Source organism: Photobacterium rosenbergii (assembly GCF_033022775.1).
GTDB classification, from domain to species: Bacteria; Pseudomonadota; Gammaproteobacteria; order Enterobacterales; family Vibrionaceae; genus Photobacterium; species Photobacterium rosenbergii_A.
Genome location: NZ_JAWJZI010000007.1, coordinates 1 through 57,671, shown reverse-complemented (window position 1 = coordinate 57,671; position 57,671 = coordinate 1). Strand labels below are relative to the sequence as shown.

General features: G+C 50.1%; 52 protein-coding genes and 1 other RNA gene (1 of these 53 running past the window's edge). 27 read left to right on the top strand and 26 right to left on the bottom strand.

Translation table 11 applies throughout. From position 1 onward, the window contains the following. Together R2X38_RS17035 and ffs are read left to right on the top strand one after the other, a co-directional pair. Positions 1–273, top strand: the end of a protein-coding gene (locus R2X38_RS17035; RefSeq protein ID WP_317523524.1) for a hypothetical protein. Its footprint begins 462 nt before the window's first position; only the last 273 of its 735 coding nucleotides appear in the window; its start codon lies beyond the left edge, outside the window; it ends in the stop codon at positions 271–273. Between the two features lie 146 nt (positions 274–419). Next, positions 420–516: signal recognition particle sRNA small type (gene ffs / locus R2X38_RS17030), an RNA gene on the top strand. 293 nt (positions 517–809) lie between these two features. Here the strand turns inward: ffs and R2X38_RS17025 are convergent. Next, on the bottom strand, positions 810–1,730 hold the full coding sequence (locus tag R2X38_RS17025) for a LysR family transcriptional regulator (protein WP_317523523.1): 921 nt from the start codon (positions 1,728–1,730) through the stop codon (positions 810–812). Between the two features lie 127 nt (positions 1,731–1,857). Here R2X38_RS17025 and R2X38_RS17020 point away from each other — a divergent pair, with 127 nt between their 5' ends. The 14 genes from R2X38_RS17020 to nagA all read left to right on the top strand — a co-directional run bounded on the left by R2X38_RS17020 (position 1,858) and on the right by nagA (position 19,653). Continuing rightward, on the top strand, positions 1,858–2,775 hold the full coding sequence (locus tag R2X38_RS17020; protein WP_317523522.1) for an alpha/beta hydrolase: 918 nt from the start codon (positions 1,858–1,860) through the stop codon (positions 2,773–2,775). 121 nt (positions 2,776–2,896) lie between these two features. Further along, on the top strand, positions 2,897–3,184 hold the full coding sequence (locus R2X38_RS17015; protein ID WP_317523521.1) for a DUF1330 domain-containing protein: 288 nt from the start codon (positions 2,897–2,899) through the stop codon (positions 3,182–3,184). 50 nt (positions 3,185–3,234) lie between these two features. Further along, positions 3,235–3,873 (top strand): SDR family oxidoreductase, encoded by a 639-nt coding sequence (locus R2X38_RS17010; protein ID WP_317523520.1) that lies wholly within the window; start codon positions 3,235–3,237, stop codon positions 3,871–3,873. A gap of 179 nt (positions 3,874–4,052) precedes the next feature. Next, positions 4,053–4,883, top strand: a complete 831-nt coding sequence (locus R2X38_RS17005) for an SDR family oxidoreductase (RefSeq protein WP_317523519.1) — start codon at positions 4,053–4,055, stop codon at positions 4,881–4,883. 90 nt (positions 4,884–4,973) lie between these two features. Continuing rightward, on the top strand, positions 4,974–6,107 hold the full coding sequence (locus tag R2X38_RS17000; protein ID WP_317523518.1) for an NADH-dependent flavin oxidoreductase: 1,134 nt from the start codon (positions 4,974–4,976) through the stop codon (positions 6,105–6,107). Between the two features lie 1,270 nt (positions 6,108–7,377). Further along, entirely contained in the window at positions 7,378–8,292 is a 915-nt protein-coding gene (locus R2X38_RS16995; RefSeq protein WP_317523517.1) for an alpha/beta hydrolase, read from the top strand. A 58-nt stretch (positions 8,293–8,350) separates the two neighbouring features. Beyond that, complete coding sequence (locus R2X38_RS16990) at positions 8,351–9,289, top strand: alpha/beta hydrolase (RefSeq protein ID WP_317523648.1); 939 nt, start codon at positions 8,351–8,353, stop codon at positions 9,287–9,289. A gap of 96 nt (positions 9,290–9,385) precedes the next feature. Then, a complete protein-coding gene (locus tag R2X38_RS16985) occupies positions 9,386–10,045 on the top strand; it encodes a flavodoxin family protein (RefSeq protein ID WP_317523516.1) in 660 nt (219 codons plus the stop codon). Then, entirely contained in the window at positions 10,038–10,928 is an 891-nt protein-coding gene (locus tag R2X38_RS16980) for an AraC family transcriptional regulator (protein ID WP_317523515.1), read from the top strand. The genes R2X38_RS16985 and R2X38_RS16980 overlap by 8 nt, the downstream gene beginning before the upstream one ends. Positions 10,929–11,642: 714 nt before the next feature. Further along, entirely contained in the window at positions 11,643–13,712 is a 2,070-nt protein-coding gene (gene nadE / locus R2X38_RS16975) for an NAD(+) synthase (protein ID WP_317523514.1), read from the top strand. A gap of 181 nt (positions 13,713–13,893) precedes the next feature. Further along, on the top strand, positions 13,894–15,444 hold the full coding sequence (locus tag R2X38_RS16970) for a PRD domain-containing protein (protein ID WP_317523513.1): 1,551 nt from the start codon (positions 13,894–13,896) through the stop codon (positions 15,442–15,444). A 97-nt stretch (positions 15,445–15,541) separates the two neighbouring features. Further along, on the top strand, positions 15,542–17,101 hold the full coding sequence (locus tag R2X38_RS16965; protein ID WP_317523512.1) for a PTS transporter subunit EIIC: 1,560 nt from the start codon (positions 15,542–15,544) through the stop codon (positions 17,099–17,101). A 3-nt stretch (positions 17,102–17,104) separates the two neighbouring features. Further along, on the top strand, positions 17,105–18,451 hold the full coding sequence (locus R2X38_RS16960; protein ID WP_317523511.1) for an adenylosuccinate lyase family protein: 1,347 nt from the start codon (positions 17,105–17,107) through the stop codon (positions 18,449–18,451). Positions 18,452–18,453: 2 nt separating this feature from the next. Continuing rightward, positions 18,454–19,653, top strand: coding sequence for an N-acetylglucosamine-6-phosphate deacetylase (gene nagA, locus R2X38_RS16955; protein ID WP_317523510.1), 1,200 nt, complete (start codon positions 18,454–18,456; stop codon positions 19,651–19,653). 91 nt (positions 19,654–19,744) lie between these two features. Here nagA and R2X38_RS16950 read toward each other — a convergent pair whose 3' ends face one another. The 8 genes from R2X38_RS16950 to yhfZ form a co-directional block, all read right to left on the bottom strand. Then, positions 19,745–21,928, bottom strand: coding sequence for a carbohydrate-binding protein (locus R2X38_RS16950; RefSeq protein ID WP_317523509.1), 2,184 nt, complete (start codon positions 21,926–21,928; stop codon positions 19,745–19,747). Positions 21,929–21,985: 57 nt separating this feature from the next. Further along, positions 21,986–23,236, bottom strand: coding sequence for a phosphopentomutase (locus tag R2X38_RS16945; protein WP_317523508.1), 1,251 nt, complete (start codon positions 23,234–23,236; stop codon positions 21,986–21,988). After that, entirely contained in the window at positions 23,229–24,410 is a 1,182-nt protein-coding gene (locus R2X38_RS16940; protein WP_317523507.1) for a YhfX family PLP-dependent enzyme, read from the bottom strand. The genes R2X38_RS16945 and R2X38_RS16940 overlap by 8 nt, the downstream gene beginning before the upstream one ends. A 101-nt stretch (positions 24,411–24,511) precedes the next feature. Beyond that, positions 24,512–25,813: a YhfT family protein gene (locus R2X38_RS16935; RefSeq protein ID WP_317523506.1), complete on the bottom strand. Its 1,302-nt coding sequence runs from the start codon at positions 25,811–25,813 to the stop codon at positions 24,512–24,514. A gap of 6 nt (positions 25,814–25,819) precedes the next feature. Beyond that, positions 25,820–26,179 carry a DUF2620 domain-containing protein gene (locus R2X38_RS16930; RefSeq protein ID WP_317523505.1) on the bottom strand — a complete coding sequence of 120 codons (360 nt, stop codon included), beginning with the start codon at positions 26,177–26,179 and terminating at the stop codon, positions 25,820–25,822. 27 nt (positions 26,180–26,206) lie between these two features. Further along, the gene (locus R2X38_RS16925; RefSeq protein WP_317523647.1) at positions 26,207–27,082 is read right to left on the bottom strand and encodes a phosphotriesterase-related protein; all 876 of its coding nucleotides are present in this window, start codon (positions 27,080–27,082) and stop codon (positions 26,207–26,209) included. Continuing rightward, the gene (locus R2X38_RS16920) at positions 27,079–27,456 is read right to left on the bottom strand and encodes a hypothetical protein (protein WP_317523504.1); all 378 of its coding nucleotides are present in this window, start codon (positions 27,454–27,456) and stop codon (positions 27,079–27,081) included. The genes R2X38_RS16925 and R2X38_RS16920 overlap by 4 nt, the downstream gene beginning before the upstream one ends. Before the next feature lie 20 nt (positions 27,457–27,476). Beyond that, the gene (gene yhfZ, locus R2X38_RS16915) at positions 27,477–28,373 is read right to left on the bottom strand and encodes a GntR family transcriptional regulator YhfZ (RefSeq protein ID WP_317523503.1); all 897 of its coding nucleotides are present in this window, start codon (positions 28,371–28,373) and stop codon (positions 27,477–27,479) included. Between the two features lie 381 nt (positions 28,374–28,754). On the opposite strand from yhfZ, the gene R2X38_RS16910 reads away from it, so the two are divergent. The 3 genes from R2X38_RS16910 (at position 28,755) to R2X38_RS16900 (ending at position 31,633) form a co-directional block, all read left to right on the top strand. Beyond that, positions 28,755–29,243 carry a hypothetical protein gene (locus tag R2X38_RS16910; protein WP_317523502.1) on the top strand — a complete coding sequence of 163 codons (489 nt, stop codon included), beginning with the start codon at positions 28,755–28,757 and terminating at the stop codon, positions 29,241–29,243. Between the two features lie 243 nt (positions 29,244–29,486). After that, positions 29,487–30,923, top strand: a complete 1,437-nt coding sequence (locus R2X38_RS16905) for a methyl-accepting chemotaxis protein (RefSeq protein WP_317523501.1) — start codon at positions 29,487–29,489, stop codon at positions 30,921–30,923. Positions 30,924–31,123: 200 nt separating this feature from the next. Next, positions 31,124–31,633: a glycine cleavage system protein R gene (locus R2X38_RS16900; RefSeq protein WP_317523500.1), complete on the top strand. Its 510-nt coding sequence runs from the start codon at positions 31,124–31,126 to the stop codon at positions 31,631–31,633. 120 nt (positions 31,634–31,753) lie between these two features. Here the strand turns inward: R2X38_RS16900 and lpxM are convergent, their stop codons facing one another. From lpxM to dinG, 16 genes are all read right to left on the bottom strand, one after another. After that, entirely contained in the window at positions 31,754–32,692 is a 939-nt protein-coding gene (gene lpxM, locus R2X38_RS16895) for a lauroyl-Kdo(2)-lipid IV(A) myristoyltransferase (protein ID WP_317523499.1), read from the bottom strand. A 319-nt stretch (positions 32,693–33,011) separates the two neighbouring features. Further along, positions 33,012–33,428: a MarR family transcriptional regulator gene (locus R2X38_RS16890; protein ID WP_317523498.1), complete on the bottom strand. Its 417-nt coding sequence runs from the start codon at positions 33,426–33,428 to the stop codon at positions 33,012–33,014. A gap of 13 nt (positions 33,429–33,441) precedes the next feature. Next, positions 33,442–34,413, bottom strand: a complete 972-nt coding sequence (dmeF, locus tag R2X38_RS16885) for a CDF family Co(II)/Ni(II) efflux transporter DmeF (RefSeq protein ID WP_317523497.1) — start codon at positions 34,411–34,413, stop codon at positions 33,442–33,444. 200 nt (positions 34,414–34,613) lie between these two features. Then, on the bottom strand, positions 34,614–35,144 hold the full coding sequence (locus tag R2X38_RS16880; RefSeq protein ID WP_317523496.1) for a CueP family metal-binding protein: 531 nt from the start codon (positions 35,142–35,144) through the stop codon (positions 34,614–34,616). Between the two features lie 16 nt (positions 35,145–35,160). Beyond that, the gene (locus R2X38_RS16875) at positions 35,161–35,706 is read right to left on the bottom strand and encodes a cupredoxin family protein (protein ID WP_317523495.1); all 546 of its coding nucleotides are present in this window, start codon (positions 35,704–35,706) and stop codon (positions 35,161–35,163) included. A 52-nt stretch (positions 35,707–35,758) separates the two neighbouring features. Beyond that, positions 35,759–38,887 carry an efflux RND transporter permease subunit gene (locus tag R2X38_RS16870; RefSeq protein WP_317523494.1) on the bottom strand — a complete coding sequence of 1,043 codons (3,129 nt, stop codon included), beginning with the start codon at positions 38,885–38,887 and terminating at the stop codon, positions 35,759–35,761. After that, positions 38,884–40,497 carry an efflux RND transporter periplasmic adaptor subunit gene (locus tag R2X38_RS16865; RefSeq protein WP_317523492.1) on the bottom strand — a complete coding sequence of 538 codons (1,614 nt, stop codon included), beginning with the start codon at positions 40,495–40,497 and terminating at the stop codon, positions 38,884–38,886. The genes R2X38_RS16870 and R2X38_RS16865 overlap by 4 nt, the downstream gene beginning before the upstream one ends. Positions 40,498–40,505: 8 nt before the next feature. Next, a complete protein-coding gene (locus R2X38_RS16860) occupies positions 40,506–41,822 on the bottom strand; it encodes a TolC family protein (RefSeq protein WP_317523491.1) in 1,317 nt (438 codons plus the stop codon). 103 nt (positions 41,823–41,925) lie between these two features. Beyond that, complete coding sequence (locus R2X38_RS16855) at positions 41,926–42,318, bottom strand: hypothetical protein (RefSeq protein WP_317523490.1); 393 nt, start codon at positions 42,316–42,318, stop codon at positions 41,926–41,928. Between the two features lie 189 nt (positions 42,319–42,507). Further along, positions 42,508–42,654: a hypothetical protein gene (locus tag R2X38_RS16850; RefSeq protein ID WP_317523489.1), complete on the bottom strand. Its 147-nt coding sequence runs from the start codon at positions 42,652–42,654 to the stop codon at positions 42,508–42,510. Positions 42,655–42,666: 12 nt separating this feature from the next. Next, entirely contained in the window at positions 42,667–42,954 is a 288-nt protein-coding gene (locus tag R2X38_RS16845; protein WP_317523488.1) for a hypothetical protein, read from the bottom strand. A 49-nt stretch (positions 42,955–43,003) separates the two neighbouring features. Next, positions 43,004–43,177, bottom strand: coding sequence for a pleiotropic regulatory protein RsmS (gene rsmS, locus R2X38_RS16840; RefSeq protein WP_317523487.1), 174 nt, complete (start codon positions 43,175–43,177; stop codon positions 43,004–43,006). Between the two features lie 28 nt (positions 43,178–43,205). Further along, positions 43,206–44,129 (bottom strand): histone deacetylase, encoded by a 924-nt coding sequence (locus tag R2X38_RS16835; RefSeq protein ID WP_317523486.1) that lies wholly within the window; start codon positions 44,127–44,129, stop codon positions 43,206–43,208. Further along, the gene (priC, locus tag R2X38_RS16830) at positions 44,129–44,680 is read right to left on the bottom strand and encodes a primosomal replication protein (RefSeq protein ID WP_317523485.1); all 552 of its coding nucleotides are present in this window, start codon (positions 44,678–44,680) and stop codon (positions 44,129–44,131) included. The genes R2X38_RS16835 and priC overlap by 1 nt, the downstream gene beginning before the upstream one ends. 26 nt (positions 44,681–44,706) lie before the next feature. Next, positions 44,707–45,480: a sulfite exporter TauE/SafE family protein gene (locus R2X38_RS16825; protein WP_317523484.1), complete on the bottom strand. Its 774-nt coding sequence runs from the start codon at positions 45,478–45,480 to the stop codon at positions 44,707–44,709. A gap of 16 nt (positions 45,481–45,496) precedes the next feature. Continuing rightward, a complete protein-coding gene (gene dinG / locus R2X38_RS16820; protein ID WP_317523483.1) occupies positions 45,497–47,575 on the bottom strand; it encodes an ATP-dependent DNA helicase DinG in 2,079 nt (692 codons plus the stop codon). 538 nt (positions 47,576–48,113) lie between these two features. On the opposite strand from dinG, the gene R2X38_RS16815 reads away from it, so the two are divergent. Further along, entirely contained in the window at positions 48,114–49,064 is a 951-nt protein-coding gene (locus tag R2X38_RS16815) for a porin (protein WP_317523482.1), read from the top strand. A gap of 107 nt (positions 49,065–49,171) precedes the next feature. Further along, positions 49,172–49,813, top strand: coding sequence for a DUF2057 domain-containing protein (locus R2X38_RS16810; RefSeq protein WP_317523481.1), 642 nt, complete (start codon positions 49,172–49,174; stop codon positions 49,811–49,813). A gap of 62 nt (positions 49,814–49,875) precedes the next feature. On the opposite strand, the gene R2X38_RS16805 is transcribed toward R2X38_RS16810, so the two are convergent. Further along, a complete protein-coding gene (locus R2X38_RS16805) occupies positions 49,876–50,241 on the bottom strand; it encodes a TraR/DksA C4-type zinc finger protein (RefSeq protein ID WP_317523480.1) in 366 nt (121 codons plus the stop codon). A 497-nt stretch (positions 50,242–50,738) separates the two neighbouring features. Here R2X38_RS16805 and R2X38_RS16800 point away from each other — a divergent pair, with 497 nt between their 5' ends. From R2X38_RS16800 to R2X38_RS16775, 6 genes are all read left to right on the top strand, one after another. Further along, positions 50,739–51,128, top strand: a complete 390-nt coding sequence (locus R2X38_RS16800; protein WP_317523479.1) for a YbaN family protein — start codon at positions 50,739–50,741, stop codon at positions 51,126–51,128. A gap of 148 nt (positions 51,129–51,276) precedes the next feature. Continuing rightward, a complete protein-coding gene (gene apt / locus R2X38_RS16795) occupies positions 51,277–51,822 on the top strand; it encodes an adenine phosphoribosyltransferase (protein ID WP_317523478.1) in 546 nt (181 codons plus the stop codon). Positions 51,823–51,974: 152 nt separating this feature from the next. Next, positions 51,975–54,236: a DNA polymerase III subunit gamma/tau gene (gene dnaX / locus R2X38_RS16790; protein ID WP_317523477.1), complete on the top strand. Its 2,262-nt coding sequence runs from the start codon at positions 51,975–51,977 to the stop codon at positions 54,234–54,236. Between the two features lie 27 nt (positions 54,237–54,263). Next, positions 54,264–54,593, top strand: coding sequence for a YbaB/EbfC family nucleoid-associated protein (locus R2X38_RS16785; protein WP_107300773.1), 330 nt, complete (start codon positions 54,264–54,266; stop codon positions 54,591–54,593). Between the two features lie 3 nt (positions 54,594–54,596). Further along, complete coding sequence (recR, locus tag R2X38_RS16780) at positions 54,597–55,199, top strand: recombination mediator RecR (RefSeq protein WP_107300774.1); 603 nt, start codon at positions 54,597–54,599, stop codon at positions 55,197–55,199. Positions 55,200–55,566: 367 nt separating this feature from the next. Beyond that, on the top strand, positions 55,567–56,568 hold the full coding sequence (locus R2X38_RS16775) for a porin (RefSeq protein WP_317523476.1): 1,002 nt from the start codon (positions 55,567–55,569) through the stop codon (positions 56,566–56,568). The last annotated feature ends 1,103 nt before the right edge of the window (positions 56,569–57,671 follow it).

Genomic DNA, 57,671 nt, shown 5'->3' with positions numbered 1-57,671 from the left:
GTGATCCCTTTGTGGGTGGGGGGCTTAGCCCATGCTGCATTGGTTGCCCTGTGTGTGACCGGCCTGATCGCCTCCCTGCAAGGTATGGCAAATAGCAAACTCAATGAGTGGGTGCCACGAATGATGTGGATACTGCCTGCGGTGGGTTTTGCGACCCTAGTGCTCGTGCCTTGGTTTGAGGTGCCCAATCCGATCTTGGTTGCCTGGCTATTGGTGCTGGGCGGCGCTTTACTCGGGGAGTACCTGCTGGAAGACCCAGAAGAAGAGCTATAAGCGCCAGTAACTGTGTGAAATTGGGAAGGTTTGGGCAATAAATCGGCAGTCGGCCGGGAATCTGTGGTTGGGCTATTGCAATCACTCCGGCCATAGCGGATAATCCATCCCGTTCTCGCAAAGAGACAAAGAATCTATGGAGGCCCTGCTGGTCCTCTCGCAACACTAACTCGTGAACCCGGTCAGGCCCGGAAGGGAGCAGCCGCAGCGAGCGACGTGTGTGCCGAGATGTGGCTGGTGGGGCTTCCACCCATCTGGCGTTTTGTAATCTGCACCATATCCCTGCATATTTTCCTTAATACCTTGCATAATTGGCATGATAAGCGTGCATAAGCTATTTTTGTTGTAGTTTAACAATAAAACGGGCTAGGCGTTCTGTATCGTCGTCAGCTCAAACACTCCGTGTAAAGAACCTTTTCAAGTTCGTCTGCGCCAAGATTTATCGTGTACTTCTTGTTGGTCTTTTCTTTATGTTCAATCTATTACCAAAATAGATAAGCACACCGAAATTTACGCAACAGTTCATTGAGTTGTTGCTAGGTGAAAAGTTCCCGCTTTTCTATCAGAAAGTCCATGAGAACTCTGATTTTTTTCGGCATCTGTTCGCGTGAAGGAACATAGAGGTAAAAGCCTGGGAAAGGTTTGCACCATGGAGTAAGAACTCGCGTCAATCTTCCATCTTTTATGGGCTCTTGTACCCATAAATCAATGTGCTTAACTAATCCTACCCCCTGAATTGCAGCTTGGAGCATACTGTTGTCATCATTGAACACCGCATTGCCTTTAGGTTCAAAGACAACGGTATGACTGTCAGAACCTGGCGCCGTCAACGACCAATGATCGAGTGTGTTACTGGAAGTAAATCGATAGGCAAGGCAGTTGTGCATCTCCAGATCTTTTGGGCTTTGCGGAACCCCATTTTTTTTCAGGTACTTAGGGGAGCCCACGATTGCAGTCGTCAAAGGGGGAGTGATGGGAACGGCGATCATATGTTCATCCAAACTTACTCCCAAGCGAATACCTGCGTCCAACCCATCTGCCACGATATTTGTGAACCCGTCGTCCATCATTAACTCCAACCGTATCTTTGGATAACGTGACAAAAACTCACCAATATGTGGCTCGATAAGAAGTCTGGCAGCAGTCCTGGATGAACTGATACGTATCAGTCCAGACGGTTCAATGTGGGAATCATTTAACTCGTTAACGACTTGCTCAATGCTTGTCAGAGAAGGATGCATAATATCCAGTAGACGTTGTCCCTCGTCTGTCAGTGACATATTACGAGTAGTGCGATTCAGCAACCGCACCTGGAGTTGCTGCTCCAGCGCTTTTAGATGCTGCGACAATGCAGCACGCGTTACCCCCATTTCTGAGGCGGCTTTCGTAAAGCTTCGATGGCGAGCAATGTGAGCAAACCACGTTAGTGAAGAGATAAGAGAAGGTTCAATAGGCATTTGTTTAGTTTAACTTAACACTCATGTGTGTGAAACGATATTTATCATATACAGTTCGTTCACTAAGATTGCTTCAAGTTTACGTCATCCCATGACGAACGGTGAATCGCTACAGGAGCAATGAGACATGTCTAAAGTCACTTTTCAAAACCTAAATGGTCAAGGTATCGAGATTTCTGCTGAGATCAACTTCCCACGCAATTTTGACGAAAGCAAACAGTATCCAGCCATCGTTGTTTCCCACCCTGGTGGTGGCGTGAAGGAGCAAACGGCGGGTCTGTATGCCCGAAAACTTGCAGAACACGGCCTCATTACCATTGCGTTTGACCGCTCGTATCAAGGTGAAAGCACTGGCGAGCCGCGCCAATTGGAAAATCCTTATGTAAGCACTGAAGATGTCAGCGCTGTGGTGGATTACCTAGCCGTACTGCCTTATGTCGACAGCGATAAGATTGGTGCAATAGGTATCTGTGCTGGCGCGGGTTACAGCGCAAATGCGGCAATTAATGATCGTCGTATCAAAGCATTGGGCATGGTGAGTGCCGTGAATATTGGCCAGATGTTCCGCAACGGCTGGGACAATACTGTGGCGGATGCTGACGCAGTGGGTTATTTGGAATTTGGTTCGAATGCTCGTACTACAGATGCAAGTGGCGGTGAGTATGCGATCATCCCACTGGCTCCGATGCGTGAAGAAGATGCTCCCAATGCGGAGCTGCGCGAAGCATGGGAATACTACCATACACCACGCTGTGAACATCCAAACGCACCGGGTTATGCACTCACCCGTAACCTGAATCAGATCATCACTTATGACGCGTATCACAAGGCGGAATCTTTCCTGACTCAACCTATCCTGGCGATTGCAGGTAGCAAAGCAGGCAGCAAATGGATGAGCGATGACCTTATTGTCCGTGCGGCCAGCGAGAATAAAACGCTCTATGTTGTTGACGGTGCCAATCACATGTCTCTGTATGACGTACCACAATATGTCGATGAAGCCGTAGCGCAGTTGGCTTCGTTCTTCAATGAGACACTGAAGTAAGCGGTCACGGAGAATGGGCAGTGGCCAAATTATTTCCGTCATGTCCACTCAGTGCAATGTAGCCGCAAGCGAGTCGGGCTGATAAGCCGCGAACGGCTACATACATTTTGAGGAATATTAAGTGTCAACGTACATAGTTTTTACTCGCGAGAGCACGCAAGACCAAGAGGCACTGGTTACCTATATGGACTTGGTCGCCTCAACCCTTGAGGGGCATTCGGTCAAGGTGCTTTCGTCTTACGGCGCATTGGAAACACTCGAAGGTGAAGAACCTGAAGGTGCGGTCATTGTGGAATTTCCGACTAAAGCCGCAGCACGTGCTTGGTATTACAGCCCGGCCTACCAACAGGTTGTGCAGTACCGTTTTAAAGGCGCTAAGTACCGGGCGATTATGATCGATGGCAACTGAGGTTCCGGCTGAATCATATGCATCAAAACGATTTTGGAGAGGAAAATGATATGAGTAACGTTCTTGTTCTGGGTGCTAGTGGGCAAATTGCGCAGTGGGTTGTGAAGTCTTTGAATGAGCAAAGCACAGTCAATCAAACGTTGTTGCTGCGTAACCCCAAAAAACTCGCTGATGTTGTCTCCGCGAAGGCAAAAATTGTGGTGGGCGATGTGTTAGACCCAGAACAGCTCAAGTTCGCGATGGCTGGCCAGGATATTGTTTATGCCAATTTAGCCGGTGATGATCTCGATGCCCAGACAGCCGCTGTGCTCAATGCAATGCAGAAAACTGGCGTGAAGCGTCTGATCTTCGTGTTGTCTCTGGGGATCTACGATGAAATCCCTGGCAAATTTGGCGAATGGAACGATGCCATTATTGGTGAGCCGCTAAAGTACTATCGGCGAGCGGCTGATGCAATCGAAGCGTCGGGTTTGGATTACACCATTCTGCGTCCGGCTTGGCTGACTGATGAAGACGAAGTGGACTATGAAATCACAGCGAAGAATGAAGCATTCAAAGGTACGGTCGTGTCACGAAAAAGTGTCGGTGATCTTATTACGCAAGTCATTCTAAACCCAGCGACTTATGTGGGTGCAAACCTCGGTGTCAATAAACCGAATACCGACGGCGATAAGCCCTATTTCATGTAAGAGTAAGCACGCTCTGCGTTGACGAAATACCTTTCTGGTCAGCGCGTTCATTCTCACTGTTATTTATATGTGCACGTCTTTTGGGGCGTGTACTGGAGCGCTAATGTCTTCCGTTTTTGTTAACGAAGATATTTCTGAATGACGGTACATTTTTACCCTTATTTTACTGAGGAGAAATTATGACTCGTATTTGGTTTGTCACAGGCGCTACCCGAGGTATGGGAACAGCCATCGTTAAAGCAGCTTTGGATCAGGGTGATAAAGTCGTGGCGACTGGCCGCAATATAGCGCGTCTTCGGAAGCTCTTCGCTAACGTACCCACAGATCTCATCGAATTTTTAGAGTTGGATGTCACGAGTGAGCCACAGGCTCAGTCTGCAGTCAGCGAAGCCGTAAAGTGTTTTGGCCGTATCGATGTGTTGGTCAACAATGCTGGTTATTGCTTATTGGGACGTTTTGAGGAAGCAACGGCACAGCAAATTGAAGCCCAGTTTGCGACCAATCTATTTGGCATGGCCAACGTATTACGTGCGGTGCTGCCAGTGATGAGGCGTCAGGCCAGTGGGCGGATTTTTAATACGTCTTCGATTGCTGGCGTCAAAGCGGTTGCCAATGCGACTTTCTATTCCGCTTCAAAATATGCCGTTGAAGGGATGACTCTGGCTTTAGCCGATGAGGTTGCGCCGTTGGGCATTCAAGTGACGGCAATTGAACCGGGCTTTTTCCGCACTGAGTTCCTCAGTGACAGGTCGGCGAAGTACGGTCAAAGCCACATTGACGATTACGTGCCTTATGGCAACGCTCGTGCCCTGCTTGCTACAGCCGACGGCCAGCAGCAAGGGGATCCGGCCAAGTTGGCCAAGGTAATTGTTCAGGTTGCGAATTTAGACAAACAGCCACGACAACTGTTGATCGGCAATGACGCCATTGACTTCGTGATGCCGTCGTTAGAGAAGCGAATTGTAGAGACTCATGAGTTTGCAAGTCTCACGCAATCGACCGATTTCTAACACGCGTCAGCGTTGGCTGAGTGAAACTCAATCCTTAATTGATGAATGGGTTACACAAATAGATAGTGTTTTTAAAGGTAATAGATACAAATGAAAGATTTATTATTTCAACCATTTACATTTGATAGTGGTGTCACATTACGTAATCGAGTTGTCATGGCACCTATGACAACCTGGTCTTCAAATCCGGATGAAACTATCTCAGATGAAGAACTCATGTACTACCGCGCTCGTTCTCAAGGTGTGGGTTTGATGTTAACCGGATGCAGCCATGTTCAGCCGAGCGGGGTTGGGTTTACTGATGAATTTGCAGCGTACGACGATCGCTTTATTCCCAGCCTGACTAAACTTGCGGATGCTGCCAAAAGTGGCGGCGCAGTCGCGGTGTTACAACTGTTCCATGCGGGTAACAAAGCGGTTCCAGATCTTATTCCGAATGGCGAACTGGTCAGTGCCAGCGCGGTTGCTGCACCGAAAGGGCCATTTAACGATGGTAAATTGGCAAGCCGTGAGTTAACAGAAGCAGAAATTCTGGAATTGATTCGTGATTTTGGCCAAGCCACGCGTCGAGCGATTGAAGCGGGTTTTGATGGGGTAGAACTACATGGTGCGCATGGATTTCTGATTCAGAACTTCTTGTCGCCACTCTTTAATCAACGCAATGACCAATGGGGCGGTTCTCTTGAAAACCGTATGCGTTTCCCTCTGGAAGTAGTGCGTGAAGTTCACAGAGTGATATCTGAACATGCAAGCCGTCCTTTCTTGCTCGGCTATCGTATTTCACCGGAAGAGCCGGGCGAGGGATCGTTGCGGATTGATGATGCGTTAGTGCTGTCGGAAAGATTGGCTGAAGAAGGTAATATCGATTACTTGCACACTTCGCTGTACAACATTATTTCTGGTCAGTCGCAGGATGACACCAGTGGTAAAACGACGGCTCAACGTTTTATCGAGCGTGTGGCTGATCGAGTTCCATTGATGGCTGCCGGTGAGGTACGTACTCCTGATGAGGCTCGCAACGTGCTTAACATTGGGATGCCGTTTGTTGTAGTAGGACGCAGCTTGGTGATGAACCCAACCTGGGTCGAAATGGCGCAAGCTGGCCGTGACCTGGATATTCGCAAGGCGTTAGATCTGGCTGACAGCGCCGAAGAGCTGCAAGTTCCTGCGAAGTTATGGGAAATCATAAAGTCGATGCCAGGGTGGTTTCCTGTTCAGTCGTAATGTCGAGTATGCATCATTGACTTTCGTCCAATGGCCCTATTGATTAGGGCCTTTTTTGTTTGCCCAGTCCTTAGGTGACCGCCTATGATTTAACGTATTCAACCCAAGCTCTGTATGATGAAATTCTAAGTAAGGGTTCAGTGACCGTGGCCTTTTCAAAGCCCGCAGGGATTCCGCAATGCGAAAACGAAAAGACTATGAAATTGCGCCTTTGGAGCTGTTTTTTGACCTCATTTATTATTGCCCTAATACAGCTATCACATCATCTTGCTGAGCATCTAAGCTAGCAAGGTTTTGCCGAAATAGCGACCCTGCCTATGTTATGCATTCAGATTGGACGCACAATCTGGACGATTACCAATATCCAACCCAAGATTATCATCTTCACTTCGAGGCACTATTGATATGGCTTCTATTTGTCTCGCCGATGTGGATTATGGGGGCGCAGGCTGATTCAGAAACACGGATTTTCTGGTGGGGCAATTTGTCTTCATTGATTTACTGGGGGCTAATCTCGCTCACCCAATTCCAGAGCATCGTTTAAACTTTGAATAACTTCCTTTTGATGCGGAACATATGCTTGAGCGGTAGAACTTTTTCTCCATTATCATCGCGCTTGGTGAAACTATCGTGATGACAATATTTACGGATTTTTGCGCTTTATTGATTACGATTTCACTTTGGGCGTTGGTATTTGGCTCCATTCAAAGCATGCCGAAGCGCATGAGATTGTTACGATAAATCCCGTTCGAATCATTCACTATGCTATGAATGTCATGACGATAATGGTAGCCAGCCTAATTATGTTGGCAGTAGGGAACGAAAAAGTTGTCCATCATCCCGTCGGTCATGCAGCTTTATCCTCTGATTATTGATTCTTATTCATCTACCTTATTTTGTCATTTGTATTATAGGATTTGTACTTGCCTTTTTTGCGATTTTAGACTGGTATAACCGTCATCAATCGATGAAGTAAACCCTGAGCCAACACTAAAATTTTGTTGGATTACACAGAGGATAAAGTTTGGCGTTAAATTAATAATATAATTTTATCAGTATCTTATGGTTTTTTTGTGCTAAGTGTTCCTCAAGAAAGGCTTCAAGCTTTGTTATTTCAGGCATAAAAGACAAATCAGGCAAGTAGCTCGTCATTTTAGGCAAACATACGAATTGCCACCTACCTATACTAGTCCTATGTCAGGAGCAGACGATAATCGTTGGTACATCAATTCCTCCTGATGATGACGAACTCTAGTTAGGAGCAATCCAAATGAACAAAGTCTACTTCCCAAACACAAACGGTCTGGATATTACGCTAGCCGGACTGATTAACTTCCCTGCAAACTTCGATGAGAACAAACGCTACCCAGCGATTGTCGTTTCGCACCCAGGTGGCGGTGTCAAAGAACAAACAGCGGGCACGTACGCTAAAAAGCTTGCTGAACAAGGCTTTATCGCGATTGCATATGACGCTTCTTATCAAGGTGAAAGTACGGGGAGTCCTCGTCAACTGGAAAACCCTCATGTACGTACTGAAGATGTAAGTGCGGTTATTGATTACCTAACGACTCTGGATTATGTCGACAACGATCGCATTGGTGCGATGGGTATCTGTGCCGGTGCTGGTTATACCGCAAACGCAGCGATTAATGATCGTCGTATCAAAGCGGTGGGTACCGTGAGCATGGTGAACATTGGGCAAATGTTCCGAAATGGTTGGGACAATGATGTCAAAGACAACGATGCCATTCCTTTTCTTGAAGCTGGTTCTGGTGCGAGAACCGCAGATGCGATTGGTACCGAGCCTGCGACAATCCCAATGGCTCCAATGAAAGAAGAAGATGCACCTAACGAAGAATTGCGTCAGGCCTGGGAGTATTACCATACCGATCGCGCGGCCTATTGCACAGCACCTGGCTTCGCGACCGCTCGTAGCCTAACACAAATCATTGCCTATGATGCGTTCTTTAAAGCAGAAGCTTTCTTAACTCAACCTTTAATTACCGTTGTTGGTAGCAATGCAGGCAGTAAATGGATGAGTGATGACCTTATGGCTCGTGCCGCGAGCAACGATAAGCAAATGTATATCGTTGACGGAGCTAATCACATGGATCTCTACGACGGAGAGTCTCCGATTGCTGAAGCGATCGGCGCGATGACTCCATTCTTTGAACGCACGCTGTAACCGAAAGCCAATTAATCATGAAGGCTCAATGTCATAAGCCTTCAGCAGGAGTTGAATGATGAACATCAAAAAAGTGACTTTCCGAAATGCTGATATGACCTGGGATATGGCTGCGTTAGTCATGCTTCCGGACGGCTTTGACGAATCAAAACGTTATCCGACCATGATCAGTGTCCATCCATTTGGCAGTTGTAAAGAGCAAACATCCAGTGCTGTTTATGGCAAAGCTCTGGCGGAGTTGGGTTATGTCGTCATCGCCTTTGACGCAAGTTTCCAAGGTGAGTCGGGTGGTTTTCCTCGTTATGTGGAAGACCCAACGCAGCGAGTTGAGGACATCAGCCGCGTGATCGATTATGCGATGACAATACCTTATGTCGATGAAACCCGTATCGGTGGATTGGGGATCTGTGGCGGTGGTGGTTATATTATAAACTCGGCGTTGACAGAAAAACGTTTAAAAGCGGTGGTTGGTATTACGCCGGTTAACGTGGGACGTTTGTTCCGTGAAGGGTTTAGTTTGTATAACCCAATCGGCGCTCTTGAAGCTATGGCGGCGCAACGCACTGCGGAAGTCCGTGGCGCTGAACTGCAAGTGAATGAACTTTTACCGCCAAGCCTTGAATTTGCCAAAGAAAATGGTTTGACGGAGCGTGATGTTTTTGAAGCAACAGATTACTACAAAACACCTCGAGGACAGACTGAAGGTGGCGCAACACGTATGTTGTTCTCTCATGCACAGAAAACGTTAAGTTGGGATGCATTTGCTTTTGCGGAAACCTTAATGACTCAACCAGTTATGGCGGTGGTTGGGCAGAAAGTCGGGGCGTTCGGTGCATTTCGTGATGGGCAGGAGATTTACGGCCGAGCTGTAGCGTCGAAAGATCGCCAACTGGTTGATCTGAAGAACTGGTCACATTACGAACTATATGATCACCCTGAAGCGGTGGGACAGGCGATGGAAAAAGTCGCGACATTCCTGGCTGAACACCTCAAATAAATAACCCGAATGCGCTCTTCGAGAATTAGAAGAGCGCATGATTCACATTATTTGCAATCAAGCGATTGCTCTTTCTAATACTTAAGGGGGGCGCTTATGGTTCGCTGGATAATGATTTTGCTGTTCGCTCTGGCCATCTTGTTGTTTATTGTGGCTTTTGTGGTTACGCGCATTGAGAATTCGCAATATTCTGAAAACAAGTCGTATAAGGACAAGTGGTCTGGGACGGAGCCACGAAAGATAACGACGGCGATTGTCGTATTTTCTCGCTCAGGGAATACCGGGGTATTGGCAGATCATATTGCGAATAAAACCGATGGCGATGTCTATGAGATTTTGGCTGAAAAATACCAGCTTGGGATTCCAGGCTTGATCAGTGCATTAAATGACGCGAGGAGCAATGTAGCAGAAATCTCACCGGCTCAGATCGATCTGACCCAATATGATACCGTGTATTTGGGTTCGCCTATCTGGTTGTACAGTCCGGCACCGCCTCTCTGGCAATTCGTTGGAAATAATGATTTTACTAACAAGAAGGTGGTTCTTTTTAATACGTTTAACAGTAAATTTGAGCAACATTTTATCGATGAATTCGAGATGTTAGTACGCTCAAATGGTGCGATAAGTTTCACTCATCAATACGTAAAACGTGGGCGAATGGGAGGACAGATTTCATCGCAGGAACTAACTCAAAAATACGATGAAAAATACGATAATGGAGGTGTACGAGAAATAGCGGGTGATAGTTATGAATAACAGTAAGGCAAGCCAGACTCTGGTAGACCAGGTGCGAGCGTATAGCAGTAAAGAAGGCAGCTATACGACGGAAATACCGGGACTAGAAGTTCATATCCGAAATACCCCCACTGCACCACTGCATTGCATTTATAGCCTCGGATTCTCGTTGATCCTCCAAGGCAGTAAAAAATTGGCGATTGATAATATGCAAATGCCCGTGGAAGCTGGTCAATCGATGCTGACAACATTTGATACGCCGATTGTGTCTCATGTCACTGAGGCGACGCGGCATCAGCCTTTTCTGGCGATTGTATTAAAACTGGATTACGACCAAATCATGCAGGCGTGTGCGGAGCTGAAACTCGATAAACCAGACCGCAACTTTGATTACCACCCCATTTCCATCCAGAAAATGGATGACGGGATATACCGAACCATGGGTCGTCTTTTGGAGTTAGTGCAAGAACCTGAGTATCTTCACAGCTTAATTCCGTTGATTAAACAGGAACTTATTATTCGACTTTTACATGGGCCGCATGGTATGCAATTACGTCACATCGCTTCCATGGGCTCTCCCAGCAATCACATACTTAAAATTGTGACCTGGATGAAGAAAAACTTCACCGAGACAGTGAGGATGAATGAACTAGCCGATCAAGCACACATGAGCGCCTCTAGCTTTAGATTGCATTTCAAAGCATTGACTGGAAGTAGTCCGTTACAATATTTGAAAAACTTACGCCTCCAGGAGGCTAGAGAACAAATGCTGTTAAATGGCTTGGATGCGACTCAGGCAAGCAATCTGGTTGGCTATGAAAGTGCGTCGCAGTTTAGCCGTGAATACAGTCGTTTGTTTGGGCTTCCACCCCAAAAAGACATACAGCGTCTGCGTCAAAATTAGAAGGTGTATAAGGGAAGTACATTAATATTTTGTCTGCAGTGCTGACTTTTTTGATAAGGGGGATCCTTATTTTGTGTCAGCGGAAGTCGCAGTACCAAGGAAGGGGGCTCAGCTAGCTTCCATAGCGAAGCTGCCTTTACTTTTGTTAGTTTGCGAGTGGTATTGATGGTCACCGGGTTTGCTCTGGATATTGAGGTAAAGCGACAGGTTGCCTCTACTCCGTTTTGTAATATGTACCATTTCCCTGCATCTTTGCTTTTTCCCCTGTTAAATCTAATCACAAAACCTCTAAAAACAAGGTCAAATTTAACGTACCACTCCAATCACAGCTATCCCAGCGGCTAATTGTCATAAATAACCTTCCGAGCTAATGGTTGTTCGGTGGTAACGGGTGAGGCTATGCCAGCTTAAGGGAAAAGTGGCATTCAACCTTTGGTTGGGTGATAGCGCGTATGTTGGCTCGGGCGAGTTGCCACATTGAGACATTTGAGAACGGATGCCGTGGCTATGATTAGCGTATCCGAGTCATCCATTGTGAGATCCGGGCTACGAGGAGAGCGATATTCCTGTGCCCTGAAAGTCTTTGAACCATGACTCCAAACACAAGGGTTAGAGGGCTAGCATGACAAGAATAATATGGCTCTATATCAAAGCGTGTATATGGATGTTTGTCTTTGGTTTTATTGCTAACTTAATATATCTCGTATTGACCTGATGTCATCTCGTATTCGCGTTGCCGTGACAAGCCTCAACCAGACGCCGCTGGATTGGAGTGCCAACCTTGCCCATATGCAGGGGGCACTGGCGCAGGCGGTTGAGCAGGGGGCGCAACTGGTTGTGATGCCGGAAATGTCGGTCACCGGCTATGGCTGCGAAGATGCCTTCCTGATGGAAGGGGTGGCCCAAACCGCACTGGAGCAGGCACTGCGGCTGGCAATTCCCGAGGACGTCGCGGTGGTCGCCGGGTTGCCGGTGGAGATCAAGCACCGGCTCTACAACGGGGCCGCCGTGTTGCTGCGGGGCCGGGACGGTGACAACCGAATCGTCGCGATTTATCTCAAGCAGAACCTGGCCAAGAACGGTATCCATTACGAAAACCGCTGGTTCAATCCCTGGCCGAAGGGGGAGGTGGTCACGATTGAAATCGGCGGCGGCGAGGTGCCTGTCGGCGATGTGGTGTGCAACCTGTCGGGGATCCGGCTGGGCTTCGAGATCTGCGAGGATGCCTGGATAGCCGACAGGCCGGGTGTCAGCCTGTTCGAGCGCGGGGTGGATATCATCATCAATCCCAGTGCTAGCCACTTTGCCATCGGCAAGCAGGCAATCCGCAGGCAGTTTGTCATCGAGGGATCCCGGGCGTTCGGTGCGGCCTACCTCTATGCCAATCTGAACGGCTGTGAATCCGGCCGTGCGATTTTTGACGGCGGCAACATGGTTGCTTCGGCGGGCAAACTTATAGCCCGGGGGCCCAGGCTATTCTACCGCCCTTTCAGTGTCACCCTGGCGGATATCGACCTGTGGGAAAACCGCAGCGTACACCGGATCAGCAGTCAGGTTGCCGCCGAGTACCGGCCTGACAGTGCCAGGGCGGTAATACAGTGGCTGGCGCCGGAGGGGGAAGTGGACAGTAAACTGCCACCCAGCCAGCGCTGGCAGCAAAGCCCTTGCCTGGACAACGAAGAGGCGGTGCGTGCCATTGCGTTGGGGTTGCATGATTGGATGAGGAAAACGGCGACGGCTGGGTTTACCCTGTCGCTTAGCGGAGGGGCCGACTCGGCCCTGGTTGCCTGCGAGGCTGCCATCATGGTGCGGCTGGCTCTGGCAGAGTACCTCAGCGTGCCGGGGGCGGGCCTGCCACCGGCGCTGGTTCGGTTCTGTCGCGACCAGGCGATGGGACCTGAGTCACTCGACAGCATGGCAAGGTATATTACCCAGCAGTTGCTGACCTGTATCTACCAACAGTCAGCCAACAGCAGCGAGACCACCTTGAATGCGGCCAAGTCACTGGCCCAGGGACTGGGTGCCAAGTTTGTCCATTGGGCCATTGATACGCCTATCCGCTTCTACACCCAGCAGGTGGAGCAGACGGTCGGCCGCAGGCTGGACTGGAATAATCCGGGGGATGATATTTCGCTGCAGAATATCCAGGCACGCAGCAGGGCGCCGGGGGTGTGGATGATGGCCAATGTCGAGCACAAGTTGTTGCTGACAACCGGCAACCTCAGCGAATCGGCAGTGGGCTATATGACCCAGGATGGCGATACCGCAGGTGTCCTGGCCCCCGTGATCGGGGTTCGCAAGACCCGGATCCGGCAATTGTTACGTTGGTTGAATACCAGTGGGCAGGGGATAGATACCGGTATAGACCGCTATGTCATCGCTAGCCTTGCCGGGGTGGTCAATCAGCAGCCCACCGCCGAGCTGCGGCCCAGGGCACAGACCGATGAGGAGGACTTGATGCCGTTTCCGGTGCTGGATCAAATTATCCTGGAAAACCTGATCCTGCGGCGCCAGCCCAAACATACCTATCGGGCGTTGCGACGGCATTTTCCCGAGATCCCGCCGAAGACATTGGCGGACCACCTGTTTCGCTACTACCAGCTGTTCAACCGCAACCAGTGGAAAAGGGACAGGAGTGCGCCGGGCTTCCACATCGAGCTGGACTCACTCGATCCCAAGACGTTTGCCCGCTTCCCGCTGCTCAACGGCGGCTTCCGTCACGAGCTTGACCAGCTGCGCCAGTTGCTCCGAGACGAGCAGCACGGTGGCTCCAGCAGCAAATAAGCCACACACTTTCACCGCCTGCCTGGCTAGGTCCAGGCATTGAACAACGAATACGAATTATCATCTTGGGCTCATTATGCCGGGTATATTTGTGAGTTCTGTCACCGATTGCTGTTGCAAAATACGATGAGTGCGGATTTTCTATATAATATTGCCGCCGGATAACTATTGAAGTGAAGTAATGAATAGCTTTGATTTAGCCTTAGCCAAATATATTCAAGAATATGCACCTGTTCCCCTTAATAAAGTTGAGAGCCATTTTAATAAAACCAAATCAACCATAGCAAGAAGTATTAATAAAATTAATGGTTTAGTTGAGGTAAATGATTTTATTAGCTTCGATAAACAAAATATTACCACAAACTTTTCTTATTCTGGATATACGAAGCTTTTAAATCAATTATCATTGAACCAGTATCATACTAATGCCAATGAGCGAGTAAAGGCATTATTGGTCGAAATGGCTTTATCGGATACGGTAAATAAAAAGCAATTTTATACTCTGTTTAATGTAAGTGGCACCACGCTAAAAAATGACCGGAAATATATACTTTCAACCCTTAAAAGCTTGGGACTCGAAAATGAAACCGTCGTAAAGAAAGGTACAAGGTTAACTGGCGAAGAAGCACAGGTCCGTATACATACGGCCAAAACGGTACTTAATACGCTGGAACTGGACAAGGATAACTCGCTAATTGAGCACCCTTCCAATACGCCGGTTAATAGATTGATAGCCAGACATTTTTTGTCAGCTTGTCGGGACTACCTCAATGATGCGGTGGCTATGTTCCATAAGCTTGAACAGCAGTACCAGGTTCGACTTTCCTATAATTCGAAGAAATTCCTGATCATTTATTTTTCTCTGACCTTATTGAGGATGAAACGGGGTAGTCAGCTATCGCCGTTAGATATTGATGATTGGTTATCAAATCAATACTTTCTTATTTTTGACAGTCGTGAAGAAAATCTGCTTGTTAGCCGAATTATCGCCTCTCTAACTTTTTATGCCGGAAAATATAATTGTTATGATCCTCGGCTTACACCAAGGATTGAGTACTTTTCCCAGAATTTTTGTGACAGTATTCAAACACATATCCATAACAAAAGTGACTTCTTTGCCGACTTGTATAGTGTTATTAAAAGTTGTTTAACCCAAGCGAAGCTGAAAATCTCTTTCCCTGATAAAAAATTATCAAAAGTTAAGGAAAATCATGCTTTTGTCTATCAATTAGTGAAGCAATACATCTCGGATGTCGAGAGGTGTGTAGATCTGGTTTTGAATGAAAACCAGCTCGCAACGATCACTATGGTAATAAAAAAGTATGTTGTTCAAAACAAATCTATTGATAGAGAGAGGGCTAGGGTTTATCTCGTTAGTAACTCTTCATTTAATAAGTTGGGATACTTTATTGAAAAGCTAAAGATTCATTTTCATATTGATATCAAAGGGATTGTTAATAGCAATGAGATCATTCATATACCTGAAGATCAATACGATGTACTGATCACCTTTACCAATAAGATATCCCGTTATTTATCATTCCATGGCAAAACGTCGGTCAAAGTGGATTTTCAGCTTGGAGAAAGCGATTTAAGGGCGCTTAAGCAACTCGGCTTGTCTCGCTCTGCCAGGAAGATCCCGGTGGAACGCTTTGTTGAGGAGATCCAACACCTGACTCCGGATGAGTTACGGCATTTATTAAAAAACCAATTTAAAGAGCATTTTATTTAAGGGCACTTTGTGCGTCAGATTTAGCTGATTTTCTTGCCTTGATAGCCCTTAGCAAAATTTTATGATGAGGGTAAATTAATCTAATAGGTACCCGACAATGAGTTCCAACTTCAAAAATGAAGTCCAGACATTTGGTCGCTCCTTGCTTCTCCCCATCGCGGTGTTAGCCCCGGTTGGCATGATCATGGGTGTATCGAGTGCGCTTGGGCAAGCGTATATGGTTGAAAAGCTGCCTCTTCTTGGTAATGAATTTTTCACCACACTGTTCCAATCCCTCCGTGATATTGCCAGTGTTATCTTTGCGAATATTCCTTTGCTTTTCGCAATGGGCGTGGCTTACGGCATGTCGAAAAAAGAAAAAGGGATTGCCGTATTTGCCTCTGTTATTGCCTACCTGACATTGCTGATATCGATGAAGGTCAGTTTGCAATTAACTGGTGCGTTGACCACGGACAACCCAGGCTTGGTTGGCCAGGGAATTGTGTTAGGGGTACATACCCTCAAGATTGAGGCGCTGGGCGGGATCATCGCTGGCTTGGTGGCGGCCTTGGTCACCGACAGGTTCTACCGTTTGGAGTTACCTCTCGCGTTTGCTTTCTTCAGTGGTAAGAAGTCCGTGGCGATCATCTCGATTGCACTGATCGTGCCGATTGGCCTGTTGATCCCGTTTATCTGGAATATGTTTACCTCGGCGATGGTGAGCCTGTCGAGTGTGTTTATGGCAGAAGGCTTTGGTCCGGGTATTTACTGGACACTTAATCGTTTGTTGATCCCGTTTGGCCTGCATCATGTCTTTAGCTCTGCGCTTCGTTTTACTGAGGCGGGCGGTATTTATGTGATTGATGGAGTGAGTTACACCGGAATTTTGCCTGCAATGAACCAAATTTTGTTCGAATTAGGCCCAAATCACCCAGCCTGGCAGGAGCATATGCCAACCCTTTCGGCTTATTTGGCTCCGGGGCAAATGCTAACCACCTTGTTCCGTATTCCGGCTATTGGTCTGGCGATGTACCACACCGCATTTGCCAAGAATAAGACTATTGCGAAAGGTCTGATTCTGACTGTTGTGCTGACGGCATTCTTGGGTAATGTGACCGAGCCGCTGGAGTTCTCCTTCCTGTTCATCGCACCAAAACTATTTTTTGTCTATGCCCTGCTGTGTGGCCTGTTGACGGTTCCGATGTACTACCTTGAAATTTCTATGGGTTACATCCGAGGGACAATTTTTGATTTCGGTATCTTTGGCTTGATGTACGAAAACACCCAGTGGCTGAGCCTGGTGGTACTTGGCCTGATCAACTTCGTGGTGTTCTACTTTGTGTTCCGCTACGCCATCGTGAAGTTTAATGTCGCGACGCCGGGCCGCGAAAAGGATGTAGGTGATAGCACGCTGCTTATCAATAAAGAATACGGCAAGATCGCTGATATCGTAGTTGAAGCCCTAGGTGGTAAAGGCAATATCAAACGGGTAGAAAACTGTGTTACCCGCCTGCGAATCGACGTTAAAGATCAGAAAATTATTGATGTGAAGAAATTCAAAGACGCTGGCTCATCAGGGACGTTCATCCCATCCAGTAACCATGTCCATGTCGTATTCGGCCCACATGTCGAGTTTGTACGTAACGCTGTCGATGACAACTTAGCCCAGGGAGCATAACTGATGCGCGCATTATATGATTCAAAGAGCAAAACTATTGATGATGAAGGGATGAAAGATCTCTTCTCCAACGATGCCCGTGTTCAGTCTTGGCTTGATCTCGAGTCAGCGCTGGCGCAAGCACAGGCTGAGATCGGGATGATCCCTGCTGAAGCCGCCCGTAACATTGCGGAAAACAGTCATATCGACAAGATTGATCTGGTGCGGATGAATGAGCTGCTGGAAAAAATCGGCCATGGTTTTGTGCCTCTTATCAAAGTGTTGGTGGATGCTTGTGATGAGGAGAGCGGTAAGTATGTTCACTACGGTGTGACGACACAGAATATCCAGCAGAGTGCCCACCTATTACAGGTGAAGAAATTCCACGACAAGCTGATGGACTTTGTCGACCGTACCATTGTCAACCTTGGGCGCTTGGCGGCTGAGCATAAAGATACCGTGATGGCGGGACGTACCCATGGCAAGCACGCGCTACCGATTACCTACGGCTATAAGGTTGCGGTGTGGATTAACGAGTTGATGGCGGCGAAAGAGCGAATGCAGGAAGCCGAAAAGCGCGTGTTCACCGTGATGATGGGTGGCGCAGTCGGAGCCTTCCATGCGACTGGCGAGCAAGGCCGCAAAGTACAGGATCGTGTGGCTGAGATGCTGGGGATGCATTCGATGCCAATTCCATCTCGTAATACTCGCATTTTCCGTGCTGAGTACATCACTAACTTGTGCTTGTTGGCAACGACCTATCACAAGATTGCCGAAGAGGTGTATCAAACCTCCAGTGAAGAGTTTGGTGAAGTGTCGGAAGCCTTTACCAAGGGAACCGTTGGCAGCAGCACCATGCCGCAGAAGGTCAATCCGAAGCTGGCAAAAGGGATCATTGCCAACTCGCAGAAGCTGTATTCAGTACAAACCGCCAGCATGTATGTTGCCCCTCGTCCGTTTGAAGCCGATAGTTCGGCATATTTCATCTACGACGCCAGCTTGCAGGAAAGTGTTGAGCTGATGGCTGAGATTATTCTGCGAGCCGAGGAGCTGACCCGGACTCTGGTTATTAACCGCGAGCGGATGTTCGACAATGTGATGATCACCAAAGGCTTGATCAACAGTGAGAAAATCATGATGAGCTTGGTTGAGCGCTTGGGTAAAGATCCAGCTCATGAACTGGTGTACGAACTGGCGATGGAAAGTACCCATCAGGGGATCGATTACAACCTTGTATTGGCTAGTAATCCGGTGATCACCGAGCACTTTAGCGAGCAGGAAATTAAGGAGATGCTTGATCCTGCTTGTTACACCGGGCTGTGTGCGGAAATTGCCGAGCAATTTGCCCAATTGGCTCTGGAGGGGAAATAACAGTGGGCCATTTCGTCATAAAATCGGATCATATCATTACGCCAGACGGTGAGATTGCAGGCTTCCTGGAGGTCAATAACGGTAAGATCACGGCTATCCACCATGAGTATGCCGGCGAGTATATCGATCATAGCGAACACAGCATCATGCCGGGATTTATCGATATCCATATCCATGGCTGGGGGAGAGGCTCGTTTGCCTATAAAGGCACGGTCGATTCTCTGCGTCATATGAGCGAAGATCTGCCGAAGGTTGGCGTGACCTCATATCTGCCGACAAGTGGCACTATGCCCAATGACTTCCTCGAAAGCTCGCTGCAGGCAGCGGCAGAACATATTGCCGAGTATCACCCCGAAATGGGGGCCGAGCCGGTAGGCGTGCATATGGAAGGTCCGTACATCAACCCTGAGTATCTGGGGTTGCAGCGGGAGGACAGTATCCAGCAGCCGAGTATCGAAGGTTTTGAACGCTTCAATGCACTTTCGGGGGACAATGTCCGTTTGATGACACTGGCTCCGGAGGTAGAAGGTAGTTTGGATTTGATCCGCCACATGCGCAGCAAGGGAGTCACGGCATCGGCTGGCCATACCGCAGCGACGTTTGATCAGATCACTGAAGCTATAGAAGCAGGTTTGAACCACTTCACCCATGCCTTCAGCGGGATGCGTGGCTTCCACCATCGAGAGTTGGGTGTGGTGGGTGCCTTGATGTATCACCAGGACGTGTATGCAGAAGTGGCCAAGCAAACAGGGATCACTATTCGCCATGAAGCCTTCGATATCCTGTATCGGCTGAAAAAAGATCGCCGTCTGGTAATGATGACAGACTGTATGGGCTACGCTGACTTTCCGGATGGTTATGAGTTCTACCATTACCTTCGCAAAGAAACCTTTAATGTCAAAGGCGGTCAGCTGTTTCTGACTCATGACGACGGCACGGTGAAGCAGGTCAACCCATGCTGTTACAAAGAGGTGGAAGGGCTGGAGATGAACTTCCTCGAATCCGTAAGGGCTGTCGTGGATCGCCTCGATTACGGGTTGTGCTCTGTGGCTCGAATCGCCAGTGAAAATCCGGCAACATTAGCTGGGGTGGCGGATCGAAAAGGTCGTCTTGAGGCCGGCAAAGACGCGGATATTCTGGTGCTGGACCAAGAACTGCAACTGCTGGATGTGTACTGTAACGGTGTGAAGCAGGCCTTGTAGCGCTATTCCGGCAGCGAGGGTACCGCCAAGGAAAAGAGGCTGCTCAACCGAGCAGCCTCTTTTTTTCACATCCCGTCCCGAAAGGGGAGGTTTAGCAACCGCCGATGGCTTGCCAAGGGCCGCCTTGGTCCGGCTGGTTACCCGATGTCCACCACTTGGCCTCATAGACGGTGCCGTTGTAGGTGACTTGATCGCCTGCCACATAAACGGCGCTGCTATCCCATGCGACAGGGCAGCTCACACCGGCTTCGAACGACACGCCCAGGCTGTGCGCGCTGTTGACCGAAGTGAAGGTGTAGGAGCTGGCAGCGGGGTAGGTCACGCCGTCTACGACAATCTCTTTTACCTTGTAGCCGCTATCAGGAATGAAGTTGACGGTGAAATCCGTGCCGCCTTTTGCCTGCAGCAGACCGTTTGCGTCCGGTGCGGGCGAGATGGTGCCGCCTGTGCCGTTAACTGCAACCTGGATATCAAACATGACTGGAATATCAATGGTTGCCTCGCTGTAGCTGCCCGAGAAGCCGGAGAAGTTAGCGTCAGAGAGCAGGGTTACATCGGTGTTGTGCAGCACAATTTTCTTTTTGTCCCCTTTGGCATAAGGCTCCAGCAATGTGATGACAACATTCGCGCCTTCCTGGGTCAGCTTGAGCGCCGAGAAAGGCGTCGGTTGGTTGCTAGGCAGGGTGATCACCGTTTTGTCCACATCAAAGCTGGCCACTTCTAGGGTCATGTTCCAGCCCCAGTTGAGGTGGCTCAACGGGACGATATAGCCAAGACGGTCGTAGCCGCCGGTCACGTTGACAAACATGTCTGGGGTCAGGTCGGCGAGGGTCAGTCCGATCAGCTCGTAGGAGGCATAGATACCGCCGTCTTCAGCTTGCGGGCCGATAACCACGGAATTGGCCGTCTCATAGGCCTTGAGGTGCTTGAAGCCAATGCCCGCACTGCCTTCGATTTTATCGACGGCCGGGTTGAAGTTCTCGACAACTTGCTTGCCGATATTCCAGGCTAGCGTGTAGATATTGGACACCTGAATGACATTGTCCGGATTGGCCAGTATATCATTGGCAGCGATGCCGTTGAGGACGACGGACTGGCCGGCGAATTGCAGTTCGCTGGAGCCATTTTGATCCGTCACTGTCAGGTTGGCGAGGGGATCTTCAGCTTGCCAGCCACGAAGAATGATTAAGTCTTTGTTGAGGACAAAGTCAGTGACCGTCGTTGTCGTCCCGCTCTGTTCGTGCAGCAACAGCTGGTTGCTGCCGCCGCCAAGGATAACCGTGTCGTTCCCCCAGCCCGCGGTCAGGACCTCGTCATAGATTGAGCCGTGGCTGATGCTGTCTCCCGGGACGTCAAACAGGGTATTGAAGCCGCCAAACTTATGGACGTACTTGGTGATACACGTGCCCAGCTCGTCGCAGGTAATTTGGTCTTTGGTCAGCAGGTCGCCTGTTCCCCAGGCGCCGCGAAGGTGGGCGGCAGCCAAAATGCCCGACATGGTCGCCTGGACTTGAATAGGCTGGCCATCATCGTCTTTGCCCGGCCAGCTTTTCGCCAGGGCCTGTTCCCATGTCATATTGGCATCGGCCAGTATCTTGGACATGATTTTGTAGTTGAAATGCATCGCATCCCGGATCACCAGCTCTTGTTTCTCGGGGATCACCAAATCGTTGAAGCTATTGATGCCGTTTTTGCCGACAAAGGTACCCTGCCAAAGGTTGGTGTCGGTGACATAGACCTGGTTGCCCCCGGAGCCCGGTATTTCGGCCAGGGCTTCAGTTTTACAGCCAATCCAGGTTGAATCGGGCACAAACATGTAGAAGCTGTCATATTCCTTGCCGTCGATATTGACGGTGTTGGGGCTGTAGTAACCCGCATCAATCAAGACCGCCTCGCCCAGCTGGTATCCCACGAACCCCCACGCGTTCAATGAATTGAACTGCATTTGACGGAACATCTCAGGATCATGCGGGGTCGCGGGGTTGTAGATGCCATCGATCCCTAGCTTCTGGAAAAACTGATTGATCGTCGTCGGCTCGGACACCATGACACCAGTCGCGCAGTCCCTGACCAATCGCCCAGGCTTGGTGACTTGGGCATAGGTATACACCGGGTTGTCTAAGTTCTCGGCGTAGAATGTGCTGAGGTTCGGGTTGATACCAGACTCGAAGTCACGGAGATCGTCTAGGAAGTCTTGCATCCCTCCTTGGTTGGCGAATACTGAAGGGGATATCGCCAGTGCAACAGCAATGGAAACTATTGTTTTAGGTGTCATTGCGTTTTCCTTTGTTGGTTTGTTAGGTTATTGGATTTTTGTGAAAATCGCATTTCATTAGAAGGAGTGCGGCTCCTTTTCTTCGTGTTTGAGCGGTGCCAGCAGCGAGCATCCCGACTCGGGGGGATTCGCGCCGAAAAAGGTTGCTGCGCTGGCGCCGATGTCAGCGAGGGTGTTGCGGTATCCCACTTGGACCCCGGTGATACCGGGGCTGTATACCATCAGCGGGACTTGCTCCCGGGTATGTTTGGTATGGCCGATAAAGGGGTCGTTGCCGTGATCGGCCATCACAATGAGGACGTCATTGGGGGCGAGGGTATCGATCACTGCGGCCAACCCGCGATCGGCTTTTTCCAGTACCTGCCAATAGCGTTTGGGATCCTGCTGATGGCCGGATAAGTCCGTTTCTTGGATATTGGCGCAGAAGAACCCCTGCGCCGTGTTGAGATCGCTCAGGAGCAGGGCAAAGACCTGGTCGGTATCCACTACCGAGGTATATGATGTGCCGGTATCGTTCTGGACAATGTCAGCCACCTTTCCGTACAGGTAGGTATGCACCCCGACTTGGTGGAGATGATGGGGAACTTGGGTTTGGGCGTTGACGCCATAGCCCAAGTGGACAACCTCAAAGCCTTCGTCGTAAGCCCCTGAATCCGGGGCGTTCACCCCGATATAGGCAGGCTTGCCCTGTTGATCTTTCTTGATTTCTATAGCGTCGAAGACCCGCGCCATCGACGGAATAAATCCCCCGAAAGCGATATTGCGGCTGACCGCATTGGCGCTGCGTACCACATGGCCTATTTTCTTCACTTCTTCGAAGCTGATCAGGTTGAAATTGGCCGTCAGGTTATACACCTGGCCAAGATCGGCTTCCAGGTTGTCACCAATGACCACGCAGCGGTTGACCATCAGCAGTTGCAGCGCATCCCGGGTGATACGTTCTGTCGAGTATCCCCCCTGGAGAAGGGCTTGCTCTATATCGTCGATGGATTCTTGAAAGGGTCTGACCATCGGGGGCTTGGGGAGGGTGCCCATAATTTCCTGGTGGCCCATAAAGGTGTCGCAGCCGTGATGGGCCAACTTGGCCGTCCCCCAGTTGGCCTGCACTGAGGGTTGCATCACCGAGCGGGTCAAGCCGGTAATGTTGATGAGCCCGAGTTTTTCAAGCGTGGGGAGCCTTTTCAACGGGAAGTGATCCAGCAGCTTGACGGCGGTATTCGCCCCCCGGTCTTGTGGCCTGGTCTCAGCGACATCGGGCATTTCGCCGATACCAAACCCATCGAGTACCACGACGACAAACCTAGCCATGCTCCACCTCGTTCCCCTGAGCGTCATAGAGTCCCAGCAATGTGGGGGCATTGTTTGAAATCCCCGCAACCAGCGCGACGTCGCTGCGGGTAACGAAAATTTGCGTTCGGAATGCCATCACCACAGGCGTGCCGACCCGGCAGGGGGATTCGAGCTGGAGGTGGTAATCGATGCTGGCATCATCATCATTGCGTACACCGACGATGGTGTCCCGTTGCAAGCCTTGCGCGGTATGCTGTCTGATCAGTGCATGGGCCATGTGGCCGCGGCGGTAGTAGCCGCCGCCAAAGCAGTAGCTGTTGCCGCCGAACTGGTGGGAGACTTCTGTGACATAGGCCATGGCGACTTTTTCCGGCTGGCTGCCGTCTTGATTGGCCGGCATCGTGCCCGTTAGCGCGTGGCCGGGCTCGCCATGCGTGCCGCCGCTCTGCTTTATGATCTCCAGTGTCTGGGTGCTGGTGGCCGAGGGCATGTTGAGCTGCGACACCTCATAGCCCCGCTCCAGCATCCGTGATCTTGCATCCAGTAGCGTGTCGAGATTCTGAGTCGGCTCGGTCTGGTGGGTGTCGGGGTTGTAGAGGAAGCACGGAAAATGCGTCAGCCCTGCAATGTGCAGGTTGGGCAGGGCGGCAACCTCATTACAGACAGTCTCCAGGGAGCCGATGGGAAAACCTGCCTCCTGGTTGATATAGAAGGTATCGGCGGCGTGGAAGAACTTTAGCAGGATCCCCTGGCGCCGGTTGGCCTTCACTGCGGCGGCTGAGATCTCCCGGGCTTTCTCGATCGAATAAACCGTGATCACTTCGGGCTGAATGGCAGAGACAATATAGGGAATGTAATGGCTAGGCGGCTGGACCAAATGGCCCAGATGACTGATTTTTACGCCCGCCTGGTGGAGCTGCCTCGCTTCCTTGAAGTCAACGCAGACCACCCCGTCGTAGCCGAGCTCATCGACCAGGATTTTAGCCAGCAGGGGGTTGCGGCCAAGCTGTTTGGTCATCCCGTAGAGCCGGATCCCGCACCGCTCGGCTTTTTCCTTGATGATACGAGCATTATTTATGAATTGGTCGACATCAATAACATAGGTATCGGGAAGGATGGTGCCGTTTTGCAGCAGGGCAATAGCACTATCAATAAGCGCTGGGTTTTGCTGTTGTAATGCTTTGAGAAACATGTAAACCCCTTGTTGAGGATGAGCAGAGCCAGTCCACGGCGGAGGCGTGTGGACAACGTCAGTTTTTTTGTCTCGGTGGAGCTGGCTCTTTTACCGGTCAGCTAGACAGAAAACAGGCCGAAGACATAGAGCACATTGAGTACGACACCGGTCAAAATCGCTGCAACAGCGGGTGCGGCAATCTTCAAGATAGGGCGTCCCATGACTTCATTGAGGAAGAACAGCATGGTGAAAATGGTCAGTCCGGTCGTTGACCCCATTTTCATTACGGCCAGAACCCCGCCGATCAGCAGTGCAAATTCCATCAGGGTGTTCATCGAGTTCCGGATGTTGTCGGACGCATTGCGGATGGAAGGGAACTGCTCGAGGAAGTGGCCGATTTTACGCAGCAGGAAGACTTCTGCGCAGATAGTCAGGGCACCGAGCACAGCGGCCACAGGCACGTTGGGCGCGAGGTAGCCAACGACAAACACGAAGGTCATCCCGACCACGCCGTAGACCCCTGTAGCCAGCGCGGTGGTCGCGATCAGCGGCACAAAGCCCAGGCCCCGCATAAATTCGGACAAGGCCACTTGCTGCATGGCCGCTTCTTTCTCTATCGGATCTGTTAGCTTGTAGGCATCGGCAAGGGCATAGATGGAGACTTCCGATCCTGCGAAGATACCGGCATTGGCGACGATGGCGATCAACGACCCGGTAGCTGCCAGCAGGGGCAGGTGCTTCATGATGCGCTTGGTACGCTCGTCGAACAGGCTGTGCATCCCCGACATATCGGGTGGCATAATCCCGTTGCGCTTGTCATTGATGTCTTTGTGCACCGCGGTGCCGACCAGCATCAGCATTCCGACAAAAATCTGGATGGATTCAGGGTAGATAGCGGTAAATTGAATCGTCAGCAGGCGCGAAAACAGGACGACGACGGCGGCAAGCGCACCGGCCTTCCAGCCAAACTGGTAGAAAATCGCCAGCAGCGGGAACAAGGCAAAGGCCGTCATGACCGGGGTGCCGAGCTCACCCAGCGCACCCAGTGCGTCAATGGGTAAACCGGTAAGCACCGCATTGACTCCGCTGAGCGAAGTGACAACCAGAATTCCCCATAAGCCGCCGGCAAGCGCCGCCAGCCAGCGGCTGGCAATCATGACCCCCAGGATATCGGTTGGCAGGAAGAGCAGCCAAGGGTTGAGCAGGCCAGTCGACAGGGTGAATGAAATCCCCACGGAGGCGACGAAGCCAATCGAGAGGCCGAAGGCAACGGAGCCCGCGTCGCGGCGGGTCATGTTGCCTTCCACCAGTTGGGGCAGGATGGGGCGGATGCCGTCGTGGAAAACCGAGACGCTGAGGTTGGCAATAAAGGCGGTCATGGCACAGAGAAGGGCGACCAGCCCGATGTTCATCATATCCATAGCGGCTTACCTGCTGGCGAGTGTGTTGATTAACATGGGGACGGCATGCTCGACATGCTCGACCGAGAGCCCGAAGGCGACTTTGCCCTCGCTCAAGAACTGATCGATTTCGTGTTGCTTGGCCTGAATGGCGGGCTTGGCAATGGTGCAGCTCTGGGCAAAGCCGATGATGGCAATGGCAATCGAAAGGGCCGCGCCGGCGCCGGTATTACAGCACCCGATGTAGTAGTCGAGCTCCCCGTTTTTCACTTTCATCGCGGCTTCCATGTCGTTCAGGATGTGGCACTCGAACTGGCCCGGTGAAGCTTGCTCGATTTGCTCTTTTATCTGCTCGCGCTGTAAGCCGGCAATTCCGATTTTTTTCATAATCAATCCTTGTTATTTTTCTGCTTGTTATTGGAAAACGGTGTAGGGGTTATGCTTTAGCATGGTGTCGACTTCTGCCGGGCTGATGCCATGCGCCAGTAACTGGGGGACAAATGAGTCAACCAGGTAGCAGAATCCGAGCCCGCCATTCTGCTGCAGGTGCGAGCGGCGGGTGATGTCCATCGACAGCATCACTTGATTCAACCTTCCGCGCTCTGAAAGCGCTTTGAGCATCTCAATCCGGCGGCTGTCTGGGTAATAGCTGTTCTTGCCGATGGTATCGAACTGGACGTAGCAACCTTGATCGAGCAGCCACAGGATATCGTCGAGGTTGTCTTTCAGATCGCAATGGCCAACAGTCACCCGCTCCATATCAACGCCGAATCGCTGCAGCAGCTCGATCTGCTGCCGGCCCATGGTGCTCATCGATTGGTGGGTCGATATTGGCCGGCCGGTTTCGTAGTGGGCCATCGCAGCGGCTTCAAAGACCTTCTGCTCCATTTCGGTGAAAGCATTCTCGCTGCTGCCTACCTCGCCAATCACGCTGGCCTTGAGCGAACTGCCCTCCACGCCGACGACAATTTCACGGATCATTTCCTGGCTGATCGCCCTTGCTGATTTGGTATAAATCTCGGGCGGGAAAAATCCCTCTATGTAATATCCGGTGGAAAGCAGGACGTTGATCCCGGTATCTGAGATTAAACTTTCAATAAATTGAGGATTTCTTCCCATAAAGGAATTCGTGACTTCGACGATGTTATACACGCCACGCTCAACGAGGGCATCCATCTCCGACTTGATCAGCGCATATTGGTCCAGACGGCAATCGAGATCGCCTTTTTGCGGTGACAGATCAATATGCAAGTGCTCGTGGCAATAGGTATAGCCATCTGGATCGATCAGCATACGCCCTCCGTTTCCTGCCCGGCGTAGTAGAGGGAAAAGAGGTTGCTTAGCAAAAAAGAGTTCTCGGCGGCGGGAACATCAATTAAGCCTACCTGATGGATAATGGCTTGGTGCAGCGCATTGATGCTCTCGTAGGCGTCATCGGCGAGGATTTCGTCAAGCAGCTCCTGATCCAGGCCATCCGTCACCGGGATATGGTTGATGATCCGGTCATAGGCCCTGGCAAAATGGGTCATGGCCATTTGGAACTGGTCATTATCCGGCGCCAAGGCAAGGTGCTGGCCAATGAGGCCGACGGCGATTTGCGTGGCTTCGCCAGCCTCGGGGCTGATCACCTTGGTTTGCTGAAGCAGAGTGAGACGCTCCTTCATTGTTCGCTCCTGTTCCGTGATTAGTAATTCGGGGTGATGTCGCCCCGGACAACTTGCTGCTGGTGGTCCAGCAAAGCGGGAATATTAATGAGTTTTCTGAGCAGCGTCGTGATATGCGGATTTTCCCCACTTACCAGCATGACGGCCTCAGAGGCTAGTCGGCATTGTTCTATGTGGTCCAGCGGCCGCTCTGCGAGGCCATATTTTTCCATGTCGATGGCTTCCGGCAGCCAGACCACAGCATCAATCTCGCCGTTGAGCAGTAGGTTCATGCTGTCGGCATAGTTTATCTCGACGACGGTGACAGGTTTGTCCTCGAAGGCCGACTGGGTGAGCAGCTTTTGGTCTGGGGAGTCCGGATCCACCCCGACAAACTTGATCTTGTCATATTCCCCCTGCCGGAAGATAAGCCGGTGTGGGTGGGAGTATGAATACTGCCCCAAATCGATAGCCGTAACGACTCCCCCCGAATAGGTCTGTGCCGCAAGCTTGGACATGATCGCGATGTCATGGGTGCCTTCCAGCAAGCACTCGGCCCTGACGCCGGCGCCGCGCATGTGGGCAAAATACAGAGGGAGATCGCCGATTTGCTGTTTCAGCCCGCTGGCGAGGCCTTCATAGTGCTTGGTGTAGGGCAGCGGCATGGCGCAAACGATATGGGAAAACCCGGTCAGCTTGGCAAGGGCTCGGTAATCAAGTTTGGAGATGAATGTGCCGTTGCGCCCTTGCTTGGATAACCTCACCGCATCTTGCTGTTCAATCGTCGTCAGTGCTTTTTGAACAAAGCCAACAGAAACCCCGATATCTTCAGATAAGGCGTCAATCGTACGCAGCCGGTCATTGACCGTCGTCGACATTAAGTAGCGGGCGATGTTGATAATGGCTGCCCCTTCCTTGCTGATATATGGCGTTCTCATAGCACTTCTGATTAATCTTCAATATTTTGAATTTTTAAAATAGCAAGTACTTGTCGTTGCATATAGTAAGGAAGAGTGAAACTGAGACCTGTATCAATAATTATTTGCTCCTAGGCCCCACATCCTAGTATTTGCCTGATCACCTCCAAACGAGGGTACGAGCTGACGAGCTGGCGGTGGTAACTGTGATATCGGCCAGGGCGAAGCACAAAAGCCGTGACAGGTTATGCATTGTGGCACGGCTTTTTCGCTGGTATATTTACCAAAGCTTGAACTCGATCACCCTATTTGCAACAAATATTGATAAAACGCATAGTTCTTTGTGGTCGGAGTGCATAATGTCACTGTTGTTCTGTTCCAGAGAAATGAAAGGTTACCAATATGTCTGATGTACCAGTGTCTGTTACAACCGCCGCCGAAGTGATCCAGCCGGTTGCTGAATCTTCGGGTTCGATTTGGGGTTATGTAGCTGGTGGTGTTGCCTTGCTGATTGTTGCTGGTTTTGCTGGCTTTAAGTTTATCAACAAGCCTGCATTTATTATTAATCGGGTTCGCAAGCGTAACCTGAAAGAGATTAAGAAGTTAGGTGTAGAAAATTCTGACTTCGTGATGGATTTAGATAAGTTGCTGGATTCTGTTGAGAACCATGCAACCAAAAACGGCATGAAGGGAACTGATGTGGTGAACATCATCAGCCCGATGAATGATACGGCCCGCATCAAGACTGCAGGCGATATGTACCAATCAATGATTTACATTGCCAACTCAATCAATGACACAACGCTGGCTCGTGAGTTCAAAAACAAGTCGAAGCAAGTGAAGGCAAACTCGCCACTGATGGCTGGCTTGTTCAAGCGTGCAGGAATTTAATTCCTTCCGCTTTCGCTGACTGAAGTAAAGACCGGTTGAAGCTGCCCTGTTGGGGTTGGTTTCAGCCGGTTTTTTTATGTCTGTTTTTCTGATGAAAGCAGAAGAGCATTCTCGATCGTGATTAAGATCGACTTTTTGTGAAATAGATAGGCTTTGTTGTCTTAAAAATAAACCCCGTATCACAACTGGGTGTGGCGAGCTGATACCATATGCCGCAAACCATAATGATTACAGGGAACGACAATGAGAGAGGTTGAATTCCGTACTATTGACCGGCTGTTTGTCAAAATGTCGGTCAATGACAAGTTTTGGGTGCTGTTTGCGCTGATAGCGACATTGGTAACGGCGATTGCAGGCCTGCAATACCGTCAAACCGTTAACCAATTGGAGCAACAGCATCTTGTCCTAGCTGAAGCCAGGCTTACGGTAATGGTCGACACCGTGCTGGCATCAGGGTTGGATGCAGATGCCCAACGCAACATTTTGCAGCAGCAGGGGGTTAGCTTCACTTCCCGTGGTGTAGGCAATGATGTTGTCGCTGTGACTCCGCTGGGAACCGCAAGTTTGCCGCAGGGAAGTTCCGCGACAATCGATGCTGGAAAAGATCAGGCCTTACAGCGCTTTTTCTATACTCTGATCACCCTGTTGCCTATTGGTCTGTTGTGTTACTGGATGGCGACTTTCCTAGGCGGTGCACTGTGGGTAATGCACCAGGCGACCAAGCGTATTGCCGATGGCGATTTGACCTCACGCCTTGGTTTTCATGTGGGCCGGGATGAATTCGGGATTATCGGTTTCGAGTTAGACCGTACTATGGATACCTTGAGCGAGTTGGTTAACACCGTTAAGCAAAGCGCACAGAACTTACAGGTTGCGGCGGGTAACTTCAGCAATGATGCCCAAGGTGCGGGCCAGCAGGTGAGCCAGCAATATGCATCGCTCGACTCGGTGGCAACCGCGATGGAAGAGATGACGGCGTCGGCAAAAGACATTGCTGGCCTGGCCCAGCAAACCTCGGAACAATCGGATGCCGATATGCACAGCATCGAGCAGGGAAATCGTAATGTTCAGCAGGCGATCATCAAAGTGACCGAGCTGTCGGAGCAGACCGATGAAGCATCACGTGCCGTTGGTAGCCTCAATGAGAAGGCCGAGGAAATTAATGCGGTGATCACCACTATCAATGCGATTTCCGAGCAAACAAATTTGCTGGCCCTGAATGCAGCCATTGAAGCCGCCCGTGCCGGTGAACAAGGCCGGGGCTTTGCGGTGGTTGCCGATGAGGTCAGGACGCTGGCTGGTCGTACCCAGCAGGCAACGGTTGAGATCCAGGCCATGATTGACAAACTGCAGCTGGAAACCAGCAGTATCTCTAATATTACGGCGGTGACCCTGGAGCAGTCCCACCAGAGCCGTGAGATGATCACCGAAATTGGCCGAGATGTGGACAGCATTGCCGAGTCGGCCCGCCAGGTGATGGATATGAGCACCCAAATAGCGACGGCTGCCCATCAGCAAACAACGGTAGCCAATGATATTGCGTCAGAGCTGCATGATATTCGTTCCCAGTCGGAGGTGATCCGCACGATGAGCGAGCAGTCGGTTGATAACAGTACGAGCTTGACTGACACTTCCCGCCAGTTGGGTGAAATACTGCAGAAATATCGCACTAACAGCTGAAGCTAATGAACTAGCACATTACCGATGAGCCAGTTACGCAAGTAACTGGCTTTTTTATGCGGATTTGTGAATTCAATACAGAGTTACAGGTTTTTTTCGTAATCAGAATCGAGTTTTATCACGGCACGGTTTCATCTTGCTTGCTAGTCTGACTATATAGCCAGGGTATTTCTGGCTGGATTGTAGAGGGGGGAGCGCGTATGAATACTCAATTAACCGTCACACTTGCGGGGCAAGATCATCCTCAACTTATCAATAAATTAGCAGCTAAAACCCACGAGCTAGGGGGGAAGTGGCTGATCAGTAAAATCAACAGACTAGATAATCAGGTTGTCGGTATCTTGAAAATTGATATTCCTGCGCAGTCTGTCAGCGAGTTGAGAGAACTGTTCCAGTCCCAGCAGGAATTGGATATTCGGGTTATTGAAGCCCAAGAGGCAGGTGAGATCAAAACCGATCACCTTACCTTGAAAGTCGAGTCGAGTGATCGTCCCGGTATTGTCAATGATATTACCCGCATCCTGGATAATATTGGGATCGGTATTGTTAAAATAGAAAACCACCGTATTGGTGTGCCCGATCTTGGGCAGGCTCTATTTTTTGCCGAGCTGCAGGTTGATGTGCCATCTGAAGTGGACACCGAGCAACTACTGGAAGCCTTGCAGCAAGTCGATAATGATTTAAGAGTGAAAGTGCTAGAAACCGTCTAACGATTATTTGAAATAAACGACGTGTAGAAGAAACCTATCAATAATAAAATAAAGCCAGGCCGGATGTTATCAGCATCCGGCCCTTTTTCATTTTACGTATCGGCAAGCTGGGCCGAGCAGTTAATAGCGCCGGCTGCCGTCAGGATGGGTGCGTAAGATCTTAAGGATCCACATGTATTGTTCAGGTTGCTGGCGGATCATCTGTTCCAGTTCTTGGTTCATCCGCGTTGCATCCTGGTATTCATTGCCAGAGGGAAAGCCAGTCAAAGCAGGCTGGATGGTAATGGTAAATTTTCCTGTCTTTAAATCGTAGGCCGGAAACACCGGCAACACCGCAGCGTTTGAGAGTTTCGCCAGTTTGCCAACTCCTTTGACTGTCGCTTTTTCGTGGCCGAAGAATGGCGCGAAGACACTTTGTTGGAGCTGGTGCTCTTCATCCGGCAAGTAGTAGGCCAGATACCCTTCCTTTATTGAGCGTAGGTAAGGTTTGATCCCTTGGCTGCGCTGGTAAATCCGACCACCGAATTGCTTGCGTTGAATGTTCATCAGCCAGTTGATGATGGGGTTAGTTTGCGGCTTGATCATTGCCACCATCGGCATGTCATTGGCGGCGAAATAAAGTGCCGAGAAGTCGATGGCCCAATTGTGAGGAACCAGCATAATGATATTTTTGTCTTGGCCCTGCAGAGCCTCCAAGTGTTCGATCCCGTGCACATCGTGGCTGTTGAGTACGTAGCGGCGGCCCTTGATAAACGGTTGGGCAAAGCCGAGTAAAATACAGCCTGCGACAGTGAAAGTATCTTCCAATAAAGCTAAACGTTGTTCTTTGTTGTAATCGGGAAAGCAAAGCTCAATGTTCTTCAGCGCCCGTCGCTTAGCCCCTTTTTTCTTCTTTAAGATCAGTTTTGCTGCAAAGCGGGCAATACCTTTTCGAGCGCTGTGCGGTAGTAAGGCTAGAAACAAAATAAATGGCATCGTTGCCCATAAAAGCCAGTGGCGAGGGTGTAGAAAGGAAAACTGAAAGGCCGGGTTGTACTGGCCGTAGGTGGTCTCACTCATGTCCGTATCCGTGTCAGGCCCTGCATGGTCATGTCTTTGTCAGTCATGCCTGCCGTTATGGCCAAGGCTGGTAAACAGCCGTGTGTTGAAGGTTGTGTCTAGAAGCAGACAACTGTTATTCAGGAAAGGTTCAGGATTTTAGTCGGGAGATGAGAGGTTACCAACTATTTATTGATAAAAGACAAATTATGTGACGTCTATTCAGCCAGAAAATAAGCGTGTGGGTGCGCATTAATGCTGGTGCATATTTCAGAGGGTATACAGGCACTTAGGGTGCCTGTATGGCAAGACGGTAAGACTTCGAAGAAAATAGAATTGCTCAGAATTCCTGGTTCATTTTGGTCAGGCTGGCAAGCAGCTGCTGGCACTCTTCGGCGCTGAGTTTGGCAGTAATGTCCTGCGTTAGGCTGAGGTGAAGTTGGTCATGCTCGTGGTATAGCTCTTCACCTTCAGCGGTCAGTTCAACCAAAATGGAGCGGCGATCAGACTCATGCGGGCGACGCAGCAGCAGGCCCAGTTTGACCATTTTATCGACCTGAACAGTGAGGGTGCCGGTTGTGACGCCAATTTTGTCGGCCAGCTCCTTCATCCTCATTGCACCGTGGGCACCCAGAATTTCTACGACATGGATCTGCGGAAGGGAAAACCCTTTGCCACGGACAACAGACTGCTCCCAGGAAGAGAGCTTTTCGTAGAATTCGATAATGGTGTGGTTCAGCTGCTCAATGTCTTTCATTTCTTTCTCGCTGTCAGTGTGCCGCTTGGCACCTGTTGACCTCTATGGTGAGATGGCTAAGTTTATCGAACTCTGACAGTAATTGCTTGTATTCATTAGCCGCCTTTGGATGGTGGGTCACCAGTGAAATCATTGCAGCGTAATGGTCGGCACTGACTTTCCAGATATGGATATCGCTGACCTTGTTGTCGGCGTCTTGCTCAAGGGTGTCGATAATTTTTTGCTGATAGCCATGGTCGATATTGCCGTCAAGCAGGATAGGGCTGGTCTGTTTCATCAACCCCCACGCCCAGCGGGTAATTATAACCGCACCGACCATGCCCATAATGGCATCAAGCCAGTCATAGCCCAGATATTTACCGAACAGCAGGGCAACAATCGCCAATAGTGAGGTCAATGCATCTGCCAAGACGTGGAAATAAGCCGCGCGGAGGTTATGGTCGTGACCGTGACCGTGACCGTGACCGTGACCGTGGCTATGGCCGTGGTTGTGTTCATGGCCATGATGATTGTGGTGATCGTGGTCATGATGATGATCATGCAGCAAGAACACGCTGATAACGTTAACCACCAAGCCAATCACCGCAACCATAATCGCTTCATTGAACTGTATTGCCTGTGGGTTGAACAAGCGATGGATAGACTCGACCAGCATCAGCAGCGCCACTAAGCCAAGAGCGATAGCACTGGTAAAGCCACCTAAAACACTGACCTTACCGGTACCAAAAGAAAATGCCGGGTTGTTGGCATGCTTGCGGGCATAGCGGTAGGCAAACAGGGTGATGAGAAATGCCGCTGCATGGGTACCCATATGCCAGCCATCGGCCAGCAAGGCCATCGAACCATACAGTGTGCCCGCGGTGATTTCTGCCACCATGGTGACGAGAGTTAACCCGAGAACCCATAACGTCCGGCGTTCACCTTGTTGATTAATAGAGACAAAATTATGGCTGTGCTGCCATTGCTGTAAATTCTCGCTATGCATGCGTGTTCCCTACATTGAGCTATTTTGTTTGAAAATTATATATTTTGATAATCAAGGTATTCTGTGATCATATAGTTTGATTGTCAAAATATATTATAGGCGAGAGGCGAGAGGCGAGAGGCGAGAGGCGAGAGGCGAGAGGCGAATGAAAGGTGGACTCCCTCCTGCAGTCTTATGCCTACAGGAGGGAAAGTTGTTATCTAGAGCAACTGCATGGTAGTGATGCAGGTACGGCTGTTGCCTTCGGTACTCAAGACTTCTGAGGCGGTTTTGCCGTTGTAGGTGAAGGTGAACTGGTAGTTGCCGTTTTTAGGCATCCAGAAATCAATGAATCCGTCTTTTTGGGTTTTGACCATACCGGACTGGATCACTTCATTGGTTTGGGTGTCGATGATCTCTACCATCATGGCCTTATTGACCATTTCCCCCTGACAGCCGGTTGGGACATGGTAAGTACAACCATGGGTAACTTGCTCGTAGGGGGCGATAGAAAGCAGAAAATCATCTTCAGTCGGCACTTCAGCTTTGGAGCCGTCGGCAAACTCGGCATAGATAGCATCTGGCATGACGCGTACTGTCGCTTCTCCTGTGCGATGCCACTGTTGAGATTGCTCGAGGGCTTTTTGCGGTGTCAGTTCAGCGAAAGCTTGTGCTTTGCTCAAGGTATCAACGCTGGCTAGGGCGTGACCGCTACTTAGAGCGAGGAAAATGGTAGGTAGTAAGTATTTCATCGTGTGTTCCATCCTGTTATTTCAAAATCGTATTACGCTTCATGCCCGCTTCCGAATGGCCTGGAATGTTGCAAGAGAACTCAACAAAGTTCTGTCCCATAAAGTGCCATCCCATTTCTGCAGTCTCACCCGCAGCTAGGGTGAGGGTGGTGCCGTCGTGGTGTTCCATATCCGGCATCGCGCGCATCATCTCGCGGTGTTTTGCTTGCTCGTCGATACTGCCAATGGAGAATTCGTGCGGGATTTGACCTTTATTGATCACCACAAAACGCACGACATCACCTTGCTTGATGGACAAGCTTGGCTCGAATTGCATTTTCATATCATCGGTTAAAATGACGTTGTAGGTTTGAGTTGCTTGGTTTGCTGGTGCTGGCATGCCGACCGCAGAAGCCATTGCTCCGTGTCCTGACATTTCGTGATGCCCTGACATATCGTGGTGGCCTTGCATCGTGCTATGGCCTTCGTGGCTTCCATCATGAGCATGAGCGTGATCGCCTGCAGCGAAAGTCATCGGTGTTGTTAGCATAATAGCGAGGGTTAGCGCAGCGTTTACTTTCATCATATATCCTTACCCGGTGCTGAACACCGGGTTCATAGTTAGTTGTTGGTCGTTAGTTCGTTAATTTGTAACTAAAGCGTTTCCATAGTTGGAAAGCGGCAGGCAGTACCACCAGTGTGAGTAGCAGTGCCGATGACATGCCACCGATCATCGGCGCAGCGATGCGCTGCATGACTTCTGAGCCCGTACCTGAGCCATACATGATGGGTATGAGGCCGATGATGACGGTGGAAACGGTCATCATGATTGGCCTTACCCGTAAACCGGCACCTTCCTGAATGGCTTTATTGAGTGACGCAAGTGTTAGCGGTTGGCAGGTATGTTCGGCCTCCGCCTGTTGGAACTTCCAGGCTTGGTTGAGGTAAACCAGCATGATGACGCCAATTTCGACCGCGACACCGGCGAGGGCAATAAAGCCAACACCAACAGCAATCGAGAAGTTGTAGCCGAGCCATTCCATTAGCCATACCCCGCCGACCATTGCCAATGGTAGGGTGCCCATGATGATCATCACCTCGCCAACGCGGCGGAAGCTGAGATAGAGCAGCATCATGATGATGGCAATCGTGGCGGGTACGACGACGGTGAGTCGTGCCTTGGCCCGCTCCATATATTCGTATTGGCCTGACCAAACCAGTGAATAACCGGCCGGTAATTCAAGTTGATTGGCAACCACTTGCTGGGCATCCTGAACATAAGAGCCTAAATCACGGCCATCGATGTCGATGAATACCCAGCCGTTAGGACGGGCGTTTTCGGTCTTGATCATCGGAGGGCCATCCTCAAAGCGGATGTCGGCAACATCAGCCAAGGCAATGCGGGCACCGTTGGGCGTGACAAGCGGCAGGTTACGCAATTTATCCAAAGAGTTTCGGTAGCTCTGCGGGTAGCGGACATTGATTGGGTAGCGTTCCAGCCCTTCGACCGACTCACCGACCTTCATCCCGCCGACTGCCGTGCTGATCACCTGCTGGATATCACGAATGCTCAAGCCATAACGAGCGGCTTCACGGCGCTTGATGTCCATGGTGATGTATCGGCCACCGGCGACCCGCTCGGCATAGACCGAGGCCGTGCCTTCAACGTTTTGCAGCAAGGTTTCAAGATCAGCGCCAATTTGTTCAATTTGCTTGAGATCCGGGCCTGCAATCTTGATCCCGATAGGTGTTTTGATGCCGGTTGCCAACATGTCGATACGGGTTTTGATTGGCATCACCCATGCGTTGGTCAAGCCCGGAAACTGCACCAAGTTATCCAATTCGCGGCGCAGGCTTTCCGTGGTGACGCCTTCACGCCACTCCTCTTTGGGTTTGAGTTGGATAATGGTTTCAATCATCGTCAATGGTGCAGGGTCGGTGGCGGTTTCTGCCCGGCCGATCTTGCCCCACACGGTTTTCACTTCCGGGATGGTTTTGATCAGTTTGTCGGTTTGCTGCAGCAGCTCGCGGGCCTTGCCGATGGAAATGCCCGGATAAGTCGTCGGCATATACATCAAATCGCCTTCATCCAGCGGCGGGATGAATTCGCTACCCATTTTCTGCATTGGGTAATAGGCAGAGGCCATCAATGCCAGCGCAATGACAATGACCGTTTTAGGGAAAGCCAAGCTGAAATTGAGCAGGGGACGATAAAGCGCAATCACCAAGCGGTTGATCGGGTTCTTGTGCTCAGGCATCACCTTGCCACGGATCAGATAGCCCATCAGCACCGGGACCAAGGTGATGGCCAAACCGGCAGCGGCTGCCATTGCGTAGGTTTTGGTGAACGCCAGTGGCGAGAACATCTTGCCTTCCTGGCCTTCCAAGGCAAATACCGGCACAAAACTCAAGGTGATGATAATCAAAGAGAAGAACAGCGGCGCACCGACTTCTTCCGCGGCGCGGCTGATCACCTGCCAACGATTTTCATCTGTCAGCGGGGTCCGTTCTATGTGCTTGTGGACGTTCTCTATCATCACGATGGCACCATCAACCATGGCCCCAATTGCAATGGCGATGCCCCCCAGCGACATGATGTTGGCGTTGATCCCCTGCCAGTGCATGATAATGAAGGCCGACAGGATACCGATCGGCAAGCTGATCATGACTACCAACGATGAACGGAAGTGGAACAGGAACAGGGCGCAGACGATGGCAACGACAATAAACTCTTCGATGAGTTTCTCGTACAGGTTATTAACCGCATTATCGATCAAGCCAGATCGGTCATAGGTGGTGACGATCTCCACCCCGTCAGGCAGGCTGCGTTCGAGATCCGCCAGCTTGTCTTTGACTTTGCTGATCACCTCTTGGGCGTTTTCGCCAAAGCGCATGACGACCACACCGCCAACCGCTTCGCCTTCGCCATTTAGCTCTGAGATCCCGCGGCGCATCTGTGGCCCGAGGTTGATATCGGCAATATCACCCAGTAGCAGCGGTGTACCTTTTTCGGTGACTTTCAGCGGTAGGTTCTTGAGATCGTCAATATCAGACACATAGCCCGTTGCACGAACCATATGCTCCGCCTCGGCAAGCTCGACCACAGAAGCTCCCGCTTCCTGGTTACCGGCTTGGATAGCCATATTTACCTGCTGCAAAGTCAGGTTGTAGGCACGCAGTTTATTCGGGTCAATTTGCACTTGGTACTGTTTGACCATACCGCCGACAGTGGCGATTTCCGATACCCCTTCAACCGTTTGCAGTTCGTATTTCAGGAACCAGTCTTGCAGGCTTCTGAGCTCGCTAAGATCGTGCTGACCGGTTTTATCCACCAATACATAGCTGTAAATCCAGCCTACACCGGTCGCATCTGGGCCCAGTGTGGGTTTGGCGTTATCGGGTAAGTTAGGTGCGACCTGGCTTAGGTATTCCAATACCCGTGAACGTGCCCAGTACATGTCGGTATCATCATCGAAGATGATGTAAACGTAGGAATCACCAAAGAACGAATATCCTCGTACTGTTTCTGCCCCCGGTACTGCCAGCATGGCTGTGGTCAGCGGGTAGGTGACCTGATCTTCGACCACCTGTGGTGCTTGGCCCGGGTAGCTGGTTTTGATAATGACCTGTACGTCAGACAAGTCCGGGATGGCATCAATCGGGGTTTGCTTGACGCTATAGATGCCTGAGGCAACCAAAAAAGCGGTGGCAACCAAAACCAGAAAGCGGTTTTGTATTGACCATCGGATCACGGCACTGATCATTGCTCAGCCCCCTTGTTCACTGGTGCATGAAGGCTGTGGTCCATGCTGCTGTGGTCTATGGTGTTGTGATCTATAGTGCTATGGTCCATGCTACTGTGATCCATATTACTGTGATCGACGGCGCCATTTTGCCCATCATCGATTTTAACATCTGATATCGTATATTGGCCGTCTTCCTGTTTGGTCATTAGAAACCGGACCGACTGACCGCCGACGAGCTGGCTAAGGTCGCTGTCATCACTGACGGTGAAATCCATGGTCATTGCCGGCCAGCCCCATTCGGGAATAGGCGTGTGATCCAGGGTCAGCATGTTATGGCCCAACATGATATTTCGGATAACGCCGGTGGTGTGGACTTGGCTGACGGGCTCGGTTGGAATAGGCGTATTGATCCGGCTCAGGTCTGCACTTTGGCTTGATTCAGAATCCAGCATGAAGTGGGCTGATGTGACCACAGTGTCATTGGCTGTGAGGCCATCAATGACCTCTACCATGCCAGCTGCTGTTCGCCCGGTTTCAATGCGAACTGAGCGGTACTTCCCTTCGCCGAGGGCAAGGACAACCCTTGCCATGCTGCCGGAGCGGATCACGGCTTGTTCCGGTACGACCAAGACCGATTCCTTGGTTTGCGGGATCAGGTTGAGGTTCGCAAACATATTGGGCTTGAGGTTGGCGTCACTGTTGCTGAATTTCAACCTCACCCGCAAGGTACGGGTTGCCGGGTCGAGGATCGGGTAGATATAGTCGACCTGGCCTTGCCAGCTTTTACCCGGCAGGGCATCGACCCACATATCCGCACTGGTTCCTGGGGTGATCCAGTGGGCTTGGCGTTCAAAGACTTCGGCATCCACCCAGACATCAGACAAAGACCCACCGCTGATAACCGTTTGCTGCGGCGATAAGTAAGCGCCGTTGCGGATATTTAGGGTTGCGATAACCCCGTCAGCAGGCGCTTTGATCGCAATATATTGGCGGGTTTTTCCGCGGCGGAGGATATCGTTGATCTGGCCGTTATCCACCCCTAAAGAACGTAACCGATCCTTGGCACCATTGACCAGCACGGCTTTGCCCATGCGCTTGGCATTAATCAGCTCTTCTTGAGCCCTGACTAAATCCGGTGAGTAGATTTCGAACAACACCTGGCCGGCCAGAACGCGCTCACCGATGGCATTGACGCTGAGGTTTTTGATCCAGCCGCTGACACGGCTGTTGATTTGCCATAGCTGGCTTTCGTCGAAGCTGACGTAGCCGACGCTATCAATTTTGGGTGCAAGTTGCTGGCGTTTGACCTGGGTGGTTTTGACACCAAGGTTATTTTCGACAGCAGGACTGATGGTGACAGTGCCTGCTGGGTCATCATTGCCACTGGCAAGATCTTCTTCGTAGACAGGAATTAAATCCATTCCCATCGGTGACTTACCGGGCTTGTCTCGTTTGTAGTTCGGATCCATCGGAGCGACCCAGTACAGCGGCTCATTGCTTGCCTTCCCATTTGGCCCGTCGGAAAAATCATCGCTAGCAAAGTAGGTGTTTGTATAGAAACCTAATGCGCCACCAATCGCGCCACCAATGACGAGAGCGATGAAGGCAACAGAAAATGACTGTTTCATGGTATCCCTTAATATTTGTTCAGCAGGTAAGCCAGATTGTTATTTGCTTGTTGTAGGTCGGCGGCAAGGCGTGCCTGCTCCAGCTCGAGAGTCAGCTCTTCACTGGCGGCACGAATATACTCATCCAATTGGCTGGTGTTGTTTTGATAGCCTCGCTCGACAGCCTGGGTTTTTTCTTTGGCTTGCTTAAGTAACGTCGAGCGGTATCGATCCAGGCGTTGCTGGGTGTTATCACGATCGATGGCGGCGGCACGGACTTGTGCATTCATCTGGCGCAACATTAGATCACGCTGGGTTCTGGCGGCACCGACCTGATGTTGGGCGGCAGAGAGTTTTTTGTCCTGGCGTTTTTCGGTGAACAACGGGAGATCAAGAGTGACAAAAGCACTCACGAGATCCGGTGCAGGAGAGCCGTCCATCCGATCCGCCTGGCGATGGGCATACATCACTTCGACACCGAACTGCGGCTGGTAGGATTCATTGGCGAGCTCAACACCTGTCTCGTTGCTCTTGATCATCTCATCGGCCACCTGAATGCTCGGGTGGCTAGCAAGGGCGGGATAATGGTCCTGTGGTGATGCCGCAAAGTAAGTACGCAATGCCTGCCATTGCGGATAGGCTTGAGGTTTTACCTGCCATGCTTGCTCGCCCAACCACTCAGATAGCTGGGCACGAAGACGTTGCTGCATCTGCTGGTTTGACTGCAGCTGCTCATCAATTTTGTTGACTTGCAACTCAGCCTGGATCAAATCCTGGGCCTGGCTGGCCCCGACACCGTAGTTGGTACTCAGGTAGCGGGTAAGCTCGCGGAACAAGTCTTGGTTTTGCTTAATCAACTGATGACTTTGTTCGAGGTAGGCCAGTTCGATCCATGATGTGGTGATGGCTTTGGTGACATCAAGCTTGCGTACATCCGCTTGCTTGCGAACGCTTTCCGCTTGCAGCTGGCTTTGCTTTTGCTGCAAAGACAAGCTATCGCCGCGACCGAATTGCTGCATCAGGCCCACAGAAATATTGGTCATTGGGTCTTCATCGAAGGCAAAGCTATCGACGGGCAAGCCACCGATGCCGACTTTCATTTTCGGATCCATCAATTGGCTATTGGCAATGCCCATTTCACTGATCGCATCCGCCTGATACTGAATTTGCTGCTGGGCAACATCGTGCTCAACGGCCCAGTCAATGAGCCCATGTAACGTCGCTGGTGCTGCTAGAGTACTGGTTGATTGCAGCGTGTTGACTGGTTCACTGTTGGCCCAAGAGCTGGCCGCAAAACCAATCAAAGACACCATGCCTAGCGCACGGTATATCTTATTGTTATGCATGTTTTTTTCACTTATTCGACATTGATAACGGCTGGGCATAGACAAATAGCAGCCATACGGATAACCGCAGCTATAGCTATGCCCAGATATGGCAAAGTGCGAATTAGTGAATAGGAGGGCGGAGGCTGGTCTCTTGACGTGAAATAGGGGCACTTACCAGCAAGCGCTGAGGAGTGTCTTTATCTGAAGAATTGGACTGTGTGAGATAGAAAACCGGCGGAGTAGAATACTGGCAGTGGCTGCTGTTGCAGCTTTTACAGTGCTGGTTATCCCCATCACTACCACAATGTTCCGGGTTCATCATCTCGCCTTCGCCACAGTCTGCACAATGGGAGGCGTTAGAATGTTCGATCTGGTGATGGATATGGTGTGAGTCACTACCAGCGTTGTGAACACTATTGTTGGCAGGGTGATGAGCGCTGTCTGGTGATACTGGAAGTGACGTGGTTTGATGACCGGACATAGCAAAGACTGGGTTGATAATCAGGCTTATCATCAACACCATCAGTAATGCTAAGAAATTGTGCGGTCGGCGCAAGGTCATCAATAATCACTAGTTTTATTAATACTTCCACCAAGTGTAAACCTTACCCCTAGGGAAAGGTCAATAAAAAAGAAGTGGTTAAATAGCCACTTCTTATGTTTGATACACCTTAAGGATTAACCAGCAGTATCTGGTTCAATATTAGCCGTCAGTTTTTGCTGCGGCTTCGGTGTTTTCTTTGTTTGCTCCTGAGATGGCAACAGCCTCTTCAGCCTGCTCGCTTGCTTTGGTGTAAGCGGCAACAAGCGAAGCATTTAGCTCGGCAATTTTGGCTTCCAGCTCGCTCACTTAACCTTGCTCTTATGATAGTTGGGCAAGGAGGCTCTGGAGATTTTGCTCTCCTTCACTTGACTGGGCTTTTTGCTCTTCGATCAGGGAAACAAGCAGTTTGCCCTGTTGGTTGATTGGATTATCACGAAGATCATCGCTGCCTAGTGCCTTCGAAATATTGACCAGTAATTTCTCAAAGGTCAGTACATGGCACTCGTAATCTCTTTCTGGCAGGGCTTTTAGCTTTTGTACAACATCAGCAATGTGCTCGGCATGTTTGAGGGCAAACATTTCTTTGACGGGGGATGCCCAAGCCACTTTTCGTTGCCGGTGGTAACAACTTGGTGTGGCTTGGATTGAAATGATGTTAACTGCCTTGCTTGGCTTTCACTTTTGCTTCTAGGTCGCTTTTGACTATCTCAAGGGCTGAGAGTGCCGTTTCCGGGTCAATCTCGTTGCTTTCGAGAAGGTAAATGAGATCGACAGCGAGCTTGATGTCTTCAGGCGCATTGTCGAGAGGTGATGAGGTAGATTCAGTCATAGTGCTCGTTCAATAATGAGTAAAAGGGCTAGCGCTTGGCCAGTACATCTAAGGCTGAGTATATAAGCTGGGCATGCAGATTGACCAGATGTTGATGCTCGCTACGGTAACCGCCCCCGACAACAGCGGCGACTGGGATCCCGGCTTGATCACATTGACTAAGCACCAGATGATCGCGTTGGTAAATACCGTCAGTACAAACATTGAAATAGCCCAACTCGTCTTGCTGGTGGATATCGACGCCGGCGTCGTAAATCACCATGTCCGGTTGGTGTTGGGCTAGCGCCAGATGCAAGATCCCACCAAAGGCATCCAAGTACTCTTCGGTTGTCGTTCCTCTCGGCAAGGCGAGATCAATATCAGAATCGGGCTTGCGGGCCGGGAAGTTTTTGTCGCAGTGAACGGAAAAGGTGATGATGTCGGTATCATCAGCCAGCAAGGTTGCTGTCCCGTCGCCATGGTGGACGTCGCAGTCAATGATCATCACTTTGTAGATACCTTCGAGAGTCATGGCATGCCGGGCAGCCAGTGCCAGATCGTTGACTAAACAAAAGCCACTGCCAAAGTCATGATGGGCATGGTGATAACCGCCGCTCAAATGAATGCCAATACCGTACTGGTAGGCTAAATCGACGGTCAGCTTGGTGCCCCCTGAAGAGGTCAAAGTACGCTCGATCAGTTGCGGGCTCCACGGAAAGCCAATCCGACGCATTTTGGCTGCAGGTAACGTGTTTCCAAATAATGCATCGATATAGTCAGGGTGGTGGAGCTGTTTGATCTCATCAACACCAACGGGCTGGGGTTGATGCAACTGCAGATCAGGGTGCGACTGAAAATCTAACTCATTATTCAGGTGCTGATACAGCATCCGGTACTTGTTGATCGGGTAGCGGTGTTCCGGCGGAAGCGCCAGCTGTGAATATATTGGGTGGTAAACCAGATGAAGTGCCATTAGCCTTTGCGCTCCCTCGAGCTGATCTGTTTTTCTATTTTTGCCAGTGCTAATCGACAGCGGTGCAGGCGTTCTGCCAGTGTGGCGGCTTCGTCTTGTAACGCCTGTTGCCCATCGGCCGAGCGGCATTGGCTTAGCGCTCTTTCTTTGTTTCGTTGCATGGACGCGAGGCGTCTTGCCCATTCCTGATGCTGGGCAAGATCTTGTTTGAGTTCATAAATCGGCTTTTGCCAATGTTTGTTACGTTGGGGTTCGTTGTTGCGGATCTGTTGAGTGGCGAGCTCCCGTTGTACCGCTTGGATCTGCGCAACAATGCGCTCACAAACATGCTGGGTGCGGTTGGGTGCCAGAGTGCCTTGGAGATGTTCGCGGCGAAGCGCAACGATTTCTTGTTTGATTTCTTCAACACAGGGTGTCAGCAATTTGCTGCGGCAGTGAAAGAGCTGCTCATCAAATAACGGGCGTTGTGCTTCGCCCCGCTGGCTATCGATGGCAGCGACTTGCTCAGCCAGTTGGGCTGTAATATTTTCCAGTCGTTGGAAATCGAGCACGGTATGACTCCAAATTCAGCGGCGGATTAAAACCAAGCCTGCAAGGCCAGTTTGATGGCCAGAATAATAACAACGGTAACAAAAACTGGGCGGATGAAACGAGCACCGAAGCGAATGGCTGAATGAGCGCCGATATAGGCGCCGAGCATCAGGCAAATACCCATTGTCAGGCCCAATACAATGTTGATATGCCCTAAGATAGCAAAAGTCACCAGTGAGGTCAGGTTACTGGTGAAGTTCATGGCCTTGGCAAGGCCGGACGCCATCAAAATGTCTAGTCGATACAGGGCCATGTTAGAAACGGTCCAGAACGCGCCAGTACCGGGACCGGCAACACCGTCATAGAACCCCAGGGTGGTTCCTTGCAACCATTGCTTTTTGGTCAGTTTGGCCGATTTCTCAGGCAAGCTGTGCTTGTCCCCTTTGGGATGCGGGTGCCAAACTGTGTATATCGCGGTTGCCAAGATGATAAGCGGCAGGGCTTTTTCCAGCCACTCCGTTGAGAGCATGTCCACCACCAGGGTACCGCCTATCGCACCAATGAGTGTGGCAATGAAGGACTGTCGCCAAAACGACGGTGAAAACAATTGTTTTTTGTAATAGGTCCAAGCCGCCGTTGAAGAGGCAAAAGTGGCCGCTAGCTTATTGGTACCCAATGCAATATGCGGTGGTAGACCAATAGAGAGTAAGGCAGGGACCGTCAGCATGCCACCACCGCCGGCTACCGCATCGATAAATCCGGCAAGCAGGGCAACCAATCCGAGCATGAGCCACATGCTTGGCTCAATCATTTCTATCATCGGTAATTATCTATCGTCAGACGTGTTCGATAACACGTTCGAAAGGTGGCAGTGAATCGAGTAAGGCCTTGCCATAACGTCGGGTGATCACCCGGCGGTCGAGCAGTACGACCCGGCCTGAGTCTTCCTCTTTTCGAAGCAGTCGGCCGACGGATTGGATGAGCTTTTTGCTCGCCTCAGGCACTGAAATTTGTAAAAACGGGTTACCGCCTCGGCTCTCGATATATTCTGCATGCGCTTCCTCAACCGGCGAGGTGGGAACGGCGAACGGAATTTTAGTGATAATCAAGTTTTTAAGTAAATTGCCTGGTAAATCAAGACCTTCAGAGAAGCTACCAGTGCCAAACAAAATGCTGGTTTTACCTTTTTCGCAGTTCTCTTTATGTTTTTTTAGGATGATGTGGCGCGATTCCTCACCTTGAATGAGCAGTTCCCAACGGTTCTTCTTCGCCAACGGGCGTAGCTTGTCGGCCACTTGGTTCATCTGCCAATAGGAAGAGAACAGCACCAAGCTGGCGGTCTCGCCTTCCAGGTATTCAGGCAATGTGTCGATGAGCAGATCAGTAAACTTTTCTGCCTGAGGCTCAAGCGGCAAGGCTGGGATCACCAAGCGTGCGTTGTTCTTGTAGTCAAACGGTGAAGCCAAAGCGAGAAAACGGGTGGCTTCTTTTTCGAAGATGCCTGCCTGACGGCAAAAATAATCGAACTGGTTCAACGCCCGCAAGGTTGCAGAGACCAGTATCGATCCCACGGCTCGGCTCCACAGTAGCTGATCAAGGCGATGGCCGACTTCGAGCGGCGAGACTTCAATGATGTAATCATTTTCCCGATCGGGGCTTTTTTCTATCCAGCGTGCTAATGGTGCGCCTTTGTCCTTGTTAGGCTGGGCCATTAAGGTCCAGACCTTTTCAAGGTTTTCAAGGCGTTGTAGATAAAAGCCGGACTCGGTAAGTGCTTGCTCACCCACTCTTGGCAAAATTTCATTGTCTTTGCTGCGCTCGGAAATCAAATCGTGAATTTTTCCCAGCGACTGCAAGGCTTTTTTGCTGGCGTCTTTACAGCCCTTGGCCTCTTCTTGCAGCCAAGTTGGCAGTTCGCCATGCTCAAACCGGTAGACGCCGTCTTTATTGAACTGCGATTCGTCAATATTGTTGGCGATTTGACGCAGTGTTGGGATCAGCACGGCGATATTTTCGCTCAACGTCGTCTGGAAGCGGCCTGACTTTTTGTAATCGGCCAATTCTGCCAGCTTGCCGACAGATTGGTTGAGCTTTTCCAGCCAGCTAGCGGCACCTTTCAGGCTTGCTGCTGCTGAGGAAAAGTCACGGGCAACCTGAGGCAGGTGGTGGGCCTCGTCAATGACATAGATGGTTTTTTCCGGCTCCGGCAAAATAATACCGCCACCCAGCTCAATATCTGCCATGAGCAGGGCATGGTTGGCAATAATGACATCGGCTTTTTCCAGGTGTTCGCGTGCCTTGGCAAACGGGCAGTCCCTGTGCTTTGGCAGGCCGGAGTGACAACTGTGCTTGTCGGCCACAATCTGCTGCCAGACGCGATCTGGAATGGTGGTTGGCCAACTATCTCGGTCGCCATCCCATTTTCCGCTTTCGCTAGCAATCAACATCCGCTTCAAAAGATCTAAATCAGACTTTTTAGGTTTTTCCTCCCATAAGCTAACTTGTTGATTTTCATCGTTGCTGCAGCTGGCTTCCAATTTATGGTTGCAACAATATCGCTGACGGCCCTTGGCGAGGATAAAGCTGAACTCTTTAGGGTAAATGCGGTTGAACAGTGGCAGATCTTTGTTGATGAGCTGCTCTTGCAGGGCAACCGTCGCAGTTGAAATCAACACTTTCTTGTTGTTGAACACGGCAAATGGGATAGCACCCAGAAGGTAGGAAAGCGACTTACCGATCCCGGTCCCTGCTTCACCCACCAGCATGCGGTGTTTGGCGTGGTATTCCCCGCCTAGTGTCTTGGCTATCTCGGCAACCAGATAGTTTTGAGCCCTTCTAGGTATAAAGTTATCGAGCTGTTTGCCCAGGTTCTCATAGCACTGCTTGATATCACTCTTTATCTGGTTGTGTAACATATCTGAAACTTCATCGGGACAGGGGCGCGCATTATAGCACGAACACCTGAATGTGACCGCTCGCCGGTTTTTGTTATTTGCCTTTTAAAAATGAGAACCAGTTCACGAAATAAGATTGAACTAGTTAGAAGTGGATCCGTGCAACCTGTTTTCAACAGGTTTTCACCACAAATAACTGCTAGGCGTGGTGTTTTGTGCTGCTATATGCGTAATTTTGCTATATTTGCAGTTTTTTATGTTGATATTTTGCAGGTTACTTTTTTATGAATAGACATTTTTTATATAAAAACAATGCTCAATTAGCATGCATTCGCTCCCTAAGTATTTGAATTTGATGGTTGTTGATGTTTTTTTAGTTTGCCTTTAGAAGATTTGACACAAAGAGGAATCTTCTGTCAGGATGAGCTCCATAAATTTCGACTCTTTAGTTTTCTTGTTGCGTTATATGTTTATAAGGCATGGAAAACTGGGGATAAAAAAAGAAAAGGAATTCTGGAAACAGGAATTCCAGTCTAAATAAGAAAAGGCAGTGGATATCATGAAAAAGACTCTTCTAGCACTATCAGTACTAGCAGCAGGTTCAGCGCAAGCTGGCATCAACCTATACGACGCAAACGGCGTAGTTGTAGACCTTTCTGGTGCAGCTGAAGTTCAGTACATTCAGAAAATTCAAGACAAAGACAACGACAATGATTCAGGTCTGCGTCTTGACGACGGTGACTTGCAGCTAAACACCACTATCGCAGTAACTGACCAGCTAAACGCTGTTGGTGGTATCGGTTTTGCGTTCGAATCTCGTGACGTAACTAACGATGAGCTATGGGTTGGTCTTGGCGGCGATTTCGGTACGCTAACTTTCGGTCGTCAGCTATACATTGCTGATGATGCAGGTATCGGTAAAGACTACGAGCTAGGCTTCGAGCAAATCGACTTCGTTAAAACAGAAGGCGACGAAGTAATTAAATACGTATTCGACAACGGTCAATTCTACTTCGGTCTGTCTCATGACCTAGACGCTGAAGGTGATGACTTCCAGGGTAACGACGGTACTGTCACAGATGGCCGTATTGGTGCTCGCTTTGGTGACTTCGACGTTCGTGGTTACTACTTCACAGCTGAAGATCTAGATGGCGGTTCTCTAGGTATCGTTGATGTAGATGCATACAACCTTGAAGCTCAATACGTCATGGGTCAGTTTGCATTTGCTGCATCTTACGGTAATGCTCAGTACGATTCATCGGCTACTGGTAACAAAATTGATGATATCGACCTAATCGAAATCGCTGGTTCTTACACTATGGGCAAAAACACTTTTGCTCTAGGTTACAACCGTGCTGACGGTGACAACGACACTATCGACAACGTATACGGTAACATTACTCACCAGCTACACAGCAATGTTAAAGCATACGCTGAGCTAGGTTGGGCTGATTCTGACAATGCTGACCTAGATGTAGGTTACCTAGTAGGTATGGAAGTAGTATTCTAATCGTCTTTTTCGGTTAAAAACTCTCCTAAAAAGCCGCCTTCTTGGGCGGCTTTTTGTTATCTTAGTGATGACAAAATTTTGTGATGACAGCAAATAAGGGAATAGCTATGAATAAATGGTTAGTGACCCTCGGACTATTGGCGTTGCCAATGGGCCTGCAGGCGGCAACCCTGAGTACTGGCAACAATATCAAGCTGCTGGTGGTTGATGGCAAGAAAGTCGAATCGTCATTTTGGTCTGAAGCCGACAGCATCGAGTTGACCGAAGGACGCCATCAGGTGGTGGTGCGTTTTGACGGTGAATTGAAGGACGGCTCGAAAAGTAAAATGTACACCACGCGCCCATATCTTTTCGAGATGGATGTACCTAAGCAAGATGCCACTATTGTCTTGCCTCGTTTGAGTAGCATGAGCCAAGCGAAAGCCTACTTCCAGCGCGGTCCAGAATGGCAGCTTGAACTGGCCGATGGCACCACCCGAAACCTTGATCATGTTGAACTGCAGGGCAAGGGCTTTGCTGCCTACAGTGATATGGAAGGCTTGGTTGCTGACTATAACCGCGAGCACGGTATTACCTTCGAAGAAGGCTATGCGGTTGACCTGCAGCAGGCGGCGGTAGAAGTGAGTGACAAAGGGGAAGTCAGCATTACCGGTGATGCGTTTGTCCAGCTCAAGCTGTGGTACAGCAAGGCCAATGCTGAAGAAAGAGCCGCGTTTGAGCAGTGGGTAAAACAGCAGTCGACGCCGTAATCTGTCGAAGGCCGTGAGGTTTTCGTGTTAACAATAGGCGGGAGATCCCGCTTATTGTCGTTTTAGCTGTCGTGGTGGTAGCGGCTGTGCTCGCGGCAGCTGAGGCAGCGTGGCTGGGCTGGGTCTTGCTCAAGATCATCGATCGCGATCTCTTCTTCGCAATCAACGCAAAGTCCGTACATACCGAGTTTGACCGAACATACTGCGGCATCGACTCGCTCCATTCGGGTTGCCAAATCGAACAGGTTGGGAATAAAGGATGATTTGGCCATCACAATTAATTCGCTGAGCTCCGCGTTTTCAATCGCCGTTGCCGACGGCACCAAGGTATTGAGTAGCATCTCGTGCTTGAGCTCGCGTGACAACATCCCGTGCTCTTGCTCTAGGCGCTGTTGCAGCTGCTCGTAAACTTTATCTGACGTTGTCATAAGCCTTTCATTGTTGTTATTAGTGATTAATTCAGTCTAAGACGATTCTTGATAACGATAGTGATTTGAATCAAACAATTATGGGGTTGTATGACAATAACCTTAAATTCTCTCGGTTTTTGTCACGGCATGATTCCGTTATATTGGCTGCACAAATAAATGCGGGCCTAAGAGCCGCTAATTTCAAATCAGTTAATAAAAGGAAGTCTATCATGGAGCAGGGATTCCAAGATCCATACAACGTTAAATATTTCTTCGGGTTTATTGCTGTGCTGGCATTGCCGACACTGCCCGCTATCCTGACTTGGGTAGGCATGCTGTCGTCATAAGGCTTTTGGCTATAACCGTCCTGAGAAATTTGGCCCATCGGCTCTAGCTTGAAACAAATACCAACAATTCATACTGACAAGATATGGTTGTTGGTATTTTTGTTTGCGTTAGCATTAGGTATAAACTCGTATTAAGGGTAGGACAGTTAGAACGAATGGTTTTGCAGTATGGTTAGAAAAACACTTCTGTTGTTGTGTGGTTGGATTTGTGTGGCCTTAGGGTTACTTGGCGCTTTTTTACCATTGCTGCCGACAACGCCTTTTTTACTGCTAGCCAGTGCCTGTTTTATGCGCGGTTCTCCAAGGTTGAATCATTGGTTGCTCAATCATCCTAAGTTTGGTCCTATCCTGAATAATTGGCATCACCATAGGGCCGTTTCAAAACATGTTAAACGGCGGGCAAATATTATGATTGTGGCCAGCTTTGCCTTCTCTATATACCTTGTCCCTTTGCTTTGGCACAAAGTGATGTTGGTGGCCATGCTGGTGGTCTTGCTGGTTTGGTTTAACCGTCTTCCCGAGCGGGATAATCCTGCGCCGCAGGGTGAGTCTCTCTAACAAGGCCTGCTATTGATGCTAGCTGGATCATCCTATCGATGATGAGCACGTTACAATCCTTGCCCCGCTAGGGGAAAAAAACTACTATTTGAACCAGTTTTTCGGCGGCCTGTTTTCATGCCGCCGTATTGTTTAATGGAAAAAGATTATGACTCAAGAAAAGCTCGCGTTGATCAAAAATAGCATCAAGTCCATTCCTGATTATCCAAAGCCAGGGATCCTGTTCCGCGATGTGACCAGCCTGATGGAAGATCCAGAGGCATACCGCGCGACAATGCAGATCCTGATCGAGCGCTACAAGGATAAAGGGATCACCAAAGTGATCGGCACTGAAGCTCGCGGTTTTTTGTTCGGCGCGCCACTCGCGCTTGAGTTGGGGGTGGGTTTTGTGCCGGTTCGCAAGCCGGGTAAACTGCCTCGTGAAGTGATCGGCGAAAGCTATGAACTTGAATACGGCCAAGATACGCTGGAAATTCACGTTGATGCGATCAAAGAAGGCGACAAGGTACTGCTGGTTGATGATCTGCTGGCAACAGGCGGTACCATTGAAGCAACCACTAAGCTGGTACGCCGCTTGGGTGGTGTTGTTGAAGATGCTGCTTTCGTTATCAACCTACCGGATATCGGTGGTGAAGAGCGCCTGAAAGGCATTGGCCTGAATGTATTTAGCCTCTGTGACTTTGACGGCCACTAATTTTCAGTAGCGATTTGGCCATACCGCGTTCCTCCGGGTCATACTTTCTTGGGGGAACCTGGCTAATCATTGGGCGCTCGAAGATGCGTCCTCTCGCCCCAAAATCCTCCCTGTGCTAGCATTGAGTTCTTGATTCTGTAAGGTTAGTTAACATGAGTTATCAGGTTCTGGCTCGTAAATGGCGCCCGCACCAGTTTGATGATGTGGTCGGTCAGTCCCATGTCTTGACGGCACTGGCCAATGCGCTTGCCCATAATCGTCTTCACCATGCGTATTTGTTCAGTGGAACGCGTGGGGTCGGGAAAACCACGATCGCCCGTATTTTTGCCAAAGGCTTGAACTGTGAGCAGGGCGTAACGGCCTCGCCATGTGGTGAGTGTGAAACCTGTCGTGAAATCGATGAAGGCCGCTTTGTCGATTTGCTTGAAATCGATGCGGCATCACGCACCAAGGTTGAAGATACCCGGGAGCTACTGGATAACGTCCAGTACAAACCTGCGCGTGGGCGCTACAAGGTTTACCTGATTGACGAAGTGCACATGCTCTCGCGTCATAGTTTTAACGCCTTATTGAAAACCCTTGAAGAGCCGCCAGAATATGTGAAGTTTATTCTGGCGACCACCGATCCGCAGAAGCTGCCTGTAACCATTCTTTCCCGTTGTTTGCAGTTCCACCTCAAGCATTTGGACAATAGCCAGATCCAACAGCAGTTGGAAAAGGTACTGGGCGAAGAAGATATTGAGTTTGATCCTCGGGCACTTGGTCTGTTGGCCCGTGCTGCCGAAGGCAGTATGCGTGATGCGCTTAGCTTGACGGATCAGGCTATCGCCTTGGGTAATGGGCAGGTGCAGGCCGATGCGGTATCGGAAATGCTGGGTACACTGAATACCGAGCAGGCCCTTTATTTATTAGAAGCCGTGGCGGGTGGCGAAGCCCAACCTGCGATGGCTTGCCTTGAAGAGTTGGCCTCAGTCGGTGTCGAGTGGGATAGCTTGCTCCGGGAAGTGGCCACTCAGCTTCACCGCGTGGCTATGCATCAGGCATTGCCAGCCTCACTTGATGATAGCGCACCGGATGCTGCGCGTATTACCGCGTTGAGCCAGAAGGTGTCGCCGCAGGAAGTGCAATTGTGTTATCAGATTGCGTTGCAGGGGCGTCAGGATTTGGCTTTTGCTCCCGATGGCCGTACTGGCCTGGAGATGGTATTACTGCGCATGCTGGCGTTCAGGCCGGTATCGGTCAATGCTGTGACGCCACAGCCGATAGCTGTTCCTGCTACACAGCCTGCCGCACCGGCACAGCCGACACCAACTCAGGGACAAGGTATCCAGCGTGTACAGGCGCTTAAAGCACAGATGAATGGCGGGCAGGCTGCCAACATGCAGCCGCAGCAACCGTCACACCCGCAACAAGCACCGCATCAGCAGCATGCCAATGTGCCACCTATGCCGTCTTCATCTATGCCTCCCCAGGGACAGCCTTATCAAGGCCAACCACCGGCTGGGTATGAGCAACCAATGTCTGAACCTGCAAACTATGCGGCGGATCAGGCACAGGCGCATAAGGCTCAGCCAGCACCGCAGGCTGCGCCACAAGGTCCGGCTCAAGTACCGACTCAAGTACCAAATCAAGGTCAGTCGGTGTCTGGCTCGGCAGCTTCGGGCTTGCTGGCGGCAAGAAACCAGCTGCGCAGCAAAGCCAAACGAGATGGCAATGCGCCGGACAGCGGAAAAAAGGGTGAGCCGGTACGGGCTAAAAAGGTTGCAACCACCAGCGTACTCGATCGGATTGCCAGCAAGCAAAACGGTCAGGTAAAGTCAGCTGGAAATGCGATGCCGGTACCGGGTGCACCGACAACAGCGACAGTGCAGGCTGATGCACTAGGACATGCTAGTGAATCAGCAGAATATCAATGGCGTCCGACAATGCTCCCCGAGCCGTCTGAAGAGACCCAGCAAGTTGTTGCACCTAAGCTTTTGAAACAAGCGTTAGAGCATGAAAAAACACCGGAAATGGTGAAATTGCTTGTCAAGGAAGCTGCAAATCAGGATAGTTGGTCGGACTGGGTGACCAAGCTCAATGTTGGACGTATGGTCCAGCAGCTGGCACTTAATTCAGCGTTTGAAAGAGAAGCAAACCAGGTGAAATTAAGTCTTCGCCCTTCTCAACAGCACCTGAATACGCCCAAGGCACGCGAGCAACTAACGGTAGCGATGAGCGAACTGTTTGCCGAAAATGTGTCGGTAGAAGTTGAATTGAGTGATAAAGGCCGCTCACCGCTTGAATGGCGAGAGGCGATTTATCAGCAGAAACTGGATCAGGCCAAGCAGAGTTTGTTGTCTGATCCGAACGTGAATTTCATTTGTCAGCGGTTTTCTGCTGTACTTGATGAAGATAGCGTAAGACCCTTATAGATTAACCAGACCACAGAGAGAGATGATATGTTTGGTAAAGGCGGTATGGCTAACATGATGAAGCAGGCGCAGCAGATGCAAGAGCGCATGCAGCAAATGCAGGAAGAGATCGCAAATATGGAAGTGACCGGCGAGTCTGGTGCTGGCCTGGTAAAAGTGACTCTAACTGGTAGCCACAGTGTACGTCGTGTTGAGCTTGACGAAAGCTTGATGGAAGACGACAAAGACATGCTTGAAGATCTGATTGCAGCAGCGTTCAACGACGCAGCTCGTCGTATCGAAGAAGCGCAGAAAGAAAAAATGGCAGGCGTAACTGGCGGTATGAACCTACCTGCCGGCTTCAAGATGCCATTCTAATTAATGCGTACCAGTCACTTACTGGAACAACTGATGGAGGCCTTACGGTGCCTGCCTGGGGTCGGTCCCAAGTCAGCGCAGCGTATGGCCTTCAGTTTGTTGCAGAGAAATCGACAGGGTGGCCTGCAGTTGGCTGATGCCCTGAGTAAGGCGATGACCGAGATCGGTCACTGCCGCGATTGCCGGACTTTTACCGAGGAAGAAGTGTGCGCAATCTGCTCTAACCCTCGTCGTCAGGAAAGCGGTGAGATTTGTGTGGTGGAAACCCCGGCAGATATTGTCGCCGTAGAAGCTACCGGGCAGTTCTCAGGCCGTTACTTCGTGCTGATGGGGCATCTATCGCCACTCGATGGGATCGGACCTTCTGATATTGGTCTGGATACCTTGGAGTTTCGATTGCAGAACGAGCAAATCAGCGAGCTGATCCTGGCTACCAACCCAACCGTAGAAGGGGAGGCGACGGCTCATTACATTGCCGAGCTGTGCAGTGAGTACTCGATCCCAGCTTCGCGGATTGCCCACGGGGTGCCAGTCGGTGGCGAACTAGAGCTTGTCGACGGCACAACCTTGTCCCATTCCCTTGCAGGACGGCAAAAGCTTTACTGATAGATATAAAACTTGTTTTATATAAACTTATTTCATCAAAATACCAACAGTTGCTGTTGGTATTTTTTTGTCATTTTTTCACTTTATTGTCTTATCAACGACTTAAAAAGCCAAATTTAGCTGTTTTAGAGCGCCAAAGAAAAATTTAGTTTTTAGCCAAAGTTGTTTTCTAAGAACTTCTATCAAAATATTCTTTAATAGAATTTCAGTTCCTAACTGGTTGTTTTCATGTATTAAATATTAGCGTTACTTGCTTGGTGACGGCTGTTGATAGTTGTTAATGAACAGTCGACTCCGGCGTATCACATAAAAAAATTAATACCAAGTTTTCGACTGTTTGAAGGTCAGGGAACGATTAGGAGTGAACATGAAAAAGACAGTAGTTGCAGCCGTAATTGGCTCGGTAGTGGCTAGCGCGTCAGCAATGGCGGCAGAGGTTTATAAGTCAGATGATCTATCTGTGAGCGTATACGGTAACCTTCGTGCACGTTACGAGACCACTGATAACGGTTATATGGGCGCAGACAGTACTTTCACTGGCGAAGGTACTGAGCTTGGCCTAAACATGACCTACTTCATGGATAACAACATGTACATCAATGGTGATGTCCTATCTGAACTAAACATCATTCCAGAAAGCGGTGATGGTACAGATGACGATGAATTCTTGAAGTTCGGCTCTGTTGCTATCGGTGGTGACTTTGGTGAGTTCCGAATGGGTCGTATGTCAGCGGTACAAGATACGCTGGCTGGTCAGTACGATATTACCTGGGAATACGGCGGTACGGCGAACATCAAATCAGACGAAACAGCGACAGATCGTTTGACCAACGGTATCCAGTACAAGATCGATATCAACGACTTCACTGTAATGGCACAGTACCACACGGGTACAGAAAGTGATGGCCTAGACATCGATCAGGCATTTGCTTTGGGTGCAGCATGGAACTCTGATTTTGGCCTAGGTCTATCTGGTACTTTCACTCAGTCAGAGCGTACTGAAAAGAGCATCTACAACGACGACAAAGATACGTCTTGGACGCTGAACGCAACTTACGAGTGGCAAGCGCTATCTCTAGCGGCAATGTACTCTGACTACGACTTCGCTGGTGATGAGCAAACCGGTATCGGTGCAATGGCTCGTTACGACTTCCCTATGGGCTTTGGTGTGTACGGTGTATACGACTACGTAGATTACGACACGCTAAACAACAAGCTTGATCAGTACACCATCGGTGCGGACTACTGGCTAACTAGCCAAGTGGTGTCTTACATGGAATACGCTGATATGAGTTTTGACAAGCAAGATTCACTAAACGAGCTAAAAGACGACAGCGCATTCACTATCGGTATGCGTCTGTACTTCTAATTTTAGATATTTGCTAGACTGTTCATTGTGTTTGGGGGAAGCTTGGCTTCCCCCCTTTTTTGTTAAAACGGTACTATGGGAAGAGCGGCCCTATGGGTTAAGAACGGTCTTAGATTCTGGGAAGGGCTGTTCCTAGGAGAAGCCAGAAAAGCGAGTAGGGCTTGAAATTTTTTCGCTACAAGTAACACGCTTCTGCAGAACCGCAGAACCGCAGAACCGCAGAACCGCAGAACCGCAGAACCGCAGAACCGCAGAACCGCAGAACCGCAGAACCACAGAACCATATTTCTTAATACTAATATTCTATCTATCTTGTGAGAGATCTCTTACAAGCTCGTGGGATATAAAGGTTATTCATATAGGCTTAAATCGCGCCTAGTTAATTTAAGTTATTGTAAATAAAGATTTTTTCGTTATGTGGTCTATGTTTCAATGGTATTGCGGATGAGATATTTGTTAGGTGCGGCTACTTAAATCGGCTGATCGGCGTATATTTATAGGTGTCGGAAGGAACTGACGGAACGGAACAGGAAATACCCAAGGATTAGGGGAGTCTCAGGATGAGGCCGGTGTACCAGGACGGTATATCGAACAAGGACTGTGAAGGGATAGCCGCGGAACGGCAGAAGGTAAGCAGGATGTTTACCAGTCAGGATGACACAAGGACCACTTCAGGACGAAGTAAGGGACCCCTCCAGGAAGGATGTTGAGAGTCAGGATAGGATATGCTGACGGGTCAGGATGGCCTAGGGACAACTTCAGGACGAAGAATAAAAGGAATCTGCTGACGGATTACAGCAATTCAATGGAATGATGCAGGGAGCACCATAGTAGCGGGACTGCTGCAAGTAAGACCTAAGGGCGCAACGAAAGTTGCGCCCGTTCTTTTTTGCGCTTCGCAAAAACGGTTCTATGGGGAAGAGCGGCTCTATGGCTCTGAGGTTCAAGGGCTCTATAAAATAAAGATATTTTTATTGATTAATATTTTAAATCAATATCTTGACAGCATGTTGTGGCCAGGGAAGATGCACAGCACCACAGCACCACAGCACCACAGCACCACAGCACCACAGCACCACAGCACCACAGCACCACAGCACCAC

Coding starts and splice junctions, on each gene's coding strand:
- R2X38_RS17025 (WP_317523523.1), bottom strand. CDS start 1,730: ATGCCTATTGAACCTTCTCTTATCTCTTCACTAACGTGGTTTGCTCAC.
- R2X38_RS17020 (WP_317523522.1), top strand. CDS start 1,858: ATGTCTAAAGTCACTTTTCAAAACCTAAATGGTCAAGGTATCGAGATT.
- R2X38_RS17010 (WP_317523520.1), top strand. CDS start 3,235: ATGAGTAACGTTCTTGTTCTGGGTGCTAGTGGGCAAATTGCGCAGTGG.
- R2X38_RS17005 (WP_317523519.1), top strand. CDS start 4,053: ATGACTCGTATTTGGTTTGTCACAGGCGCTACCCGAGGTATGGGAACA.
- R2X38_RS17000 (WP_317523518.1), top strand. CDS start 4,974: ATGAAAGATTTATTATTTCAACCATTTACATTTGATAGTGGTGTCACA.
- R2X38_RS16995 (WP_317523517.1), top strand. CDS start 7,378: ATGAACAAAGTCTACTTCCCAAACACAAACGGTCTGGATATTACGCTA.
- R2X38_RS16990 (WP_317523648.1), top strand. CDS start 8,351: ATGAACATCAAAAAAGTGACTTTCCGAAATGCTGATATGACCTGGGAT.
- R2X38_RS16985 (WP_317523516.1), top strand. CDS start 9,386: ATGGTTCGCTGGATAATGATTTTGCTGTTCGCTCTGGCCATCTTGTTG.
- R2X38_RS16980 (WP_317523515.1), top strand. CDS start 10,038: ATGAATAACAGTAAGGCAAGCCAGACTCTGGTAGACCAGGTGCGAGCG.
- nadE (WP_317523514.1), top strand. CDS start 11,643: ATGTCATCTCGTATTCGCGTTGCCGTGACAAGCCTCAACCAGACGCCG.
- R2X38_RS16970 (WP_317523513.1), top strand. CDS start 13,894: ATGAATAGCTTTGATTTAGCCTTAGCCAAATATATTCAAGAATATGCA.
- R2X38_RS16965 (WP_317523512.1), top strand. CDS start 15,542: ATGAGTTCCAACTTCAAAAATGAAGTCCAGACATTTGGTCGCTCCTTG.
- R2X38_RS16960 (WP_317523511.1), top strand. CDS start 17,105: ATGCGCGCATTATATGATTCAAAGAGCAAAACTATTGATGATGAAGGG.
- R2X38_RS16950 (WP_317523509.1), bottom strand. CDS start 21,928: ATGACACCTAAAACAATAGTTTCCATTGCTGTTGCACTGGCGATATCC.
- R2X38_RS16945 (WP_317523508.1), bottom strand. CDS start 23,236: ATGGCTAGGTTTGTCGTCGTGGTACTCGATGGGTTTGGTATCGGCGAA.
- R2X38_RS16940 (WP_317523507.1), bottom strand. CDS start 24,410: ATGTTTCTCAAAGCATTACAACAGCAAAACCCAGCGCTTATTGATAGT.
- R2X38_RS16935 (WP_317523506.1), bottom strand. CDS start 25,813: ATGGATATGATGAACATCGGGCTGGTCGCCCTTCTCTGTGCCATGACC.
- R2X38_RS16930 (WP_317523505.1), bottom strand. CDS start 26,179: ATGAAAAAAATCGGAATTGCCGGCTTACAGCGCGAGCAGATAAAAGAG.
- R2X38_RS16920 (WP_317523504.1), bottom strand. CDS start 27,456: ATGAAGGAGCGTCTCACTCTGCTTCAGCAAACCAAGGTGATCAGCCCC.
- yhfZ (WP_317523503.1), bottom strand. CDS start 28,373: ATGAGAACGCCATATATCAGCAAGGAAGGGGCAGCCATTATCAACATC.
- R2X38_RS16910 (WP_317523502.1), top strand. CDS start 28,755: ATGTCTGATGTACCAGTGTCTGTTACAACCGCCGCCGAAGTGATCCAG.
- R2X38_RS16905 (WP_317523501.1), top strand. CDS start 29,487: ATGAGAGAGGTTGAATTCCGTACTATTGACCGGCTGTTTGTCAAAATG.
- R2X38_RS16900 (WP_317523500.1), top strand. CDS start 31,124: ATGAATACTCAATTAACCGTCACACTTGCGGGGCAAGATCATCCTCAA.
- lpxM (WP_317523499.1), bottom strand. CDS start 32,692: ATGAGTGAGACCACCTACGGCCAGTACAACCCGGCCTTTCAGTTTTCC.
- R2X38_RS16890 (WP_317523498.1), bottom strand. CDS start 33,428: ATGAAAGACATTGAGCAGCTGAACCACACCATTATCGAATTCTACGAA.
- dmeF (WP_317523497.1), bottom strand. CDS start 34,413: ATGCATAGCGAGAATTTACAGCAATGGCAGCACAGCCATAATTTTGTC.
- R2X38_RS16880 (WP_317523496.1), bottom strand. CDS start 35,144: ATGAAATACTTACTACCTACCATTTTCCTCGCTCTAAGTAGCGGTCAC.
- R2X38_RS16875 (WP_317523495.1), bottom strand. CDS start 35,706: ATGAAAGTAAACGCTGCGCTAACCCTCGCTATTATGCTAACAACACCG.
- R2X38_RS16870 (WP_317523494.1), bottom strand. CDS start 38,887: ATGATCAGTGCCGTGATCCGATGGTCAATACAAAACCGCTTTCTGGTT.
- R2X38_RS16865 (WP_317523492.1), bottom strand. CDS start 40,497: ATGAAACAGTCATTTTCTGTTGCCTTCATCGCTCTCGTCATTGGTGGC.
- R2X38_RS16860 (WP_317523491.1), bottom strand. CDS start 41,822: ATGCATAACAATAAGATATACCGTGCGCTAGGCATGGTGTCTTTGATT.
- R2X38_RS16855 (WP_317523490.1), bottom strand. CDS start 42,318: ATGATAAGCCTGATTATCAACCCAGTCTTTGCTATGTCCGGTCATCAA.
- rsmS (WP_317523487.1), bottom strand. CDS start 43,177: ATGACTGAATCTACCTCATCACCTCTCGACAATGCGCCTGAAGACATC.
- R2X38_RS16835 (WP_317523486.1), bottom strand. CDS start 44,129: ATGGCACTTCATCTGGTTTACCACCCAATATATTCACAGCTGGCGCTT.
- R2X38_RS16825 (WP_317523484.1), bottom strand. CDS start 45,480: ATGATAGAAATGATTGAGCCAAGCATGTGGCTCATGCTCGGATTGGTT.
- dinG (WP_317523483.1), bottom strand. CDS start 47,575: ATGTTACACAACCAGATAAAGAGTGATATCAAGCAGTGCTATGAGAAC.
- R2X38_RS16815 (WP_317523482.1), top strand. CDS start 48,114: ATGAAAAAGACTCTTCTAGCACTATCAGTACTAGCAGCAGGTTCAGCG.
- R2X38_RS16810 (WP_317523481.1), top strand. CDS start 49,172: ATGAATAAATGGTTAGTGACCCTCGGACTATTGGCGTTGCCAATGGGC.
- R2X38_RS16805 (WP_317523480.1), bottom strand. CDS start 50,241: ATGACAACGTCAGATAAAGTTTACGAGCAGCTGCAACAGCGCCTAGAG.
- R2X38_RS16800 (WP_317523479.1), top strand. CDS start 50,739: ATGGTTAGAAAAACACTTCTGTTGTTGTGTGGTTGGATTTGTGTGGCC.
- apt (WP_317523478.1), top strand. CDS start 51,277: ATGACTCAAGAAAAGCTCGCGTTGATCAAAAATAGCATCAAGTCCATT.
- dnaX (WP_317523477.1), top strand. CDS start 51,975: ATGAGTTATCAGGTTCTGGCTCGTAAATGGCGCCCGCACCAGTTTGAT.
- R2X38_RS16785 (WP_107300773.1), top strand. CDS start 54,264: ATGTTTGGTAAAGGCGGTATGGCTAACATGATGAAGCAGGCGCAGCAG.
- recR (WP_107300774.1), top strand. CDS start 54,597: ATGCGTACCAGTCACTTACTGGAACAACTGATGGAGGCCTTACGGTGC.
- R2X38_RS16775 (WP_317523476.1), top strand. CDS start 55,567: ATGAAAAAGACAGTAGTTGCAGCCGTAATTGGCTCGGTAGTGGCTAGC.